At 63.4% G+C, this 57,671-nt stretch carries 47 protein-coding genes and 3 pseudogenes (2 of these 50 cut by a window edge); 28 read left to right on the top strand and 22 right to left on the bottom strand.

Going from position 1 to position 57,671, the window contains the following annotated elements; genetic code table 11:
* From AB1555_07020 to AB1555_06960, 13 genes and pseudogenes are all read right to left on the bottom strand, one after another.
* Positions 1-101, bottom strand: partial view of a tyrosine-protein phosphatase gene (locus tag AB1555_07020; protein ID MEW6246444.1) — the start only. It extends 319 nt beyond the left edge of the window; the window shows 101 of its 420 coding nt (coding positions 1-101); the start codon lies at positions 99-101; its stop codon lies off the left edge, out of view.
* A gap of 210 nt (positions 102-311) precedes the next feature.
* A pseudogene (locus tag AB1555_07015) lies at positions 312-632 on the bottom strand (zinc ribbon domain-containing protein).
* A gap of 32 nt (positions 633-664) precedes the next feature.
* Positions 665-1,441 (bottom strand): hypothetical protein, encoded by a 777-nt coding sequence (locus AB1555_07010; GenBank protein MEW6246443.1) that lies wholly within the window; start codon positions 1,439-1,441, stop codon positions 665-667.
* A 140-nt stretch (positions 1,442-1,581) separates the two neighbouring features.
* On the bottom strand, positions 1,582-1,806 hold the full coding sequence (locus AB1555_07005) for a DarT ssDNA thymidine ADP-ribosyltransferase family protein (protein MEW6246442.1): 225 nt from the start codon (positions 1,804-1,806) through the stop codon (positions 1,582-1,584).
* Between the two features lie 125 nt (positions 1,807-1,931).
* Complete coding sequence (locus AB1555_07000) at positions 1,932-2,315, bottom strand: DUF5615 family PIN-like protein (protein ID MEW6246441.1); 384 nt, start codon at positions 2,313-2,315, stop codon at positions 1,932-1,934.
* Positions 2,312-2,758, bottom strand: a complete 447-nt coding sequence (locus AB1555_06995) for a DUF433 domain-containing protein (protein MEW6246440.1) — start codon at positions 2,756-2,758, stop codon at positions 2,312-2,314. The genes AB1555_07000 and AB1555_06995 overlap by 4 nt, the downstream gene beginning before the upstream one ends.
* Positions 2,759-3,185: 427 nt before the next feature.
* Positions 3,186-4,064, bottom strand: a pseudogene (locus AB1555_06990) (transposase).
* A 15-nt stretch (positions 4,065-4,079) separates the two neighbouring features.
* Complete coding sequence (locus AB1555_06985; GenBank protein MEW6246439.1) at positions 4,080-4,253, bottom strand: hypothetical protein; 174 nt, start codon at positions 4,251-4,253, stop codon at positions 4,080-4,082.
* Between the two features lie 170 nt (positions 4,254-4,423).
* Positions 4,424-5,275: a hypothetical protein gene (locus AB1555_06980; protein ID MEW6246438.1), complete on the bottom strand. Its 852-nt coding sequence runs from the start codon at positions 5,273-5,275 to the stop codon at positions 4,424-4,426.
* 6 nt (positions 5,276-5,281) lie between these two features.
* Entirely contained in the window at positions 5,282-6,955 is a 1,674-nt protein-coding gene (locus AB1555_06975) for a restriction endonuclease subunit S (GenBank protein MEW6246437.1), read from the bottom strand.
* A gap of 318 nt (positions 6,956-7,273) precedes the next feature.
* On the bottom strand, positions 7,274-8,917 hold the full coding sequence (locus tag AB1555_06970) for a class I SAM-dependent DNA methyltransferase (protein MEW6246436.1): 1,644 nt from the start codon (positions 8,915-8,917) through the stop codon (positions 7,274-7,276).
* A complete protein-coding gene (locus AB1555_06965) occupies positions 8,901-11,237 on the bottom strand; it encodes a DEAD/DEAH box helicase family protein (GenBank protein ID MEW6246435.1) in 2,337 nt (778 codons plus the stop codon). Before AB1555_06965 ends, AB1555_06970 begins: the two co-directional genes overlap by 17 nt.
* Positions 11,238-11,247: 10 nt before the next feature.
* Positions 11,248-11,481, bottom strand: coding sequence for a helix-turn-helix transcriptional regulator (locus AB1555_06960; GenBank protein MEW6246434.1), 234 nt, complete (start codon positions 11,479-11,481; stop codon positions 11,248-11,250).
* Positions 11,482-11,904: 423 nt separating this feature from the next.
* On the opposite strand from AB1555_06960, the gene AB1555_06955 reads away from it, so the two are divergent.
* A complete protein-coding gene (locus tag AB1555_06955) occupies positions 11,905-12,744 on the top strand; it encodes an aldo/keto reductase (protein MEW6246433.1) in 840 nt (279 codons plus the stop codon).
* A gap of 445 nt (positions 12,745-13,189) precedes the next feature.
* On the opposite strand, the gene AB1555_06950 is transcribed toward AB1555_06955, so the two are convergent.
* The 4 genes from AB1555_06950 to AB1555_06935 form a co-directional block, all read right to left on the bottom strand.
* Entirely contained in the window at positions 13,190-15,244 is a 2,055-nt protein-coding gene (locus tag AB1555_06950; protein MEW6246432.1) for an amylo-alpha-1,6-glucosidase, read from the bottom strand.
* A gap of 74 nt (positions 15,245-15,318) precedes the next feature.
* Positions 15,319-17,997 carry a glucosidase gene (locus AB1555_06945; protein MEW6246431.1) on the bottom strand — a complete coding sequence of 893 codons (2,679 nt, stop codon included), beginning with the start codon at positions 17,995-17,997 and terminating at the stop codon, positions 15,319-15,321.
* A gap of 302 nt (positions 17,998-18,299) precedes the next feature.
* Entirely contained in the window at positions 18,300-18,485 is a 186-nt protein-coding gene (locus AB1555_06940; GenBank protein ID MEW6246430.1) for a hypothetical protein, read from the bottom strand.
* 160 nt (positions 18,486-18,645) lie between these two features.
* The gene (locus AB1555_06935; GenBank protein MEW6246429.1) at positions 18,646-19,668 is read right to left on the bottom strand and encodes a pectinesterase family protein; all 1,023 of its coding nucleotides are present in this window, start codon (positions 19,666-19,668) and stop codon (positions 18,646-18,648) included.
* Positions 19,669-20,055: 387 nt separating this feature from the next.
* Here AB1555_06935 and coaE point away from each other — a divergent pair, with 387 nt between their 5' ends.
* Genes coaE through thiI form a run of 3 tightly spaced genes read left to right on the top strand, consistent with a single transcriptional unit; the run spans position 20,056 to position 22,847 of the window.
* The gene (coaE, locus tag AB1555_06930; GenBank protein MEW6246428.1) at positions 20,056-20,658 is read left to right on the top strand and encodes a dephospho-CoA kinase; all 603 of its coding nucleotides are present in this window, start codon (positions 20,056-20,058) and stop codon (positions 20,656-20,658) included.
* A gap of 45 nt (positions 20,659-20,703) precedes the next feature.
* Positions 20,704-21,624: a thioredoxin-disulfide reductase gene (gene trxB / locus AB1555_06925; GenBank protein MEW6246427.1), complete on the top strand. Its 921-nt coding sequence runs from the start codon at positions 20,704-20,706 to the stop codon at positions 21,622-21,624.
* 44 nt (positions 21,625-21,668) lie between these two features.
* Entirely contained in the window at positions 21,669-22,847 is a 1,179-nt protein-coding gene (gene thiI / locus AB1555_06920; GenBank protein MEW6246426.1) for a tRNA uracil 4-sulfurtransferase ThiI, read from the top strand.
* On the opposite strand, the gene AB1555_06915 is transcribed toward thiI, so the two are convergent.
* Together AB1555_06915 and polX are read right to left on the bottom strand one after the other, a co-directional pair.
* A complete protein-coding gene (locus AB1555_06915) occupies positions 22,831-23,427 on the bottom strand; it encodes an SRPBCC family protein (protein ID MEW6246425.1) in 597 nt (198 codons plus the stop codon). The two genes, thiI and AB1555_06915, sit on opposite strands and share 17 nt — an antisense overlap.
* A gap of 163 nt (positions 23,428-23,590) precedes the next feature.
* Positions 23,591-25,312, bottom strand: a complete 1,722-nt coding sequence (polX, locus tag AB1555_06910; protein MEW6246424.1) for a DNA polymerase/3'-5' exonuclease PolX — start codon at positions 25,310-25,312, stop codon at positions 23,591-23,593.
* A 138-nt stretch (positions 25,313-25,450) separates the two neighbouring features.
* Here polX and AB1555_06905 point away from each other — a divergent pair, with 138 nt between their 5' ends.
* From AB1555_06905 to AB1555_06880, 6 genes are all read left to right on the top strand, one after another.
* A complete protein-coding gene (locus AB1555_06905) occupies positions 25,451-25,840 on the top strand; it encodes a hypothetical protein (GenBank protein ID MEW6246423.1) in 390 nt (129 codons plus the stop codon).
* A gap of 188 nt (positions 25,841-26,028) precedes the next feature.
* The gene (gene queG / locus AB1555_06900; GenBank protein ID MEW6246422.1) at positions 26,029-27,090 is read left to right on the top strand and encodes a tRNA epoxyqueuosine(34) reductase QueG; all 1,062 of its coding nucleotides are present in this window, start codon (positions 26,029-26,031) and stop codon (positions 27,088-27,090) included.
* Positions 27,091-27,274: 184 nt separating this feature from the next.
* Positions 27,275-28,645, top strand: a complete 1,371-nt coding sequence (locus AB1555_06895) for a sigma-54 dependent transcriptional regulator (GenBank protein MEW6246421.1) — start codon at positions 27,275-27,277, stop codon at positions 28,643-28,645.
* Between the two features lie 87 nt (positions 28,646-28,732).
* Positions 28,733-30,700, top strand: a complete 1,968-nt coding sequence (locus AB1555_06890) for an ATP-binding protein (protein ID MEW6246420.1) — start codon at positions 28,733-28,735, stop codon at positions 30,698-30,700.
* Positions 30,701-30,863: 163 nt separating this feature from the next.
* Positions 30,864-32,141 carry an ATP-dependent Clp protease ATP-binding subunit ClpX gene (clpX, locus tag AB1555_06885; protein MEW6246419.1) on the top strand — a complete coding sequence of 426 codons (1,278 nt, stop codon included), beginning with the start codon at positions 30,864-30,866 and terminating at the stop codon, positions 32,139-32,141.
* Between the two features lie 89 nt (positions 32,142-32,230).
* Entirely contained in the window at positions 32,231-33,601 is a 1,371-nt protein-coding gene (locus AB1555_06880; GenBank protein MEW6246418.1) for a response regulator, read from the top strand.
* 168 nt (positions 33,602-33,769) lie between these two features.
* Here the strand turns inward: AB1555_06880 and AB1555_06875 are convergent, their stop codons facing one another.
* Positions 33,770-34,024, bottom strand: a complete 255-nt coding sequence (locus AB1555_06875; protein MEW6246417.1) for a hypothetical protein — start codon at positions 34,022-34,024, stop codon at positions 33,770-33,772.
* Positions 34,025-34,263: 239 nt separating this feature from the next.
* Here AB1555_06875 and AB1555_06870 point away from each other — a divergent pair, with 239 nt between their 5' ends.
* The 3 genes from AB1555_06870 to AB1555_06860 are packed head-to-tail and all read left to right on the top strand — an operon-like array spanning position 34,264 to position 39,890.
* The gene (locus AB1555_06870) at positions 34,264-35,520 is read left to right on the top strand and encodes a TolC family protein (protein ID MEW6246416.1); all 1,257 of its coding nucleotides are present in this window, start codon (positions 34,264-34,266) and stop codon (positions 35,518-35,520) included.
* Positions 35,520-36,722, top strand: coding sequence for an efflux RND transporter periplasmic adaptor subunit (locus AB1555_06865; GenBank protein MEW6246415.1), 1,203 nt, complete (start codon positions 35,520-35,522; stop codon positions 36,720-36,722). The genes AB1555_06870 and AB1555_06865 overlap by 1 nt, the downstream gene beginning before the upstream one ends.
* Before the next feature lie 3 nt (positions 36,723-36,725).
* The gene (locus tag AB1555_06860; protein ID MEW6246414.1) at positions 36,726-39,890 is read left to right on the top strand and encodes a CusA/CzcA family heavy metal efflux RND transporter; all 3,165 of its coding nucleotides are present in this window, start codon (positions 36,726-36,728) and stop codon (positions 39,888-39,890) included.
* Positions 39,891-39,963: 73 nt separating this feature from the next.
* Here the strand turns inward: AB1555_06860 and AB1555_06855 are convergent, their stop codons facing one another.
* On the bottom strand, positions 39,964-41,391 hold the full coding sequence (locus tag AB1555_06855; protein ID MEW6246413.1) for a tetratricopeptide repeat protein: 1,428 nt from the start codon (positions 41,389-41,391) through the stop codon (positions 39,964-39,966).
* Positions 41,392-41,730: 339 nt separating this feature from the next.
* Between AB1555_06855 and AB1555_06850 the strand changes: the two genes are divergently transcribed.
* From AB1555_06850 to AB1555_06830, 5 genes are all read left to right on the top strand, one after another.
* Positions 41,731-42,381, top strand: a complete 651-nt coding sequence (locus AB1555_06850) for a hypothetical protein (GenBank protein MEW6246412.1) — start codon at positions 41,731-41,733, stop codon at positions 42,379-42,381.
* A 115-nt stretch (positions 42,382-42,496) separates the two neighbouring features.
* Positions 42,497-42,862, top strand: a complete 366-nt coding sequence (locus tag AB1555_06845) for a hypothetical protein (GenBank protein MEW6246411.1) — start codon at positions 42,497-42,499, stop codon at positions 42,860-42,862.
* Positions 42,863-42,976: 114 nt separating this feature from the next.
* Complete coding sequence (locus AB1555_06840; GenBank protein MEW6246410.1) at positions 42,977-43,996, top strand: DUF481 domain-containing protein; 1,020 nt, start codon at positions 42,977-42,979, stop codon at positions 43,994-43,996.
* 2 nt (positions 43,997-43,998) lie between these two features.
* Entirely contained in the window at positions 43,999-45,213 is a 1,215-nt protein-coding gene (locus tag AB1555_06835) for an acetate/propionate family kinase (protein ID MEW6246409.1), read from the top strand.
* Positions 45,214-45,312: 99 nt separating this feature from the next.
* Positions 45,313-47,802: a xylulose 5-phosphate 3-epimerase gene (locus AB1555_06830; protein ID MEW6246408.1), complete on the top strand. Its 2,490-nt coding sequence runs from the start codon at positions 45,313-45,315 to the stop codon at positions 47,800-47,802.
* On the opposite strand, the gene AB1555_06825 is transcribed toward AB1555_06830, so the two are convergent.
* Entirely contained in the window at positions 47,803-48,951 is a 1,149-nt protein-coding gene (locus tag AB1555_06825) for an AAA family ATPase (GenBank protein ID MEW6246407.1), read from the bottom strand.
* 193 nt (positions 48,952-49,144) lie between these two features.
* On the opposite strand from AB1555_06825, the gene AB1555_06820 reads away from it, so the two are divergent.
* From AB1555_06820 to AB1555_06775, 10 genes and pseudogenes are all read left to right on the top strand, one after another.
* Entirely contained in the window at positions 49,145-49,291 is a 147-nt protein-coding gene (locus AB1555_06820; GenBank protein ID MEW6246406.1) for a hypothetical protein, read from the top strand.
* A 139-nt stretch (positions 49,292-49,430) separates the two neighbouring features.
* A pseudogene (locus tag AB1555_06815) lies at positions 49,431-49,667 on the top strand (cation-transporting P-type ATPase).
* 288 nt (positions 49,668-49,955) lie between these two features.
* Positions 49,956-51,080, top strand: a complete 1,125-nt coding sequence (locus AB1555_06810) for a site-2 protease family protein (GenBank protein MEW6246405.1) — start codon at positions 49,956-49,958, stop codon at positions 51,078-51,080.
* Between the two features lie 228 nt (positions 51,081-51,308).
* Positions 51,309-52,517 carry a trypsin-like peptidase domain-containing protein gene (locus AB1555_06805; GenBank protein MEW6246404.1) on the top strand — a complete coding sequence of 403 codons (1,209 nt, stop codon included), beginning with the start codon at positions 51,309-51,311 and terminating at the stop codon, positions 52,515-52,517.
* 554 nt (positions 52,518-53,071) lie between these two features.
* Positions 53,072-55,735: a PAS domain S-box protein gene (locus AB1555_06800; protein ID MEW6246403.1), complete on the top strand. Its 2,664-nt coding sequence runs from the start codon at positions 53,072-53,074 to the stop codon at positions 55,733-55,735.
* Positions 55,732-56,412, top strand: coding sequence for a response regulator transcription factor (locus tag AB1555_06795; protein ID MEW6246402.1), 681 nt, complete (start codon positions 55,732-55,734; stop codon positions 56,410-56,412). Before AB1555_06800 ends, AB1555_06795 begins: the two co-directional genes overlap by 4 nt.
* 269 nt (positions 56,413-56,681) lie before the next feature.
* Positions 56,682-56,897, top strand: coding sequence for a hypothetical protein (locus tag AB1555_06790; GenBank protein ID MEW6246401.1), 216 nt, complete (start codon positions 56,682-56,684; stop codon positions 56,895-56,897).
* 77 nt (positions 56,898-56,974) lie between these two features.
* Positions 56,975-57,178: a DUF2934 domain-containing protein gene (locus AB1555_06785; GenBank protein ID MEW6246400.1), complete on the top strand. Its 204-nt coding sequence runs from the start codon at positions 56,975-56,977 to the stop codon at positions 57,176-57,178.
* A 60-nt stretch (positions 57,179-57,238) separates the two neighbouring features.
* Positions 57,239-57,538 carry a coiled coil domain-containing protein gene (locus tag AB1555_06780; protein MEW6246399.1) on the top strand — a complete coding sequence of 100 codons (300 nt, stop codon included), beginning with the start codon at positions 57,239-57,241 and terminating at the stop codon, positions 57,536-57,538.
* A 102-nt stretch (positions 57,539-57,640) separates the two neighbouring features.
* Positions 57,641-57,671: the beginning of a glucose-6-phosphate dehydrogenase gene (locus tag AB1555_06775; protein ID MEW6246398.1), read on the top strand. Its footprint extends 1,373 nt past the window's final position; 31 of the gene's 1,404 nt are visible here — the first part of the coding sequence; it begins with the start codon at positions 57,641-57,643; the stop codon falls past the right edge of the window.

Genomic DNA, 57,671 nt, shown 5'->3' with positions numbered 1-57,671 from the left:
AGCGGTGCTGGATCGAGGCTGTACGGATGCAGGGAGACTAGATCGGAGAAGCCACTCTTATGAATGGCTTGCCAGGGCCAAGTCGGACCAGGGAGTCTCATTCCGGCAAGCGGGGCTGGGTCCCGCAGCACCCAGTACAGGTCACCTGGAACGCAAAGCCCGGCAACTGGCGGCCCTTGGTCAGGCCGAATGCGGTTCAGGCGCTGCATAGCCGCACTGAGTTCAGCCGCGCCGCCGACGGCGGCGCGGCTGGAGCGAGTTGTTAGCTTTGACATCCTCCCCGCCCTGAAGGACGGGGATTCCTACGGCGCTCAGGGGCCGCATCCGGCGACGCCTGAGTCGCTTCGGCGGGTTCCTGCTTCCGACCTCCCCTGAGGTTCGATCCACAGGCCATCCGGGCTGACGGCTTGCGCCATCCCGCTGCAAGCGTGCAACGTGTCCTGCCCTTCGTCCCGCACTTTGTGCCTCCTGCGGGAGAGGATGTTGATGGCACCAACCAGGTCGGCGTGCGCTTCCACGCCGCAGGACACACAGACAAACCGGGCCTGGGTGGGCCGGTTGTCTGCCGACACCCGCCCGCAGACTGGGCAGGTGCGGCTTGTGTCCCTCGGCGGAACAGCGACGAGCCGCCCCGCTGTCAGTCTCGCAGGCCGTGTGGCTCCGTCTAGGCCGGTGCCGTGTCGCCGTCCCCTGGGCCGGCCGTGTCTGCGAGCCGTGCCCGGCCCTTGGCTGCCCGGGCCTCGAAACACGCGGGACTGAGATGGTAGCCGCCGCGCGCGCTCGTGTACCAGTGGTCCAGCTTCCCCGCGCCACAGTCGAAACAGCGCACGGATGCCGCACTCGCGTTCTGAGCTGGCCAGCGCTGCACCTGGCGAAAGATCGTGGCCGCCCGCACTGCTAACGGGTTCGCCGCATGCTCAGCGAGATACTCCTCCGCCAGGCCCTGCGCCGAGGCCTCGCTCTCGAAGAGGAGCCGGCCCAGGACTTCCACGGCGCAGCGGGTGAACGCGACGGAGCCACCAGGCACATCAGGCTCGTGCGTCTCTGGATGCAGCGGCAGCGTGAACGCGATCCTTCCTTCCGCCTCTGGCGGCGCGGGATACCCACCAGCCAGCGCGAACAGCCAGGCCCACGCCCGCTGATAGCGGGGATCCGATTCGACGGGATAGCCCGCTGCCCAGCCGGTCGCCAGCTCGTGCAGCACTTGCGCGGCAATCGCATAGAGGGCCGGCTCCGCAGCCGGATACCGGCTGGTGAAATAGTGGATGCCCAGCGCCAGCAACCGATCGCACGGTCCCTCGTCCACGGTGAGCGCCCAGGCCGGATCGCCTGGCACCGGGAGTCCCCACCAGCTCCCCGCGCGGAGCGTCTCCGCGACCGCGCTGAGCTCGCTGGGCGTGAGCAGCGTTTCTAGCGTGCGTTGGTCGAGTATGCCTCGCATGGGGGCTAGCCAGCTTTTGCCTGCGTTTGGGCACTGTAGCGATTACCGAGCTGCGCTGTCACAATAACGCCCGGCATGTCAATGACAGCAGGACCCCGCCCGCAGAACGCAGATGATGTCATTGTGGGCTCGGCATTTGCTCAACATCGGGTTGGGGCATCGAAGTACAAGTTGACATATTCGTGTAACAGACGCACATTCGGGATTTGCCTATCGCGCCGCCTTTCCTGGATTTCTTCCAAAGCAACAGACCTGTGCGGTAACCTGGCAGCGCGGCGGTTTGACAAGATGCCATGCTCCATAATCGACGGAACGTTTTCAATGGGCGCTATATAGTGCAACGCGGCAACATCCGACCGGTTCACTCCTCACCCTCGCCTGTATCCTGGCCCATTTAGCAATTGATGCCGCGGTGAATGATGAAGTCGAGTTCCTCGTCCGTGAAGCCGTAGTGCTTCGCCAGCACGCGGTCGATGTCGTTGATGATGGGCTAGCCTTTGTTCGGATCGTTCTGTTGCTTGGGCGACCGGACCCGAACCTTGTGTTCGGTCGCCACGACAAAGCATCCCTTCCATGCCTCAACGTTTTCTGTTTGAAAGAGGCTTCGAACCCGACTCACGAGCGCATTGCGGCCGGGATCCCGTAAGCGCACAAGTAGAAGGCCGTGGTGGGTGCCTGGCGCAAATCGGCGCACGTCCGAAAAGTCCAAATCCTGCGTGATGAAAAAGCGACCGACCGTTTGTGCCGCTTGCCAGACGTGAGCGTCATCCTGGCCGGCCAAGCCTTCCTGCGGAACGGTATCGGTCTCATGGCCAAGTTCGGCCAGAATGCGAACGAGCCTGAGGGGAAGATTTTCGTCTAGCTTGATCCTCACTGGATGTCCGGCACGCTCTGGACCGGCAGGTCTTCCTCGGCGGATGCGGCAGCGAAGGCGATCACAGCGCGGACATCCTCTTCCTTGAGCGTCGGAAAGTCTTCAAGGATTTCCTCGACCTTGGCGCCCTCTGCGAGGCTCGCCAAGACCGTCCGCACGGTCACCCGTGTGCCTTTGATTACCGGCTCCCCGCCACAGACTTTCGGATCGCGCACGATGAACTGTTGATAATTCACGGTCGCCTCCTCTCTTCCCAGATCGCTCCCATCATGTTCCCAGGGTTCAGCCTGGATTGCAACACCTGTTCTGGCATCCCAGCTTTCATACTTCTTCCCCCGCATCCTGGCCCATGCGGTACTTGACCTGCCTGCCGGCAGGCAGGTGTCGTAGTTGATGATGAAGTCGAGTTCCTCGTCCGTGAAGCCGTAGTGCTTCGCCAGCACGCGGTCGCTGTCGTTGATGATGGGCTAGCTCACTCTCGGATAAACCTCGTCGTATTTAACCAAACCAGTTTTCCTGTAGGGGATTTGTCGCCGAACACTGTTGTCGCGAAGGCTTTCCATCAGTCTTATGTTGATTGGGTTGTGTCCCGATTCCTGTAGAAATTGGCTTCTCCCCGCATGTGACGTGAACAATGACCTCAACATGTGGCTTCTCCGAGGCGATCGGCATCCGACCTGACCTCCAGTATCCCCCCTTAGGCAGCCGTCGGTGTTCCCACGGCGGCCGGGATCGCTGCGATCTCGCGCCACCCATCGATGCGCCGCATCCGAAGTTGTCCCGTGAGCAACAGGCCGTAGACGAGCAGCTCGGTCGTCTGGGCCGTCGGCAGCGCCCCTTGCGTCTTGACCCGGCGGCGGAATGCTTCATTCAGCCGCTACTGGCGTTGGTGCTGCGCCCACACTTCCACTGACTGGCCGGGAGGCGATCGAACGTGAGCCATTCCTCGCCCGCCTCCCGCAAGCTGGCGGTCACCTTGGGCAGGCGTTTCTCCCACTTGGCCACAACGGCGTGGGAGGCCTGCCGCGCCAGCGCACCGGACTCGGCTTCCGTGATCCGGTGAGAGTCCGCCGTGAGCTCCTCCCGGGCGTGGCGGGGCGCATGGCGTTCCAGATTCCGCAGCTTATGCACGACGCACCGCTGCACGGCGATCCCGGGCCAGCTGGTCTCCACGGCGGCGCGCAGCCCAGGGCTGCCATCGATCACACACAGGTGCGGCCGAGACAGCCCCCGGGCGATCAGGCTCTCCACGAACCCGCTCCAGGCCGTCGTGGACTCGCTGGTCAGCATCTCCAGATCCCGCACGACTTTCTGCCCGTCGGCGCGGACGCCCAGCGCGACCAGCACCGGGACCGAGCCCACCTGGCGATCCAGCCGGACTCGCACGGCAATGGCATCCAGGGACAGGATCACGACCCGCTCCGCCTTCAGGTCGCGGCGATGCCCGTGTGCATCCAGCGCGGTCACCTGGCCCACAAGCTGGGAGACCGCACTCTTCGACAGCGGTGCGCCCCGCAGCAACGGCCCCAGGGCCCCTTGGATCCGCCGGCCATTCGCCCCGCTGCAGGCGCAGCCGAGCATCGCCGCATCGACCGCGGCCGCCCGCCGCTCATACCGGGGGATCAGCCGGCTGCGCCATTCGATCGTCTTAGGCCCCTGGTGCAGGCGCGCCCGCGGCAGGGTTACGGCCGTCGGCCCCAGCCCGGTGGTCAGCGTCCGCTGAATCCACCCATAGCGAGACCCCTGGCGACTCGGCCCGCGGGCCTACCGGACCGCCGCCAGCGCCTCGGTCAGTTCGGTGGTCACCAACGTTTCGAGGCATTCCCGGATCTTCCCGCGCAGCGCGACGGTCAGCGGATCCGGCTCACTCAGCGCCTGCATCAGTCGCTCCGCTTTGGCTTTTCTCAGCTGCTCCGATCTGGTAGACTCCCTGCCCATAGGCGTATTCCTCCTTGTGCCGGCCCCTGCCAGGGCCGATGGTTTGAAGCTGCGGGGAGGATACGCCTATTTAATTTCCACATCGAAGAGAAAGGATCGAAGAGAAAGGGGTCGGGAGTCTTTATCAAGCCGCCGCTTTGCAAAGACTCCCGACCCCTTTTATCTTCTCCTCAACCGCCCGAGACGTGACCGTCTGCCCTTACCCGCTCCACGCACTGGATGATGCGTTCCAGGATGGCGACGGCGACATCGTCGGAGACATGCTCCGCGCCGTAGGAGAAGGGGAGTAGTGCGCTCCGGGGCACTCGACAGACGATGTCGTCCGTGGAGTGCCCTCCGCGCAAGTACTCCTGATACGGAATGCGGACACCCTGGCTGGCGTAGGCTTGGCTGATGCGCCGCGACCAGACCGGATATTGGTCTTGGTACTTCGGCGTCGTGCCGAAGTAGAGCTGCTGACCAACGTCGGCGATCCGCCCCACCCCGACGATGACGCGAGGCGTGTTCTCGTCGAGAGGGTTCCCATGGTTGCAGTAGTAGAAGACGAGGGATCGGCCGGCCTCCAACTTCCCCCAGAACCGCTTGAGAAGTTCCCGCTGCCGATCCGGCTCGAAGACCCACCCGTTGCTCCGAGACTGGTCGGGGCCCCGAATGCTCAGGTCTTCAGCCTCGCAGACCTCCTGAAAGAACTCCTCGCGCATCCAGCGGTACGGGGCCGGGCACGACGAATACGGAGGAATCTCCTCCGAAACAGGCGGTAGCTGCCTGAACTCAAGCGGGTCCCGGTGAACGATTACAAAGCCGCGGTCCGCGTAGGCGGCCGGATCGCGAGAGCAGGGCGGGAGCCAGCCGTCCAGCTCCGCGAGAGGCACGCCGGCGGCCTTGCGCTCCTTGTCGTCATCTCTTGAGTCGCGGATATGCTGGTGGACGATACAATGGGCGTTGAGGTGGGGCGCGTCGCAAACGCGGCCGTCCCAGCCTCTGTCGTGCCAAGCCAATCTCACGGACAGGTGAGTGGTCATCCAAAGTTAGCTCGGGGATTGTCGTCCTTGCCCTCGCCGGAGGCGGCTCTTCTTGGCGTAGGCGGGATATTTCTCGTAGACGGTCTTCAGCAGAGCGTTGTGATCGAGGTCGCCGTAGATCTCGATGATCGTCGCCGCGTCCTCCTGCAGGTCATCCGGCAGCGCGGCGAGCGCCTCGTCGGCCTTGGCCCGATCGACCAGCGTGATCTTGGTCTTGTCCTCTTCCGAGTCGTCATCCACGCGCACCAGGCCCTCTTCCTGGAGCGACTGGAGGTCGGTGTAGAGTTCCTTGGCGAAGGGACCGTAGTGGTAGGGCACGAAGTGGTAGATCCTCCTGCGCCCGCCGTTGCCCTCCATCTGCAGGAGGAAGGCGTACTTCATGAGTGCCGTCACCAGGACTTGGGCCGCTGTCCGAGTCGTACGTTTCACCTTCTCCGAGAGCAGGGCGAGAACCACTAGCCGCGGCACGCGCTCATGGAGCGCCTGCTGGGCGGCAATCCACTCCGCGTTGGCTGCTTCCCATTCGGCGGTCAGCTCTCCGGTGAAGGCGCGAGAAAGCAGGCTCGAAAACGCAGCAGTCGAGTCGCTGGAAGCCCTTGCCAAGCCTCTTTTAGCCTGAAGTAGCTGCTGCGCTTGTGTGACGAAATAATCTTGTTGAGACAGCGAAGGCAGTGGAATCTCAATGGAGGCTAGCGTCGTGTTCTTCAGTAACCACTGGCCTCCACTGGTGCGAACTGCCAACTTCGTTCGAAGATGGCCCAGAACCTCGGGAAGCGAAAGCCAGGTGGCCAGGAACGTGGGACGTATAATCTCCGGCCTAGCTCTAAATGCACATAGGTTTGAATCCAAAACCCAAATATTGCCCCCGACTGGCGCGTGGAAGACATCGGATTTGGCAAGGTGATGGATACTACCGTTCAACGGGGAGAAAACAATGTCCCCTTCAGCGAGTTGTGCTCGTGCGACTTCTTGTTCGTTTGCCTCTACCCTTTCGAAACATGAAAGGTCAAGGCCCGAGAGAGTGAGGTTCTTTATGCGAACAATCGGCACAGTTCCCTTCGGCGTGGGCCTTTTAGAAATGCCACGTCTGATATCGGCGCAATCCCCGAGCCGCGCCTTGGGAAACGTCGAATTTTGACCTATTGGATCGCCGAATGCCTCTTTATAAATGGCTGGCAGAATCTTGTCCGCGAGTTCAAGCGCCTCCCGTCGTTTGCGGCGAATCTCATCCGCCTTCTGGAGGATCTGGACGATCCGCTCCTGGACTGGGAGGGGAGGAAGCAGGAATTCGTGCTCCAAGATTGGACCCTGCGGAAGGCTAGGTTGCATTGTGCGACTAGCGAGACGCCCCAACTGCAGGTAATCGAGCAGATAGAACAGGAACTCGAAGTCGATTTCACGTCGCAAGTTGCTGACATACATCGCATTGTCGCTTACCCAGCACGGCGCCTTAGCGACTTGAACTGACCCACAGGCGCCGACGCGACCAATCACAATGGTGTCCGAGAAAATGAGCGGTTCATCCGCGTAACCTATTATGCTGCTAGATCCATACACTGGGATCAGTTTGTCGGGTCCCATCTGCTTCGCTGTAATTCCTTTGCCGTTGGAAAGCTGGATGTAGCGTCCCAACGCATCCTTTCTCCACCCCCGCACCTTAAGATTGGACGTCAGCTTCATCTGCCATCCTCCCACCCGAGGACGTTCTTGGCCTGATCGAGGAGCCGCAGTGTGTCGCCCGCCTTGAGGTATCTAGCCACGCCGTCCTCACAGAGAAGCCACGTCGTCCCTGGAAGAGCTAGCCTAGACCGGAAACGCCAGAGCGGCATCAGGTAGCTTTTCCACGCATCGCCAAGGCGCTGGTGGTTGCTCTTGGATGCGGAGGCAGGATCGGACTGCCTGGCTCGCTCCCGGGCTATGGACGTGAAGCAGAACGCCCAGACATGGGCCCTGGGATTCCCGACATGTTCTCGGATTCGCTGCGTTGCCGTGGCCATGTCACTCCCCGGGCTGCTTCTCAAAGCGGACCGATCTCTTAAGACCCTCAACCGACGTCGGCACCGTCACGAGCGTCAAGAGGTCCTGGAGGTCCGTCTTGATCTCCTCCTCGAGGTCCAGGAGGCGGTTGATGAGGACCTCCGGCTTCTCGTGTTGGACGGCCTGCGCCTGATGCGGGCAGTAACGGCCGGCCGTGAGGTTGTAGTCGGTCTTACGGATGTCCTCGATGTGCGCCCACCAGGACTTCTCACTCTCGAAGTCCTTCAGGCGGTCGGACTTCAAGATCGCCCGAACCCCACCGCCCTTTTCGTGGCGCCAGGTGTACGGCCAGAGGGAGACCATATGATCGAGGTCGCCGTCCGTCTCGAAGTCCGGCAGCGGCCTGCGAGTGGCTCCCAGATCGCGGCCGTCGCTGTCGACCCGATAGAACCAGGCCTTCGACGTGCGGACGTCGTCCTTGCCAAGGGGCTTGCGGAAGACGACGACGCTGGTCTTGGCGCCGCTGTAGGGGTTGAAGACGCCGTTCGGCAGGCTGATGACTGCGAGGACCTCGAACTGCTCCACCAGCTTGCGGCAAATCCTGCGGAGCATCTTCTTCGAATCGAAGAGGAGGCCTTCCTTCAGCACGACCGCCGCGCGCCCGCCCGGCCGCAGGGCGCTCATCATGTGCTGGATGAAGAGCGCCTCGTACAGCTTGATGTGGTATTCGAACTGGGCGAGCCGCTCCTGCTTGGTCGGGCCGAAAGGTGGATTCGCCAGAATGACGTCGTACTTGTTTTTGTGGAGGTCCTGGGCCTTGTTCGATAGGCTGTCGTCGTTTTGGAGCAGGCTGGAGCCATCCTTGTGCAGGATCATGTTCATCAAGGCCAGTTTGAACACCAGGGGGACATGCTCCACGCCGATGAGGTGCTTCTCTTTCAGATCCCGGATCAGGCGTTCCTTGTCCGTAAAGGAGATTCGTTTCCGCTCGATCTTGTCCCGAACGAGTTCGAACGCACGCACGATGAACCCGCCCGTACCACATGCCGGGTCGTAAACGGTCTCGCCGATCTCGGGGTCCACGATCTGAACCATCCGGTCGACGATGTGCCGTGGCGTGAAGTACTCCGCGAACTCCTTGTTCTGCCCGAACTGCTGGAGCAGGTACTCGTAGGCCCTTCCGAAGATGTCGTACCGCTCACCCTCTCCGAGGCCGCGGGACATGATCTCTTGGAGATTCAGGTCCCTGAGGCGCGAGGTGAGCTGCCGGATGGTCGTCGAGTACCGCAGTAAGAGACGAGAGTCCTTGAACAGCCGTCGCACGTCGCGCGCCGTGGGGTGAGAGGAGTGGCGGGTTGCCAGCTCTGCGAACATCTTGCGACAGAAATCCACGGAGTCCTCAAAACCTTTCTCCTTCGCGTAGGCATCGGGGTCGGCGGCCCAGTTGTGAAAGCGATAGACCTCGGGGATCAGCTGTTTGTTGTCAGGCTGCTTCTTGCCCGTCGCCTCCTCGTGCTCGGTCTCGAGTTCATCCCAGAGCTTCAAGAACAGGAAAAGGCTGAACGTCTCCAGGCGTTCCGTGGCATGGAGGGCATCGTCCCGGAAGACGTTGGCGATCTCCCAAAGCTCTTCGCCGAACTGATTGAAGTCAGGGGTTCGAGGCATGCTTTTCCTCCGAGTCGGCGGGTGTACCCGCAGAAAGCAGCAGGGCCTCCTCCGCCAGGGTCATCAGCTTGTCGAGGCTGCCGAAGAGTCTTTTGACGCGCATGATCCCTCCGGCCTGGTCGAGCCACTGGCTGCGGATGATCTGCTCAGGTACGATATCGGGGTTGGCACGCTTGAAGTCGCAGACCATCAGGACCATTTCCCGTTGCTCGCGGCCAAGGCTCTTCCCGAGCGCCCACTTGTCAAACTCCCTCCTTCGTTGGAGCGTATCGAAGTCGGCCTCGCCTGTGGCTACGGCGATGAAGTCCTCCAGGGTCGCTTCCGGCTCTCCATAGAGGTCTCGAAGGGCGGAGAGGTCGAACCCCATCGTCGCCAGGAATGAGTGGTCCGGCGCCGTGGCCCCCTTGAAGTACCGCCAGCAAAGGATAGTCTGCGCGAACCGCTGCTTCAATCCTTCGCGCTCCATGCCTCCCTTCAGCTGGGCCTCGACCTGGCGGCGAAGCTCCTCTAGGACGGCCGGGGAGATCGTCTCCGAGAAGACCAGGTGAACTGGGACATCGGCGATGACCATCTGCTGCTCGCTGCCGCCTTCTTCACCCCCAGCACCGCCGCCTTCGCCTGCCTCCCCGGCCTCGCCGCGCTCGCGCTCGATGATTTCCTCCTCTTCCTGCTCGACCGGCTCATCCTCGACGCCGGGCGTGTCGTTCGTGATGGCCGGCTCAAGCCTCGTGATGTCCACAAAGTCCACGAGCTTATAGATCTCCTTGCCTGTCTCCCGACACTTGCGGGTGCCTCGCCCTTTCATTTGAACGTAGAGGACTTTCGATTTTGTGGGACGCGCCATGAGCAGGACCTCCACGTCCGGCGCGTCGATCCCAGTGTCCAGCATTCCGACACCCACGAGGACAATCGGGCGCGGGTCCATGTTGGGGTCTTTGTGTGCTTGATCAATGATGCTCTTCCGCTCTTCGGGACCCGTGACCTTCTGGAATTCCTCAATCAAGGTGCTTGCGGCCGCCATTTCGTTGTGGACTGCGACGATGAACTTCTCCGCCGATGCATCGTTCGGCGGGAGGCTGTTCAGCTCGTTGTACTTCTCAATGAGGGCATAGCGCAGGTTTTTCGCGTGAGCTATGGAGGCAGCGAAGACAATGGTCTTCACAGGTTGGCGTGTGCCAAGGATCTCAAAGTACTTCTCAGCGATGAGTCGATTCCGTTGCGGCACGTCCACGGCGCGCCCAAGCTGATCGGGCTCAAAGTCGAATCCCATGTCGTGGACGCCTTCGAGGTCCACGTTCGTGTGGAACTTGTGGTGGATGCACGCCGCCAGCCGCTCCCACTCCGGCACTTCAGGATTGGTCTCGCCCTGGCGGATGGTGTATCGGTAGATCGGCCCTCGGTACTGCCCTGGGTCGGTGAAGAACCGGTCCGTGTTAACCGTCTCCTTGTCTGCTGGCGTCGCGGTCAACCCCAGAAGGATCGCGCCGCCCTTGGCGAAATGATCGAGCACGCCATACCAGTCCCCGAAGTAGGACCGATGGCATTCGTCCAGGATCACGAGGTTGAAGTGGTCCGGGGCATAAGCGAGATACTTGTTGCGGACTGCCATGTGCTGGATGGTGGTCACCAGGACGTCGCGGTGCTTGTCCTCGTTCGCTCCCGTGGCCCGCTCGATGCTGAAGTTGTCTCCCAGGTGCGTCTTGAACTTCTTCACCGTCTGGACCGCCAGGGCGTCGCGGTCCACTAGGAAGAGCGTTCTCCGGATGAGCCCCACGGCCCAGAGTTTGGCGATGACACCGGCGGCGGTGATGGTCTTGCCCGTACCAGTAGCCATCTGGAGATACATCCGCCGACGTCCCGCCTGGACGGCACCCAGCACCTGCGACACGGCGACCCGCTGATAGTCCCGAAGGGCGCCATGGAGTTCCACCGCCTGCGGCCGGAAGAACTCTCCGAATTCCGCGGGTGTCGGGAAGTTCGAGATTCGTTCCGGCAGCGTGTTGGCCTTCAGGTTCTGCCGAAGGAAGACCTTCCCGTCGCTCGCGAAGAGGAGCGGGACGTCGTGGCCGGTGTTGCGCTTGTAGGCCCGCGCATAGCCCTTGGCCTGGTCCAGGGCGGCCCAGAGGTCCTTCCCCGGTTTCTTCGCCTCAAGGATGGCAACGAGGCGACCGTTGTGCAGGAAGACGCGGTCGGCTTCCTCGCCGTCCAGGTGATCGCGCCAGCGCTTGCGGGTGACCGTGAAGTCGGTGACGTTCCAGCCACGCTCCCGGAGGTGGGCTTCGATCAAGAGCTCGGCTTCGTCTTCGTTGATCTCGCGCACGGGCGATCTCCTACGTTTCTTCCGGGAAGTAGCGCTCCAGCAGCCTAGCGCCGTCTTGCCCCAGGCCCACGGCGATCTCGCGTATCCGAGCAACCGCCAGCGGTGACGGTTTCGCCCGGGCGTTCTCCCATCGGTTGATGGTAGGAGAGGTCACGCCCAGCCTGGCCGCGAACTTCTCCTGGCTGAGCCCGAGGCGATTCCGCAACTCACGAACCAGGCGAGGTATTCCGTTCTGTTTCCTCATCGGCCTCCTCGGTCAGCGGTGTGGTATGGCCATGATCGTGCATCCATCACGGCAGTTGATTTATCATATGATCAGGCAGAAATTCTGTCAACCTTCATCCCGGCAGACCCCACCGGGTCGGTAGCCGACGAACCTTCATGGAGAAGTTCGGCGAAGAGAGAGGGGTCGGGAGTCTTTATATTAATCAAGCCGTGGCCTTGCAAAGACTCCCGACCCCTTTTATCCGACCCCTTTTATCGAAGACCCGGTTGTTCCGTTCTTTATCCTGGACTAGAATCTCGCTGGGTGACGAGCCTCGTTCCGGCTGATGCGGAAACTGACCAAGCCCACCAAAGGATCGCGGCGCCGGCGCCTGGAGGACAAAGCCAAACGGGCCCGGGTGAAAGCCCTGAGAGGAAAACCGATGAATGGAAAGGACTTCACATGACCTTGACCGCCTATAACCAGGTGTCGATTCCCTCGTTCATGTACGGCACGGCGTGGAAAAGGGAGGCGACCACGTCTTTGGTCCAACAAGCCGTACTGGCCGGGTTCCGCGCGATCGACACGGCCAATCAGCCGCAACATTACGATGAACCTCGGGTGGGAGAGGCGCTGCGGCTGCTTGCGGCCGAAGGCATCCCGCGAGAGAGCCTGTTTCTTCAGACGAAGTTCACGCCCCTGAACGGCCACGACCACCGGATCCCGTACGATCCCACGGCCGATTTGACCACCCAGGTCAAGCAGTCTTTCGAAGGCTCGCTGGCCCATCTCCACACCGACTATCTCGATTCCTATGTCCTCCATGGGCCGTATTCTCGGCGGGGCTTGAGCCAAGCGGATTGGGAAGTGTGGGCAGCCATTGAAGGACTCTATCGGGGAGGGAAAACCCGAATGATCGGCATCAGCAATGTGACGGCCGAGCAACTCTCTCTGCTGTGTGAGCGCGCGGCTGTTAAACCCATGGTGGTGCAAAACCGCTGTTACGCCGCGCTCGGATGGGATAAAGAGGTGCGGGAGATTTGCCGGCCCCACGGCCTCATCTATCAAGGCTTTTCCCTCTTGACCGCCAACCGGGGAGTGTTTGCTGATCCGGACATTCGCGCCATCGCCTCACGGCATGGGACCGGCGTCGCCCAGGTCATCTTTCGGTTTGCCATGCAGATCGGCATGCTCCCGCTGACCGGCACCACGGATCCGCAACATATGAAGGAAGATCTCCAAGCGGACCAGTTCACCCTCTCTCCGGAAGAAATCGAGCGGATTGAAACGATCGCGCTGTAGAGAGAACAGCCGCGACGAATGAGACTCCTGGCTCCCACGTCCACATCGACGCGCGGGGCGGGATTCACTTTCCGGCGTTCGCCGGCGAGGCTGTTTGAATGTGAGAGCTGATCGCTGACGGCTGACCGCGGGCTATGAGTTCCGGGTACTGACACCGAAAGATGCAGCGCTTTCGATTCTGATGATGCAGCTTGGCGCAATAGACCTGCCCCCTGTCTCGGAGCCTGATATAGCACTCCGCGGCGAGCAACATACCGAGCGTCGGCGCGGTGAAATAGACCCACAGCGAGGAACGACGGATGGCCAAGGTTGCCGATGCGGCAACGCTCGGGCGGCGAATCGCGTCTCGGATAAAAGGAAGCTGACCGAGTGCGGAGTGAACCGCGGGAGCACGTGACATCGCGAGGTCAGGTGACGGGCTATAATAGACAAGCACTTCAACGGGTTACCGACCGCCTTTCTCGTGAGATCGCTTCACGGATGCGGTTCGTCCGATCTGCCGGGACCGTCCGCTGATCGCTTCGGCGCGTTTCCGCCGGATACCGGCCGTACCGACGTCCTCGACCAGCACCCGCAACGGCTCCGCCACCGACCAAGCCTGCGCCGGGCAGCCGCGCGGCCGGTGCGGCGCCTCCGCGTCGAAGATTTCCGAGATCTGCCCCAGACAGGCCTCGCCGAGGTGTCGCTCGATCCCCCGGAGAAACGTCCGCGCTTTCTTTTTCGCGGCGGCCGTTTTGCCGTTGACCTTGATCCAGGCCGTGAGGAACGGCCCCAGCAAAAACGGCCAGACCGTTCCTTGATGGTACGCTCCGTCCCGCTCCGCTACACCCCCTTCATAGCGGGCACGATAGCGGTGATCCGTCGGCGCCAAGGTGCGGAGGCCGACCGGCGTCAATAAGTGCTCTTGCACCACCTGCACTACTCGTTTCTCCTGCTCGCGACTGAGCAGCCCGTCCACCAGCGAGACGGCGTAGATCTGATTGGGACGGAGCGATGCATCGTCGCCGTCCGGCCCATCGATCACATCGTAGAGGTACCCGCCGGCTTCATACCAGAAACGGGCGCGAAAGGACGCGCGGGCGCGCTCGCGATCTTCCCGACAGCGGGCTGCATAAGCCGGGTCCCCGAATTGCGTCGCGAACGCTTCCCCGACCGTCAAAGCCCGCACCCACAACGCCTGAATCTCGACCGGCTTTCCGTGCCGTGGGGTGACGACCCAGTCACCGACCTTCGCATCCATCCACGTCAACTGCGTGCCGGGCATGCCCCCGGCGATCAAACCGTCGCCATCCATGCGGATGCCGTACCGGGTGCCTTCGCGGTAACCGTCGAGAATCTTCCGGACAGCGGGCCAGGCCGTTTGGCGCACATGACGCTCGTCGTTCGTGACCTCCCAATACCGGCCTACGGCGTCGACGAACCACAGCGACGCATCGATCGTGTTGTACTCAGGCTGCTCGTCCGCATCGGGAAACCGGTTGGGAATCATGCCTTGCGACACGTGCGCCGCAAACGCGTCGATCACCTGCCGGGCAACGTCGAAGCGGCCGGTCGCCAGACAGAGTCCCGGCAGCGAAATGAATGTGTCTCGTCCCCAGTCCGTAAACCACGGATAGCCGGCGATTATGGTCTGCCCTGTGTTGCGCTCGCACAGATAGGCGTCCGTGGCCGCCCAGAGCGCGCGGACCAGCGGATCTCCCTTAGGCGCCTGGGCCGAGGCACGCTTCCGCCGGCGAAGTTCCTCCGCCGCCAACGCCTCCGCATCTGCAGATTCGATCAACTCGGTGGTCAGAACCACCCAAGCCGGCTTGTCCGGCACGAGGTGAAACGCCAATTCACCCGGTGACCACCAGTCCTCTTCATGATCGAGACCGCGTTCCTGCTCGACCGGATAGTGCACGCGTCGATACCAATCCGGCTGGTGGCGGTAGGACCCATTGTGCATGGCGCGCACGCTCGGCAGATCCCCATAAGGGCTCCAGCTCACATGCCCATCCGCGATCGCCGCCTGCGGAAAGAGCGCGCCGTTTTCGTGGTGCGTCGTGTGGTAATCGCGGCCGGTGAGCATGGGCCGGACCCTGAGCATGACCGACGCAGATCCGTTCATCATTCGCCACCGGACAACGACCACGTCCCGACCGCGCGGGCAGAATAGTTCCCGTTGGATACGGACGCCCTGCGCCTCGTACGTCCATGTCGGCCACGGTTCGGACGAGAAGGCCGTACACCCTTGGTAGCCGTCCGGATGGACAGCGCCGGGATAGAGATTGGTCGACAACGGTACGACCTGGCCGTCGGCTTGCACCCACTCTTCGAGATGGTTCACCAGCGCGACGCGGGCGACCGGCGGCCGGCGGGCGACCAGCAACAAGGCGTGATACCGCCGCCTGTTGGCGCCGGCGACGGTACCGGACGCGAATCCGCCACGCCCGTTCGTTTCGAGCCACTCAAGACTGAGTGCGCGGTCGAGGCTCTGGCAGGTTTCATTGTTCACGCGCATAGTTGGCTACCTGTCGCTGTTTCTGCGTATCTCGTCCCCCGTATCCCGTTGTTCGCGAGATACGCTTCACGAGGTTATTCCCCGCTCTGCTGGATCAGCTTCGCCACCAACGCCGTCCAGCCGGTCTGGTGGCCGGCGCCGATTCCCGCTCCGTTGTCTCCGTGAAAGTATTCGTAGAAGAGGATCAGATCCCGCCAATGCGGGTCCTCTTGAAACTTCCTCGCGCCTCCGAACACCGGCCGCCGGCCGTCGGCCCCGCGCAGAAAAATGTGCGTGAGCCGGCGCGACAGTTCGGCCGCCACGTGATTCAATGGCGCCAGGCGGCCGGAGCCGGTCGGATATTCCACTTTGAAGCCGTCGCCCAGGTAATAGTGGAATTTCTGGAGCGACTCGATGATGAGATAATTCACCGGGAACCAGATCGGGCCGCGCCAGTTGGAGTTTCCGCCGAACAAGCCGGTCGTGGATTCCGCCGGTTCATAATCCACCCGGTACTCCATGCCCATGACCGAAAGCGTATAGGGATGGTCGCGGTGATATCGAGACAACGCGCGGATCCCGTAGGGAGAGAGAAATTCCTGCTCGTCCAGCATGTAGCGCAGGACCTTCTGGAGCCGCCGGCGATTCACGAGCGACAAGAATCGCCGCACGCTGCCGTCCAGGCTTTGCGTTTCCACATGCGCCGCGAAATCCGGACGGTTCTCCATGAACCATTGCATCCGGTGTTTGAACCGGGGCAGGCGGTCCACCAACTCGGAGTCCAGCGTCTCGACCGCAAAGAGCGGAATCAGACCGACCAGCGACCGGACCTTCAGCGGAAAGTTGCGCCCGTCGGGCAGATGGAGGACATCGTAGAAGAAGCCGTCGTCCCGGTTCCACAGTTCGATGTGTTCCTCGCCGATGTTGTTGATCGCGCGGCAGATGTACACGAAGTGTTCGAAGAACTTGCTGGCCACGTCCTCATACGCGCGGTTCTCCTTGGCCAGCTCGAGCGCGATCGCCAGCATGTTCAGGCAGTACATGCCCATCCAGCTCGTCGCGTCGGACTGTTCGATGTGCCCGCCGGTCGGAAGCGGCGCACTGCGGTCGAACACGCCGATATTGTCCAGCCCGAGAAATCCGCCCTGGAAGATATTCTTCCCTTCCGCATCCTTGCGGTTGACCCACCAAGTGAAATTCAAGAGCAGTTTGTGGAAGACCCGTTCGAGGAAGACACGGTCGCCCACGCCTTTGCGCTTCTTCTCGATTTTATAGACGCGCCACGCGGCCCAGGCATGAACCGGCGGATTCACGTCGCCGAGCGCCCACTCGTAGGCGGGGATCTGCCCGTTCGGATGCATGTACCACTCGCGCAGCATGAGGATCAGTTGCTCTTTGGCGAACGTCGGATCGACGAGCGCCAAGGGGATGCAGTGAAACGCCAGGTCCCAGGCGGCGTACCAGGGATACTCCCACTTGTCCGGCATGGAAATAACGTCGGCGTTGTACAGGTGCGTCCACTCGCAGTTGCGTCCCTTCAATCGCTCCCTCGGCGGCTCCGGCCCGGCCGGATCGCCCTTCAGCCATCGGGCGACTTCATAATGATAGAACTGTTTGCTCCAGAGGAGCCCGGCGAACGCCTGTCGCTGGACCAGCCGGGCATCTTCCGAGAGGCCGCTGGGCGCCAGGCTGTCATAGAATTCATCGGCCTCCTGCTCGCGCTCGGCGAAGACGGACTCGAAGACCTCACCTGTCAGCGAGTCATTGTCGGTCGAATCGGTAAAGCGAAGGCGCAGGGTGACGGTCCCTCCGGGCTCGACGGTCACCACGTAGCGCGCCGCAGCCTTCGAGCCGATCTGGTCGGGATTCACCGCTTCCTTGTCGCCGTGCACGATATAGTCGTTGATGCTGTCCTTCACGTACCGCGCGCCGTCCGGATCGCCGTAGAGCCGGCGCGTGTTCGTTTCGTTTTCCGTAAAGAGCAGGTCCGGCCGGCCCTCGCAGAGCAGGCGCCGATACCCGTAATAGTCGTGCGTGAACTCGATTACGCTCGTGCCCCGGACGGGATCGCCTTCGCGGAGCCTAGGTCGCCGGACATCAAGGCCCCACGACCAGGTGTTGCGGAACCAGATGGTGGGCAAGATGGTCAATTCCGCAGCTTCAGGCCCGCGATTCACCGCCTGAATGCGGATCAACAGATCTTCCGGCGTCGCTTTGGCGTACTCCACAAAGACATCGAAATAGCGATCCTCGTCGAAGACACCGGTATCCAACAGCTCAAATTCCAGGTCCTGCCGGCTGCGTCGCCTGTTCTCTTCGACCAGACGGGCGTAGGGGAAGGCCGCCTGCGGATACTTGTAGAGCCACCGCATGTAGGAATGGGTCGGCGTCGAATCCAGATAGAAGTAATATTCTTTGACGTCCTCGCCATGGTTGCCTTCGTTTCCGGTCAGGCCGAACAGCCGTTCTTTCAAGATCGGGTCGCGACCGTTCCACAAGGCCAAGGCAAAACAAATCATCTGATGCCTGTCGCAGAAACCGCCGAGCCCGTCCTCGTTCCACCGATAGGCTTTCGACCGCGCATGGTCGTGCGGGAAAAATTCCCAGGCCGTCCCGTAGGGACTGTAGTCTTCGCGCACCGTCCCCCACGCCCGTTCGCTCAGGTAGGGCCCCCAGCGCTTCCAGTGTCGCTCGCGGCGGGCATCCTCTTCCAGACGTTGCCACTCGGCCGTACCCGGCCCAGGGCGGCTGATCCTCGGCTTAGCCAGTGCCATCGTTGTCCTCCCTCTCCGTCACGAGGCCGCTCGCCAACGGACGGGGGCGGGTCGCAGCCTGATCATTCTGCCAAGATGCTCCCGTCCGGATCATGTGCGCAAGTCCTTTCTTCCGACGTCTCGGCGCGCGCCGCGAAAGACGATCGAAAATGACGAACACAGGGTGAATCCGTCGTGAAGCGGACACACCGGTATGCGGTTCAGTCGCCTTGACCAGGGGAGACCTTACAGCTTTACGAGATCAAAAGAGGAAGAAGATTGAACGCCGACGAGGGAAAACATGGAGAAACACAGCGGGGAACCTAACTCCAGATCACGCTATCTTGATGGAGGAGGTAGTCGATGACCTCGATGCTGTCCCGGAGTTGCACCTGGGCCTGCTCGGACATCGGAATGATAGCCCCGACAAGCCTGCCGGATTCGAGCTCGTCCAGGGAAGGAATCCCATCGACACCGGCTTTTTCTAATTCCGGGCGGTAGCTAGCCACGTTTGCACCTTTCCCCGGTCCTATCAGTAAAGGTAAGCAATTTTTGGACCCTTCAGCCCCCAAAGACCGGCCTCTGTTGTTAGCATACCACAGGGTTTCCTTCCCTGAAGGGCAATCCGACGGAAGCGCTGAATTTTTTGTAGGTTTTCTTGCTGGACAATCACGGAGCCTGAGCGACCGGCGCGAGGGCGCCGAGGTAGGAAAACCCTCCGACCTTCAGAAGGGGGGTGTCCGGCCTGAGCCGAAAGTCATCCCGACCAGGATCCACAAAGCGCGGATCCACCGCCAGATCCGACTCGGCTCGAAGCTCCGGCGCCGGCTGGAGCGGCGTGCCGGCCCGAAGGTAATCGCCCCCGTTGTTATACAGGGCATTGTACGAGAGTTTCGCCTGACTCGACGGCGCGACCACAAAGCCGCCCTTATTGAACCCGACAATATTGCCCGTCGCCTCGCCCTGCGACGCCCCCAAAAAGCCGACGCCCCCGCCGTTCTTGACGATCGTGTTGCTGACCAGCACGGCGCGGGCCTTATCCATCACGACCACTCCTTCGAACAGGCTGCGGGTGATGACGTTCCGTTCCAGCCGCACGTCGGACTTGCCGGCGACCGTCACGCCATGGTCGTTATCATGGATGACATTGCCCACGAGGACCGCGTGTGAGTCGGCGAGTTGGACTCCGGTGGTTTCGCTTCCGCCGATGATGCAGTTCTCAATGCGGACATCCCGCACCTGTTGTCCGAACACCATCCCGTTGATGCGGACGTCGCGCAGCACGATCCCCCGGCCGTTGAACATACCCATCGCATGACCACCGTGCTCGTTGATCGTCAGGCCGCTGATTTCGATGTCCGACGCCCCGTAAGGCCACTTGCCGATGTGAAAGACGCCGACGCGCTCGCGGCCCAGGATCGTCACCTGATCCATGCCGTCCCCGATCAACCTGAGCTTCTCTTTACTATGGATGGTCACGTCCTCGCGGTAGGCCCCGGCCTTGATCCTGATGGTATCGCCCTTTCCCGCCGCATCGACTGCCGCCTGAATCGACGTAAACTGGCCGCTGCCGTCCTGGGCCACCACTATAGTGCGGAAAGATTCCGCCCCTCCCGCCCCTGCGGCAACGCCCAGCCGGACGAACAGGACGAACACGGCTCCGAACGCGACGCTGGGAGAAACGACACGCATGGTGAGGGTGATACAGTGAAGGACACGCGGGAGTCAATGGCTACTTATTGTAAAAATGGGCGCGTGGCTAGGGGCTAGAGGCGAGAGCCTGAAGCAATGATCGATCCTGAGAATTCAGAATTGTTACCCCGATTCACCAATTCAGAATTCACAATTCATAATTCAGAATTTTCCGCCACGAGCCCCCTTGCCCCTCGCCTCGTGCCTCCCGCCCAAAGATATTGCCCCTTCGCCTCTCGCTCAGCCGTTCCGCCATGACCATCGACGATTGACTATTGACGGTTGACGAGTGACCACTGCCGCTGACCATTGACCGTTGACCATTGACGGTTGCCGTGTCATTCCTGCCCGTTGTGAGGCTCGTTCGCCGCATGCTAGGCTCCCGTCATGGTCTTGGTGGGATTGACCGGCGGCATCGCCACAGGCAAAAGCACCGTGGCGCGGCTGTTTCAGGAATGCGGCGCGGCGCTGATCGATGCGGATGTCCTGGCCCGGCAGGTCGTCGAGCCGGGTAAGCCGGCCTGGCGCGACATCGTGCGGGCATTCGGCGGGCAGGTTCTCAACCCCGATCGCACGCTCAACCGTGGCGCGTTGGGGGCGATCGTCTTCCGCTCACCCGCCAAGCTCCGGACGCTCAACGCGATCGTCCACCCGCGCGTCGCCCGAGCGCAGGCGCAACTCGCGCGGGAAATCGCCCGCAAGGACCCGAACGCCGTCATTATTTATGACGTCCCGCTCTTGTTCGAAGCCGCCGCGCAGAGGCGCGTGGATCGCGTCGTCGTCGTCACCGCCGATCGGAAGACCCAAATCGCCCGCCTGCGGCAGCGGAATCGTCTCACCCGCGCCGAGGCTCTGCGCCGGATTCGAAGCCAAATGTCGCTGGCGAAGAAGACACGGCGGGCCGATTACGTGCTCGATGGAACCTTGCCGATTGCGCGGCTGCGCCGGGAAGTCGCACGGATTTTCGAGCAACTGCGGCGCAGCCCGTGAAGGGGCCCCTTCCCGCTTTCTGATCGGCTGTGTTACAGTGCCTCCATGTCCCGTCACGTCGCGATCATCGGTTCAGGGCCGGCCGGGCTGACCGCCGCCATTTACACGGCACGGGCCGATCTGTCTCCGGTGCTGATCGAAGGCTGGCAGGCCGGCGGGCAGTTGACGACCACGACCGAGGTGGAAAATTATCCGGGGTTTGCGCACGCCGTCATGGGTCCCGAACTCATGAAGGAGATGCGGGCCCAAGCGGAGCGGTTCGGCACGGAGTTTCTGACCGGCGACGTCACCGCCGTGGACTTCGGCCGCCGGCCGTTCACGCTGACGGTGGACGGGGAGCGGACCATCGAGGCGAAAACGGTGATCATCGCCTCCGGCGCCTCCGCGCTCCACCTCGGCCTTCCCAACGAATCCCGCCTCCTGGGCCGCGGTGTCTCCACCTGCGCCACCTGCGACGGCTACTTCTTCCGCGGCAAAGAACTGGTGGTGGTCGGAGGCGGCGACAGCGCGATGGAAGAAGCCATCTTCCTGACCAAGTTCGCCACCCGCGTCTCCGTTGTCCACCGACGCGACAAGCTCCGCGCCTCAAAAATCATGCAGGACCGCGCCTTCAAGAACGACAAGATCGCCTTTATCTGGAACAGCGTCGTCGAGGATATCCTGGGCGATCAGGTCGTCACCGGCGTCAAGCTCCGCAATGTGGTAACCGGTAAGACTGCGGAACTGGCCTGCGCCGGCGTCTTCGTCGCCATCGGTCACAGCCCGAACACCGCGATCTTCAAAGGCCAGATCGAGATGGATGAGAAAGGGTACATCCTCACCAAGCACGGCACCGCCACGAACGTGCCGGGCGTCTTCGCCGCCGGCGACGTGCAGGACTCCAAGTACCGCCAGGCCGTCACCGCCGCCGGTTTCGGCTGCATGGCCGCGATGGACGCCGAGCGATATCTTGAGTCATTGGGCTAGAGGCGTGGGGCACGTGGCGATAGGTAAGATCAAGATTTCAGTTGATGCGCTGCGCGATCGTTCACTATCATGAACTGGCCCTGAAAGGGCGGAACCGCTCCTTCTTCGAGCAGCGCCTCGTCCGGAACCTCCGCCTGGCGCTCAAAGACCTCGGCGTCAGACGGGTCGATGCGTTGCCGGGCCGCATTCGCGTGATCATCCCCGATGCGCTTTCCTGGGACGGCGCGAAAGCCCGCCTCTCGCGGGTCTTCGGCGTCGTGAACTTCTCGCTCGCCCGGTCGGTCCCGCTGGATCTGGCGAGTCCGAATCTCGCAGCCTTGAAAGCCGCCGTGGCCGACGAAGTGCGGGGATTGGCGTTCGACACGTTTCAGGTCGCCGCCAAGCGCGCCGACAAGCGCCTGGCGTTCACCTCGATGGACGTGGAACGGGAATTGGGCGCTCATCTTTGTGCGGTGACGGGCAAGAAGGTGAATCTGACGAAGCCGGACCTGACCGTCTACGTCGAACTGCTCAGCACGGACGCCTACTATTCCGTGAAAAAGGAAGTCGGTCCCGGCGGCATGCCGACGGGCGTGAGCGGCAAAGTCGCGTGCCTGATTTCGGGCGGCATCGACTCGCCGGTTGCGGCCTATCGCATGATGCAGCGGGGTTGCAAGGCGGTCTTCGTCCACTTTCACGGGCGGCCGTTCGTCGGCCGCGCGTCGGAGGAGAAGGTGCGCGAGATCGTGGGCCTGCTGACCCGCTACCAACTGTACTCGCGGCTGTACCTGATTCCTTTCGGCGAGATTCAGCGCCACATCGTGCTGGGCGCGCCGGCCGCCTATCGGGTCGTGCTCTATCGCCGCATGATGCTGCGCATCGCCGAGGAACTTGCGAGGCGGGAACGGTGCTGGGCGCTCGTCACGGGAGACAGCCTCGGCCAGGTCGCGTCGCAGACGCCGGAAAACCTGACCGTCGTCCAGGAAGCGGCCCAACTGCCGATCCTCCGCCCACTGATCGGCATGGACAAGATCGAGATCACCGAACAGGCGCAACGCATCGGGACGTTCGAGACGTCCATCGAACCGGATCAGGATTGCTGCCGGCTGTTCGTCCCGCCGCATCCCAGCACGAGGACCGATCTCGACGTCATTCGCAGGATCGAACACGGCTTCGATCTCGGCGCGCTCGTCAAACAGGGTCTCGATCAGTCGGAACTCGCGGAATTTACCTTTCCCGCGTAGCCAGTTCGACCGCTTTCTCTCTGACCAGCCGAAAGTGCACCTCCAGCTCGCGGCGGAGCGAGAGCGCCATGAGCCAGTCCGGGACGATCATATCCACATCCACGACCAGATCGAATTCTGCGCGCGTCCGGCTGCCGTCCCCTTCCGGCGTGAGCCGCCAGATCCGCTGATACCGTTTGAAGTCGCCGCCCTTGAGCGTGGTCAACAGCCCGCCGCTCGGCAAGGCGCGCGACTCGCAAAGGAGCCGGCGCTCGCCCGGCAGCAGCGCATGCTGGATGCGGAGATCGGTGACGGCCCGCCCATCCAGCCACTCCAGATTCGCGAGGCGCATGCGGACCTCGAACAACTCGGGCCACCTGGCGTAATCGGTCAGGACCGCCTGTAACACTGCCGGCGCGACCGGGACCCCTATCGTGGCCGTCGCCCGGACACCCCCGGCCGGATCGGGCCGAACATCCAACGTTCGAATGCCGTCCGCGGCGGGTCGTTCATCGGTCGCCGATGCCCGGATGACAAAGGGTTCGACCCAGGAGAGCCCGAGCAAGAGGACGGCTGTCACGACCGCAGCGAGCCTGCGCATAGGGTTACAGTGAGGACGTCATGCGTGAGTCGTGATGAGCGAGAATGCGGGGCGGGACTCGCGCGACAGCGCGAAATGCGAGTCTCGCTAACACCCATTGCACCCGAGAGCCATGGGTGCCCGCCGGTCGCGCCCGTCGCGCGTTGCGAGTAACGATTGACGGCTATTTTCTGTTGCAAGATTGTCGCCTCGCGAGCACGGGCAAGATCTCGTCCGGCCCCAGCGTATTGACGACGTCGGCGGGCGACAGCCCGCCCTTGCGCGCGACGTTGACACCGAATGGCACGTCACGCAGGCCGTCGGGCGCGTGGGCGTCGGGGTTGATGCTGACCTTCACGCCTTGCGCCTTGGCATAGGCGCAGAGCCGCCAGTCCAGATCCAGCCGATGGGGGTTGGCGTTGATTTCGATGACCTTGCCGTGTTGCTTGGCCCCATCGATCACGCGCTTCATGTCGATCCGGTAGCCCTCGCGGGACAAGAGCAGGCGTCCGGTCGGGTGCCCCAGCATCGTGACATATGGGTTGGACAGAGCCCGAATCACCCGCGCCGTCTGTTCTTCTTCGGACAGGTTGAACCGGCTGTGGACGGAAGCGATCACGAAATCGAACCGGGCCAGCACGTCGTCCGGATAGTCCATCGATCCATCGGCGAGAATGTCGGCCTCGATGCCTTTGAAAATCGCGATACCGGTCACCCGCTTCCGTAACGCGTCGATGGCCGCGTGCTGTTCCCGAATGCGGTCTTCCTTGAGGCCATTGGCATAGAAGGCCGACTGGCTGTGATCGGAGATGCCGATGTACCGGTAGCCCAGTTCTTTGGCCGCGGCCACCATGTCCTCGAGCGAAGCGGAGCCGTCGCTGTAGGTCGTGTGGTTGTGAAAGACGCCCTGGATGTGCCGCGGCTCCACGAGCGAGCCGAGTCGGCGGGCTTCCGCGGCCTCGATTTCCCCCATCCCTTCCCGGAGCTCCGGCTCGATGAACGGCAGACCGACCACTTCATAGAGCGCCGCCTCGGAAGCGGCCTCAGGGGCGAGCTCGCCGGCTTGCGGATCGAGGTTCCACCGTACCCCCATGCGTACGGCGCGAGCCGCGAGCATGTCGAGATGCGCTTGGCTGCCGGTGGCCGACAAAAGCGTGTGCGCGGCAATCTCCGGCGCCACGGACACGAGGACCGGCAGGCCGAGTCCGGACTTGCCGCTGACGACGGCCCCTTCCCGGCGCAAGCCTCCGAAACTTTCCATCCGACCGAGAGCCTCCAGCACCCTGTCCGGTCGCTCCGCCGCCACCAGCAACTCGATCGACCGGACGATCTCCATGCGCCGCCGGAGCTCGCCGACCACCTCCACCTGCCTCACCCCGGGAGTCGCCGCAAGCGCCTCGGCGATCTGCTCCGCCTCTCCAACGACATTAGCGTAGAGATGATACCCGCGCCGTTTCTTGAGCTGGAGAATCCCCTGCATGATCTTCTCTTGGGTCTTTTGCCCGAAGCCCGGCAATCCGACGAGGCGATTCTCCACGCAGGCGTATTCCAGCTCGCCGACCGTCGTGATCCCCAATTGCTGCCAGACAGCCATGATTTTTTTCGGCCCCATGCCGGGGATCGTCGTCATTTCCAGCAGCCCCTCCGGAACGCTCGCTTTCAGCTCTTCGTAATACCGAAGCCGGCCGGTCCCGACCAGCTCCGCAAGCTTCTCCGCCAGCGCCGTCCCGATGCCCTTCAGTTCCCGGATCCGGCCGGAGGCGACCAGCTCCGCGATGTCCTCGGGCTGGGCCTCGATCGTGCGCGCCGCGTTATAGTAGGCGTTGCTCTTGAACGGGCTTTCGCCCTTCAGCTCCAGCAACAAGCCGATCTCTTCGAGCATCGCGGCGATCTGGTGTTTGTCAATCATCGGAGTTGGGCGAGTGGCGCGGGGCTATAAAGATCGCAGGCAATTCGCCTCATTGTCCATCGCCTGGGTGTAAGGTTCATTCTACGCGGAGTTCCTATTGGCTGCAACGGAACGGAATGTGATAGGATTGCGCTCATGGCGCCTGCCGGTACCGCGAGCCGCATACAATCGAGCAGCACCCCGCTGGCGTTGGCCGCTTTGCTGGGGGTCGTGCTGCTCGACTTCGCCGCGGCGCAGCCCCTCGACGAGTCCACCGCCACGACGGAGTTGTCCTGCAGTTTCGGCATGGGCAAAGGTGAAACGAAGCGAAGCTGCCGGGTTCCGTTTCCGGCCGGCTGTGTCGTCGCAAATTTTCCGGGCACAACCAAACCGTGGACCACCATCTCGAAGGGCGGCCGGACGAAGTGCCGCTTCGACGAGACCCAGACTGACTGGAAGACCCGCATCACCGGCACCTGCGGCCGCTGCACCTCCCCGCAGTGCTCGGCCCAATTCAGCGTCCGCTTCGACTGCTCGAAACGGTAGCCCTGTTCTGCCTTGAAAATGCGGGTGGCGCCGACCTGGGTGCCCGGCCGCGCGCAGCGGGGTCCCTCGGGTACCCGCCCGGCGGGTGAGGGCGGGGTGCGAGCTTGCACCCGTTGCAAACGGAGAGGAGCAACGGGTACCCGGCTGGTCGGTGACAGGACCCGCATTTTCAACGCAGGGTAGTGCCCATGTCCCTCTCGGAGGCGATCAAGCGCGAGGCTCGTGCTCTGGGCTTCGACGCGGTCGGCGTTTGCCGGGTGGACGCTGACGGGTCGAGGATCGAGGGTCGAGGGTCAACGGCGGTTCCTACATCGGCGCGTCCTCTTCCCGATCCCGGAACTTCGAACGTCGAACATCGAACGTTACTGACCGACCTGCTTCATAAGCGATTGCTCGAATGGCTCGAGCGCGGCTACCACGGCCTGATGGCCTGGATGGAGAAGGCGCCGTCCCGGCGGGCCGACCCGCGTGAGGTGTTGCCTGGCTGCCGCTCCATCATTTCCGTCGGCATGAACTACTACACGGACCAACGGCCGGACGAGAGCCCCGGCCACGGCCGGATCGCGCGCTACGCCCGGGGGAGGGATTATCACAAAGTGCTCGGCAAACGGCTGACGCGGTTGGAAGCGTGCATCAAGGCCTTGGCACCGGAAGCCCGGACCCGCTCGTATGTGGACACCGGACCGGTGATGGAAAAAGCCTGGGCCCAGCAGGCGGGCTTGGGCTGGATCGGCAAGCACTCGAATCTCGTCTCGACCCAGTACGGCTCCTGGCTCCTGCTCGGCGAGATCCTCACGACACTGGAGTTGGCCCCAGATGAGCCCGCCGCCGACCTCTGCGGATCGTGCAGCCTCTGCGTAAAGGCCTGCCCGACCGGCGCTATTACGGAACCCTATGTCGTGGACGCCCGGAAATGCATCTCGTACCTGACGATCGAATTGCGCGATTCGGCGGACACGATTCCGACCGAGTTGGCGTCCAAGCTGGGCAATCGGATCTTCGGCTGCGACGACTGTCTGGACATCTGTCCGTACAACATGAACGCACAGCCGACCGGCGAGCCGGCCTTCCAGCCTTCGACCCTCTCCTTGGCGCCCGTTCTTGTGCATCTGGCGGTGCAACGTGAATCCGAATTTGCCTCGACATTCCGCCACAGTCCGATCCGGCGCGCCAGACACGCAGGGTTTCTCCGCAATGTCGGCATCGCACTCCGCAACACGCGGGCCGGTTGTCCTGTCCCCCCTTCCTGACGCGTCACGCATCGCGCATCACCCATCACGCCTCACTCTCCATCCCTTACCCCTCTATCCCTTTATCCCGTTCTCCCTTTACCCCTCACCGCTCACCGGCCCCTTCTCCCGCCGCCTCGATAAATGGTAGGCTATAGCCGGGCTTCATCCCGGAGCAGCCGGTCCACACGAATCCGGACACGCCATGCGTCCCCCCACGCTCCTCGTCATCGAAGATGAAGAACGAATGCGACGCCTCCTTGAACTCGTGCTCAAACCGGAGGGCTATGACCTCGTTCTGGCCGGCAGCGGTGAAGAGGGCATCAAGCTCATCGGCGAGACGCAGGATTTCGACCTGATCGTGACCGACTTGCAGCTCGGCAATGTGTCGGGCCTCGACGTGTTGGAAACGGCGAAAAAGACCGCACCCGATGTCCCCGTGCTGATCATCACCGGATACGGCACGGTGAAATCCGCCGTCGAAGCGATGCGCAAGGGCGCCTACGACTACATCTCCAAACCGGTCGACAACGAAGAGCTGAAAATCGTCATCGCGCGGGCGCTCGAGTTGCGGCGGCTGTCCCGGGCCAACCAGGCCCTGCGGGCCGGCCTGCAGGAACGATTCGGCTTCGACCGGATGGTCAGCGTCTCTCCGCAAATGGCCCAGTTGAAGCGCCTGGGGATGGAAGTCGCCAAGACCGACGTCACCGTGTTGATCACGGGCGAGAGCGGCACCGGCAAGGAACTGCTGGCGCGGGCCATCCACCTCGCCAGTCCGCGCGCGCAGGGTCCGCTCGTGGCGGTCAACTGCGCCGGCTTTCCCGAACAGCTTCTCGAATCCGAACTCTTCGGGTACGAAAAAGGCGCCTTCACCGACGCGAAAAAGTCCAAGCCCGGCCGGTTCCAGTTGGCGGACCGCGGCACCTTGTTTCTCGATGAAATCGGAGAAATGAGTCTCGTCGCCCAGGCGAAGCTCCTCCGGGTCCTGGAAACGCATCACGTGGAGCCGCTGGGCAGCGTGCGCAGCCTCGCCGTCGATATCCGGGTCATCGGCGCCACGAACCAGGACCTGTCCGAGCTGATGAAGAAGGGGCGATTCCGGGAAGACCTGTTCTATCGTCTGAACGTCTGCCACCTGCACATTCCTCCGTTGCGGGAACGCCGGGAAGACATCAAGCCCATCCTGGAATCGTTTCTCGACGCAGCCGGACGTGAGCGGGGGAGCCGCATCCGGAGCGTGTCGCCCGACGCGCTGAGGCTCCTCCGGGAGTATGACTGGCCCGGCAACGTGCGCGAGCTTCACAACGTGGTGGAGTGGATCACCATCACCTGCAAGGAGGACGAGATCACGCCGGACCATCTGCCGCTGCCGCTCAAAGGCGCGCAGCCGGCCGCCGAAGAGGTCAAGGAGCCGCCGTCGCTGTTGTCGCTCGGCCTGTCCGTGGAGGAGGTGGAGAAGGCCATGTTGCAGGAGGCCCTCAGAACAACCGGCGGCAATGTGTCCGAAGCCAGCCGGCTGCTGAAGGTCACGCGCAACACGCTCCGGTACCGAATGGCGAAATACAACCTGAAGTGACGCGTGACGGGTGATGAGTGACCGATCACTGCTCCCGCCATCTCGCTCCCGACGCATCACGTGTCACGCTTCACGCTTCACGTCCCTATGAAACTCCAGCCCAGGATCGGCGGCCTGCAAAAGAAGTTTTTCATCGCCCTGCTGATCGTCGGGATCGTGCCCGGCATCGCCGCTCTGATCGCGACCTATCTCTACAGCACTTACAGTCTCAAGCACTCGATCGGCAGCGGGTTCCAGGAGATCGCCCGCTCGACCGCCATTCGCATCGCCGCGGCGGTGGATCAGGAGATCGATCGTGCCGAACGCTTGGCGCTCGTGCCTGTTCTGGTCCGGGGGGTCGTTCAAACGGCGAACCGGCGGTACGCCGGCAAGAGCGACGCCGAGGTCCGCCGCATCCTGGCCGATGGTGAGACGGCCTGGATGCGAACCCGGCTGCTGGGCGGTCCGCCCGAGGTGGCCCAGACGACGACGTATCTCCGGAATTGGGCCCGGCAAGCGAATTATTATGTGCGCGTGGTGATCGCGGACAGCCGTGGCGCGGTGGTCGCATCCACCGATCCCGAGATTCCGTATCTCAACGCCGATCAGGAATGGTGGCAGGAGGCGTTCGAGGAAGGAACGGATGCGGCCTACGTCAGTTCCTTGCGGTTCGACGGCCGTCTGAACGAATTCGTCTTCGACGTGGCGGTCGCTGTCATCGACGAGGAGGAACGTGAACCGATCGGCGTGGTGGGACTGGTGATCAGACGCGACGTGCTGATGAACACGATTCTCCCCATCCGCGTCGGGCAGACCGGCCACGGCATGCTGTTGGACACGGAGGGCACGCCGCTGATCTGTCCCGTGCTCCCGCCGACTGCGCACCTGATTCATGACGCGTTGCTGAATCAACTCGTCCGCAACGAACCGTTGTGGCTCGTGGCGGAGGACGATGCGCACGGCGGCCATCACTCCATCGTCGGTTCGGCGCCGGTCCGTTTCAGCCACAAACTGACCACCTCGAGCCTCGGCGGAGAACGGTGGTTCGCCTTCGTCCGCCAACAGCCGGAAGAAACCTATGCCCCGATCAATTCGATGCTGTTTACCGTCGGGCTCATCGGGTTCGGGCTGGTGGTGGGACTGGCCTCCATGGGATTCGTGGTCGGTCGGCGTATCGTCGGCCCGATCCTCGCGCTCCGGCGGGAGGCGGAAGCCCTTCGCCGCAACGTGGCCGCCCTCTTCGAGGGGGCCCCTTCGCCGCCGATCGAGAACAAACCGGCGGCGGACATCCGCACCGGAGACGAGATCGAGGCCTTGTCGACGACGTTCCATGCCATGCGGAGCGCCCTCGAAGACAGTCTGCGCACGATCAAATCCCAGCAGAGCGAACTGATCAGACGGGAGAAACTGGCCTCCGTGGGCCAACTGTTGGCGGCGCTCGCCCATGATCTCAGGAACCCGCTCGGCGTGATCCGCAGTTCGGCCCAACTGGTGCTCGAAGAACGCCAGAACGAGGCGGTGAAGCGGGAAGTCGCGCGCTACATCGTCGACGAAGTGGATCGGCTCACCCACCGCATCAATGACTTTCTCCGATACGCCCGCCAGAAGCCGCCGGAGCTCAAAGCGGTGGCGGCCTCGGCCCTGGCCGAGGCGGCGCTGTGGCAGTGGAAGGCGCAGGGCGGGCATGAACGGATCACGCTCGATACCCGGTTTGAAGAACACCTGCCGGCCCTGTATGTGGACCCAGAACAGGTCAAGGAAGCGCTCGTCAACCTCCTGATCAACGCGCGCGAGGCCATGCCGGACGGCGGCCGTCTGACCGTGACGACGCGGCGCGGCGACGAGGATTCCGTCGAGATCGAGGTGGCCGACACGGGCTGCGGGATCCCGGAAGCCAATCTCAGCCGCATCTTCGAGCCCTTTTTCACGACGAAGGAATACGGCACCGGTCTGGGGCTGACCAACGTGAAACGATTGGTGGAGGACAACGGCGGGACGCTGACAGTGACCAGTGAAGAAGGCAAAGGGAGTTCCTTCACGGTCCGGTTCCCGGTCGTCAAAGAAAAGTCGCCGTGAGGCATGACACGTGATGCGTGACGAGAAAGAGGACCTTCTCCTCCACCCTTTGGCCTCATACGCTTCACGCCTCACGGATTTGGGGCGCTTGAGGTTCCGTACCGGCGCGGACTAAGATTGGGCTTCTGCCGGGATCGGTCGGATACCGAGAAAGGCGACTTCGGTGTTCTGGGAGACACGACACAATCGAGACAAGCGCGACCGGTCCTGTTCCTTCTGCGGCAAGCGGCAGACCGCGGTCAAAAGTCTTGTCCAAAGCCCGGCGGCCTACCAGTGCGCGTCCTGCCAGACCGGCACGAACCTGCTGATCTGCGACGAGTGCATTCGGCTCTGTTCGGCGTTCCTCGCGGAGGAAGGCGCGGGCGGCGCGACCGACGGCTCCGCCGGCGTCCGCGTCCCCAAGCCGACCGAAATCAAAGCGATCCTCGACGAGTACGTCATCGGGCAGGACCGCGCGAAGAAGGTGCTGTCGGTCGCCGTGCACAACCATTACAAGCGGATTCTGAGCCGGGAACGGCTGAAGGACGTCGATCTCCAGAAGGGCAACATCATGATGATCGGCCCGACGGGCACCGGCAAGACGCTCTTGTCCCAGACGCTCGCCAAAATTCTGCACGTGCCCTTCGCCATCGCCGACGCCACCACCCTCACCGAGGCCGGCTACGTGGGGGAGGACGTCGAGAACGTCGTGCTGAAGCTGCTCCAGGCGTGCGACTACGACGTCAAGCGCGCGGAAACGGGCATCATCTATATCGACGAGATCGACAAAATCAGCCGCAAGTCCGAAAGCGCCTCGATCACGCGCGACGTATCCGGGGAAGGCGTCCAGCAGGCCCTGCTCAAGCTGGTGGAAGGAACGATCTGCAACGTGCCGCCGAAAGGCGGGCGCAAACATCCGGAGCAGGAGTTCATCCGCGTGGATACCTCCAACATTCTGTTCATCTGCGGCGGCGCGTTCGTCGGACTGGAGCAGATCGTGGCCCAGCGCACGACGCAGAAACGCCTGGGCTTCGGCGCCGGCACGACCACGCGCGAGGCCGCGGCTCCCGGCGGCTTGCTGAGCCGCGTCCAGCACGATGATCTGCTGAAGTACGGGCTCATCCCCGAGTTCGTCGGCCGTTTCCCCGTCTTGACCACCCTCTCGGATCTCGACGAGCACGCGCTCGTCCGGGTGTTGACCGAACCGAAGAACGCGCTGGTGAAACAGTACCAGGCGCTGTTCGAACTCGAGCACGTGCGTCTCGAATTCACCGACGCCGCCGTCAAGGCGATCGCGCACCGCGCCGCCTCGATGAAAACCGGCGCCCGCGCGCTCCGCACGATTCTGGAAGACGTGATGCTGGACCTGATGTACGAGGTCCCGGCGCTGGCAAGCGTCAAGTCCGTCGTCATCACCGAAGCCGTGATCAACGGCACGGGACAACCGGAAATTATACAGTGACACGTGAAGCGTGACACGTTATCGTCGGACAACTCTCGGATTCACCGTTCACGCCTCACTTGTCACGCATGACGCGTCACGGTTCCTCAATGCCTCCCAAAATTCTCATTGCCGACGACGAGGCCAAGTGGTTGCGCATCGTCTCGCTGTACCTGAGCGGCCGTAATTGCCGGGTGACGACGGCGCTGAACGGGCACGAGGCGCTCCAGAAGATCGCCGAGGACCGGCCCGACCTTATCATCGCCGACATCGGCATGCCGGGCATGGACGGCTACGAGCTGTGCAGCCGGCTCCGTCGCGACGCCGCCACCCGCACCATTCCGTTCATCTTTCTCACCGCCCGAGACCAGGACACGGACCGGGTGAAAGCGCGGCGGGTCGGCGGGGACGACTACCTCACCAAGCCGTGCTCGCTGGAACGGCTGGCGCAGAGCGTCGAGACCGCGATGGATCGGATCGAGCAGGCCCGGAAGATTCCGCTCGACCGGATCGGCCTGAGCGGTCGGATCGAGGACGTGGATCTGTTGGATATGATCCAGACGTTGGAGCTCGAGCAGAAAACCGGCGCGCTGGTGCTCAGTCACGGAGAGCGGACCGGCACGCTGTATTTTCGAGACGGGGTGATCGTCGAAGCGGAAATCCGATCGCCGGCGAAGGAAGAACCGTTGTTTCGCCTGTTGGGGTGGAAAACCGGCCGGTTCATGTTCATCCCGGACGCGGTGCCGGAGCGGATGCCGATCACCGCCAGCATGGCCAACCTCCTCTTCCAGGACCTCCAGGCCCTGCAGGAGCACGAGCAAGAGGCCGAGCCACAGCGCGGGGAGCAGGCGACGGTCGCGCAAGAGCAGGAGATTCCGGCCGTCCGGCAGGTGCTCGAACGGCTCGGTCAGATCGCGCAACGGGTGCGCGCGCAACGCCCGCCCGGCATCGGGCCGCTGGCGTTGCGGGTGCTCGTCGTCGGCGCGGCCAAATCGGGCAAGAGCGAGCTGATCCAGGGACTCGTGCACGATCTCTCCGGCTCCCGCTGGGCGGCCCTGGGAACCGAAGAAGGCAAACCGCTTCACCGCATCGATGTCGGTCGTGTCCGCATTGCGCCGGGCGTGGCGCTCCATCTCCTCGCGGTGCGCATCGAAAAGCGGTTCTGGTCGGTCTGGGAACAGTGCCTTCCCGGCTCCGTCGGCGCGATCGTCCTGATCGGCCGCCCGCCCGAGGAAATCCTCGGTCACCTGCAGGCGTTTCTTAAAGCGCGTGAGGCCCTTGCCCCCGCGCTGCCGGTGCAGATTCTCCTGTCCGGCCCGCAACCCGCAGACCGGGAAGGCAAGACCGGCGCGGACGAGCTGCTCGCCGCCAAGCTTTCCGGCATTGAACCTTCCGATGTCACGCCGGGGCTTCTGCAGGACCAGCCGGTGCGGCTCGCGGTGCTGGACCGCCTGCTCGATCGGTGGCTGACGATGAATTGATTCCGGACCAAAGAAAGATTCCTCTCCTTACGCTGGAGGGAGAGGAGCGCAGAGCGAGCAGCCGCCAGTGAATCGCTGCAAGCTGCCGGCTGTTCGCAACCGGCTACCTTGTCAATGAGGAAATGAGCGGAAATTGAAATTGCCGAAGGGTTTCCCGCCGTGTTAGGGTTAGGCGGCAGTTGCGAGGGGAATGACGTAATGGTACGTCGGCACGGTCAGCTCCTTCTTATCATATTGGCGGTTCTTTTTACTGTCCAGTTCCTTGGTACGGCGTGCGCGGAAGACTGGACGCGGGACCGGTCCGGAGGTCCATTCCACGCCCACGATCAACTCCCGGGCGGAACCGAGGGGCTGACCGAAACGGAGGACGGCGAAGAGACGGCCGAGTCGGAGTTCGCTCCCGTTCAGGGTTCTCCTCTTCACATCGCCTTACACGCAAGACCGTGGTTAGCTGACCGTGTCTCCCGGCTGCGGGAGACCTTCGACTCGGATCTGTTTCGACCTCCCACCCTCTCCTTGGTCTAACCGCTCTCCGTCCTATAGCGACCAGATCAAGTGCGGTGTACCAAAGATTCATTTCACAAGTCCAGCGGCTGGCCCCCACCCTCCCCTCCCTCAACTCGGGGGAGGGTCAGGGAGGGGGAGAACCAGGGAGGCTGAACATGGCAGCGAGATTTTCCCGTCGCCTGATATCCGCCGCTTACACGATCATGCTGCTTCAGGGCGCGGTCCCGGCGGGCGCGGCGGACCCAAGTCCCCGTATCTACGAACTTCCCGACATCATCGACTTGGCGTTGCAACGGAACCCGACCGTCGCCGGAGCCGAAGCGGTCATCGAAGAGAGTCGCGGGCAACGGATCGCCGCCGGGGCCTATCCGAACCCCACCATTTTGGGCCAGACGGCGGACGCCGTCGTTCGAGACCCCGATGGCACGCGGCTCATGGAACGCACGATCACCCTGACGCAACCCCTGGAATGGACCGGCAAACGGTCGGCGAGGAAGCGGGAAGCGGAAGCGGGCTTGGCCGGCGCCAGCGTGGGATTGGAAGAGGTCAAGCTAAACTTGATCGCCGAAGTCAAGATCGCCTTCTACGAATTGCTGCAGGCCCAACAGGCCCTCGATCTGGCCAGACAGAATTTGGAGATCGTCGAGGGAGTGGCGCGGATCGTCAGAGCCCGTGTGAAATCCGGCGAAGCCCCGCAGTTCGAAGCCATCAAGGCCCAGGTCGAGGTGTTGAAAGCCAACCAGGTCGTCACGCGGGCGCAGAACTCCGTCCGGGTGAATCGTGTGGTGCTGGACACGCTCACGGTCGGCGCCTTGGGGCCGACCTATGAGATCACCGGGGACTTCGAGCACTTCCCCAAGAGCATGGAGCTGAGCGATCTCACCGCCCGCGCGCTCGAACAACACCCCGCCATCCGTCGCCTTCAACACCTGGTCGAGCGGGCCGGGCTCACGGTGGTGAAGGAGGAACAGAGCCGGGTGCCGAACGTCAACGTCTTCGGCGGATACAGCCGCGAAGCCGGCCGCGAAGCGTTTTACGGCGGCATCGCCGTGCCGACCCCGATTTGGTACCTGCGTCAAGGCGAGATCGCCGCAGCCCTCGGTGCCAGGCGCCGGGAAGAAGCGGAACTGCTTCGGGCCCGCAACGAATTGCTGCGGGCCGTCAACCAGCATTTTCAGGACGCGCAGACGACGGCGAACCTGATCGACGTGTTCGAGCAAGGCCTCCTCAAACAGGCGCAGGAAGCGCTCCGCATCGCGGAATTCAGCTTCAAGCAGGGAGCGGCCAGCCTGCTGGAGGTGCTGGACGCCCAGCGGGTCCGGCAACAGGTGCTCGTGGACTACGTGCTGGCCCGCTTCAACCTGTCGGTCTCCCTGGCCAGGCTCGAACGGGCCGTCGCCGGATTTTTATAATGGAACGACGCTTCACGCAGGACGAGATGCGCTTCACGGAACGAGAAGGATTGGGACCGGCGACCGCCGTGTTGATATTCAGCCTGGCGGCCGGGTGTGATTCGACGCCCAATGAAGCGACCGGCGCCAAACCGACGGCCCAGCCGGCGCAGTCCGCGACCGAAGTCCGCCTCGACCCGGAGACCGCGGCGCGATCGGGCATCACCGTCCAACCGGTCACGCGGGGCGAATTCCGGACGTTCCGGGATTTTCCCGCGACGATCCGGCCGAACGAACGCGCCGTTGCGGACATCACCACCCTGGTGCGCGGGCGGGTCGTGGACGTGTACGCGGACTTGGGCCAGGAAGTGAAAGCGGACGACCTGCTGGCGATTCTGTACAGCAGCGAGTTGGGGTTGGCGCAATCGGCGTACCTGAAAGCCCAGGCGAAACTATACCTGGCCGAACAGTCGTTCAAACGGGCCGAGTTCCTGTTGCAGGAAAAGGTCATCGGCACGGCGGAAGCTCAGCGCCGGGAAGCCGAGCTCTACAGCGCCAGGGCCGAGGCGCGGGAAGCGAAAGACCGGCTCCTGCTGCTGGGCATGGAAGAGAAAGAGATCAAACAACTCGACCGCGATCACAAGATCCGGTCCTATGTGCCGATCGAAGCGCCCTTCGCCGGTCGGATCATCGCCCGGAACGTCACCCGAGGCGAAGTGGTGGAGACCACGGAGAAGCTGTTCGTGGTGGCCGACCTGTCCGAAGTGTGGGTCGTCGCCAACATTCCGGAGAAGGACATCCCCTATATCCGTCCGAACGGGACGGCGGAAGTCCGCGTCGCCGCCTATCCCGACGACGTCTTCACGGCGAAGATCACCTACGTCGGAGACGTGCTGGACCCCACGACACGGACGATGAGCGTCCGCCTGGAACTGCCGAACCCGCAAGGCCGGCTCAAGCCGGAAATGTTCGCCACCGTGCGCATCCATTCCGAAACCGAGTCCGGGGCGTTGCTCGTGCCGGAGGCGGCGGTGCAGCGGGACCGGAACCGCACCTTCGTGTTCGTCCAGCGCGACGCCCAGTCGTTCGAGGCGCGCGAGGTCAGGCTCGGCGCCTCCGACGGTCAGATGGTCAAGATCCTCGACGGCCTCCGGGAGGGCGAACCGGTGGTGATCCAGGGCGCCTTCATCCTCAAATCCGAACTCCAGAAAAAAGACATCTGACGCATGGTCCGGCTGCTCGCATTTTCCCTTCGCCAGCGCGTCCTCGTCGTCGTCATCGCGCTCATGCTGGCCGCCGGCGGCGTGTACGCGTTCCGGACCATTCCGATCGACGCGTTCCCCGACGTCACCAGCGTCCTCGTGCAGGTCGTGACCAAGGCGCCGGGGCTGTCGCCGGCCGAGGTCGAACGGTTCGTCACCTTTCCGATCGAACTGCAATTGACGGGGGTGCCGGCGCTCACCGAGCTGCGCTCGCTGACGAAAGTCGGCCTGTCGCTCATCACGGTCGTCTTCGAGGACAGCATGGACATCAACCTCGCGCGACAACTGGTCCTCGAACGGCTGATCGAAGCCCGGGAGTCTCTGCCGCCCGGCGCCGAGCCGATGATGGTCCCCAACACCACCGGACTCGGCGAAGTGTTTCAGTATTACATCGAGACGCCGCAGCCTCCGGGCCAGTCGCAGCACCTGTACGAGCAGGACCTGATCGACGTGCGGATTATCCAGGATTGGGTCATCCGGCCGTTGCTCAAGAGCGTCCCCGAAGTGGTGGACGTCAATTCGCTGGGTGGATTCGTCAAGCAATACCAGGTCATAGTGGAACCCGGCCTGCTCCGCAAGTACGATTTGTCGCTCCATGACGTGTTCGAGGCGGTCGCCAAGAACAACGCCAACGCCGGCGGAAACATCCTCGAAAAGCACTCCGAAAAGTACATCGTGCGCGGCGTCGGCCTCATCAAGTCGCTGGAGGACGTTCAGAACATCGTGGTCAAGGAAGTCGGCGGCACGCCGGTGTACGTCCGCGACGTGGCCAAGGTGCAGATCGGCCACGCCGTCCGCCACGGGGCCGCCGTGCTGAACGGGGAGCGGGAGGTTGTGACCGGCATCGTCCTGATGTTGCGGGGCGGGAACGCCCGGGACGTGGTCCAAGGACTCAAAGCGAAGATCGCCGAAATCCGGGAGAAGAACCTACTGCCGCCGGGGTTTCGGATCGTCCCCTTCTATGACCGCATCGAGCTCATCACCGCGGCGCTCAACACCGTGTACAAGGCGCTGGTCGAAGGGATCGTCCTGGTCGTCGTCATCCTCTTTCTGTTTCTCGGCAACGTCCGAAGCGCCTTGATCGTGACCGCCACCCTCATCCTGGCGCCGCTCGTGACGTTCATCGTCATGGGCAAAGCGGGCCTTACCGCCAATCTCATGTCCCTCGGCGGTCTGGCCATCGCGATCGGCATGATCGTGGACGGATCGGTCGTCGTGGTGGAGAACGTGTACCGCCATCTGTCCGAACACCGGTCGCAGTCCGTCGACCGGATCGACCTGGTTCTCCACGCGTGCAAGGAAGTCGGCCAACCGGTGATCTTCGGGATTCTGATCATCATCATCGTGTTCCTCCCGCTCCTCTCGCTGCAGGGGATGGAAGGCAAAATGTTCCAGCCGCTGGCCTACACGATCATGATCGCGCTGCTCGTGTCCCTGGTCTTGTCGTTGACCCTCTCGCCGGTCCTCTGCTCCCTGGCGCTCAAGCGTGGGAGCGAGGACGACACGTTTCTGATCCGCTGGGCCAAACGCGTCTATCTCCCCGCCCTGAAGTGGGCGCTGGGGCGGAGGCGAGCCGTGCTGCTCGGCGCGGTTACGCTCCTCGGCGCCAGCCTTCTGCTGGTTCCATTCCTCGGCAGCGAGTTTATCCCGATCCTCAACGAGGGCTCCCTCGCACCGCAGACCATCCGGCTGCCGAGCACCTCCCTCAAGGAATCGATCGAGATCGAGAAGGAGATGCACCGGGCGGTCATGGAGTTTCCCGAGGTCACGATGGTCGTGTCCAAAATCGGGCGCTCCGAGTTGGGGAACGATCCCCAGGAGCCGAACGAAAGCGACCCAGTGGTCTCGCTCAGGCCGCTGGACGAATGGACAACGGCCGGCAACAAGGCCGAACTGGTCGAGAAGATCCGCCGGCGTCTGGAACGGATTCCCGGCGCGAGCTTCCTCCTGAGCCAGCCGATTCAGCAGCGGGTCGACGAGTTGATTTCCGGTGTCCGGACCGAAGCGACGGCGAAGCTCTTCGGCGACGATCTCGACGTGCTGCGGCAGAAGGCGGAAGAGATCGCGGCGATCTTGACGACGATCCGCGGGGTCAAGGACATCCGCGTGGAGCAACTGTTCGGCCAACCGTATCTGACGATCGACATCGACCGGGGCAAGATCGCCCGGCACGGCATCAACGTGGCCGACATCCAGGAAATCATCGCCACCGCGATCGGGGGCAAGGCGGCCACGACCGTGTACGAGGGGCAGCGGCGCTTCGACTTGATCCTCCGGTTTCCCGAACAATACCGCAACAGCGTCGAGACGATCAGCAACATCCTGGTTGCCGACGCCTCCGGCGGCCTGATTCCGCTGAGCGATCTGAGCACCATCGAGCTGCGAGAGGGACCCGGCCGGATCAGCCGCGAGGGGCTCAAGCGCCGCATTTACGTGGGATTCAACACCTCGGGGCGCGATATCGGCAGCATCGTGGCGGAGGCCCAGCAGAAAATCGACGCGCAGGTGTCCCTGCCTCAGGGCTACACCGTCACCTGGGGCGGCTCGTTCGACAACATGCAACGGGCCATGGCCCGTCTGAAGATCATCGTGCCGATCACGATCGGCCTGATCTTCTTGTTGCTGTTCTCGTCGTTCAACTCGGTCCGCTACGCCGCGCTGATCATCCTGAACCTGCCCTTCGCCCTGATCGGCGGGATCGTCGCGCTCTGGATCACCGGCGAGTATCTGAGCGTGCCCGCCTCGGTCGGTTTCATTAACCTTTTCGGCGTGGCCGTGCTCAACGGCATCGTCCTGGTGTCCTACATCAACAAGCTGCGCGACGACGGACGGCCCGTCACCGAGGCGATCATGACCGGCTGCGCCTTACGGCTCAGGCCTGTGCTGATGACCGCGCTGGTCGCCCTGTTTGGCCTGATCCCCCTGGCGTTGGCCCATGGGATCGGCTCGGAAGTACAACGGCCGCTGGCCGTGGTGGTGATCGGCGGATTGGTCAGCTCCACGCTGCTGACGCTGGTCGTCCTGCCCGCTTTGTATCCCTGGTTCGACGAGCACAAACGACGCGACGAGATCCCGGCCCGGAAAGCCCGGACAAGCCGCGCTCCGTCCGAGGAAGAGGTCCACGCTTAGCAGCCGCGACTTCGGTCTTCCGGCGCGGACCGATTCAGGGTTTTCGTTGAACGTGAAGGCAGGAGGCGCGAGGTTACCGTCCTTGCTCGCCGAGCTTGCCTTTCGCGTACTCGATTCTCGAACGATGCTCCGGGGTCTGCGGCGCCAGCCGCACATAGTCCAGGAACGCCCGAGCCGCTTCGGCGGATTGTCCCTTCGCCAGCAGGGCGAGCCCCAAATTGAAATGAATGATCGGGTCGTTCTGCTCGTGATTCAGGGCGTTGCGGTAGGCCGTGATCGCGCCGTCGATGTCGCCTTTCGCCTGAAGCGCGACCCCTAAGTTGTTGGACGCCCCTGGATGATCGGGGTTGAGAGCCAGAACCGCGCGGTACTCCGCGATGGCTCCGTCCAGGTCGTTCCGCGCCTGGAGCAGGGCTCCCAAACTGTAGCGCGCGGCCGCATTGTCCGGTTGCAGGCGAACCGCGGCTCGGTAGGCTTTGACGGCGGCATCGCCGTCCCCTTTGGCCTCCAATGCGAGGGCAAGGTGCTGGTGGGCGTTGGCATGCTCGGGCAGCAGACGAGTCACTTCCTTGAACTCGGCGACGGCGTCGTCGAGCGCCCCCGTTCTCAGCAGGGCGAGACCGAGACAGTAGTGCGCCTCCCCATTATCCGGCTGCAAGCGGAGCGCCGCACGACAGGCGTCGATGGCGCCGTTCATGTCGCCCTTCGCGCGGAGCGCTCCCCCGAGGTTCAACGCGTAGGCGGCGGCGCGCTTCCCTTGGGGAACCAGACGCAGCGCCGCACGGTACGCGTCGGCGGCCCCGTCCAAATCGCCTTTGGCCTCGAGCGCGACGCCGAGATTGTTGTGAGCCGCCGCGTGATCGGGCTCGAGCCGGATCGTCTCTCGAAATTCTTCGAGAGCTTCGTCCAGATTCCCCTTGGACTTCAACGCCAGCGCGAGGTTGTAGTGAAGCATCGCGCTGTCCGGCTTGAGACGCAAGGCGCTCCGGTAAGCTTGCACGGCCGCGTCGTAGTCGCCTTTGGCTTCGAGCGCGACGCCCAGGTTGTTGGTGATCGCGACATTCTTCGGTTGCAGCTCGAGAGCGATCCGGTATTTTTCGATGGCGGCGTCGAGACGGCCCATGGCTTTGAGCGCCAATCCGAGCGCGTGATAAGCCTCGGCGAAATCAGGATTCCGCGCGATCGCCTCGTGGAATCGCACCACCGCTTCGTTCAAATCGCCCGCGGCCTGGAGCGCAAGGCCCTCGTGGTAGTGGGCCCGCGCGCTGTCCGCCGCATCCGTCGGCGCCACATACCGGCGTTTGGGTTCCATCTGCATCTCCGGTTCAGCGGGAGACGGTTCGCCGACCGGGGCCGCCCCCATCACGAAGGGCATCGCCGCCGCGACCAACAGCAGCCATGTTCCGGCTCCAGCCTCGAAGATCGGACCTGTCCGCCCCTCGCGCCGCAAGCACCTCGTTGAGAGAGATTGCAGGCTCGTCCCCATCAGCACACGCGCCATCGGGCGATCTCCTGTGGCCGATTCTTCGCCTGTGGCCAATTCTCCGCCGTCGTTTGTGGACAGTCAAGCACTTCGCTCGCCCGGTCAGATCCAGGCTCCGCATGTTCCACTATAATAATCTCCCAGTATCAACAACTGGGCAAGATCGTGATTCGACATTTCCCGGCTTGTGACGGACTTTTTGTCTATTGGGCTACGAATCGACGCTGGTGTTAGCTGAAGTCTGAAGCGGGCCAGAGACAATCGTCTGGAGGTGTCGAATGGCCGGACAGGCGGGCCGACAGTACAGGGGCGTTGTCGTCTCATACCTGTTCCCCTCGCCCGCCGAAACACACGAGAATGAATTTCGAGAGAGTCATAGGCGGCGTCCTCCGGCTCATCGGGGCTCTGACGCTCTTCGCCGCCTGCGCGTTGCCGCGGGAGGTGTCCAAGACGCCGCGCAGCGCGACCGAACAGTTGCTGCTCACCCACGCCGTCCAGCGGGCGCTGGCCGATATGAGCGTGCCTCTGCCGGAAGGCGCGACGGTCGCCGTCGAGGTCAGCGGGCTTCAAACCGATCGCGCGCACGTCCACCTGCAGAAGGAAGGGGACTTCGGCGTGATCGATTCCCCCTCCTGGGACCTGTCCTTTGTGCGCGACGCGGTCGCTGCGCGGCTGGGCGAACAGGGCTACCACATCAAGAGACATCCCGGTGAGGCGACCTATCTGGTCCGCGCCATGGTGCTGGCCCTCGGCACCAACCAGGGGGACACGTTCTTCGGGCTGCCGCCGATCCAGAGCGTGATCATTCCGTTTTCGCTGCCGCAGATCACGCTGTATCAGGAACTGGATCAGTTGGCGCACGCGCGGCTGTATCTGGACATCTACGAGACCGCCACCGGCCGTTTCGTCCGGTCCACGCACTGGACGACGGGTAACGCCTACTACAATCAGTACACGATCCTCTTTTTCTTCACCTTCCGGACCACCGACATTTTACAAGTGCCGTGAGCGCCGCGTTGAGGATCAACGCATTTCATGTCATCCTACGGGACGCGGACGCCCTGCTGCGACGCACTCCCAAAGGCGTCTTGCCGTTGCGCACCTTTTATGGCTTGGTTGCGGCATGAACGGGACGAAGACCAGTCCGCTGACGATCGTCGCGGCGCTCGGATTCGCGGCGTGCGTGTGCGCGCTGGATTTCATGCCCTCGCCGGGCTGCTCATGGGCGGCGTTGTACGTGATCCCCGTCGTCTGGATCGCGTTGTGGTCGTCGCCGGACGACGTCGTGTTGGTGACCGCGACGGCAATCGTCGTCACCGCGCTGGCATTCGCGCCCGGCCTCTTTTCGCTGGACAGCGACGTCGCCCGTGCGTCGAACGGGGAACGGCTGATCGTCACGGGCGCGATCTGGCTCACGGTGCTCCTGTCCGTGTCCCGCAAGAAGACCCAACGGACCTTCAAATGGATCAACCTATCCAGCAAGCGATGAGTAGATTTCACGCAGACGGGCGCATCCATCCTCCATAACGTCTTGTCCGCGGTGTTTCACGTTCCCGTTTCCGCATGTCTCGCTTCGCGCTTCAGGCAGAAGGGAACCGTTTTCATGCAAGGTCCATGGATCAGAGGGATGCTCGTCTGCTGCCTCACAGGGCTGGGCGGTCTGGCGCCGGCTTGGGCCGGCGAAGTGCGGCTGCTCAACGGCGATCGCATCACAGGCGAGATCGTCAAAATGGAAGAGGGCCGGCTGACCGTGAAGACCCCGCACAGCGGGAACGTCACCATCGACTGGAAGCAGGTCGAGAGTCTCTCTTCCGAGAAGCCGTTCAAAGTCCAGGTCGATGGAAAGACGGAAGCGGAGACCCTCGCCGATCTGTTCTTCGGAAAAGCTCTCATCGTCGACGCGACGGAACTCGGCACGCCCGGAACCATAGCTCTGTCGGAGGTGAAGGCCATCAATATCGAGCCGGTGCGCTACCGCGGCACGGTCAACATCGGCGGCAACAGCACCCAAGGCAACACCGACACCAGGGCGGTCAACGCCTCGACGCGCTGGACGATCCGGTCGGAGCGACATCGGTTTCTGCTGGAAGGCAAATACAACTACGGAGAGGTTGGGAGCCGGGTCACCGTTCGAAACTCCTTGGCCACGCTGAAATACGATCTTTTTTTCTCCAAAAAGGTCTTCGCCAACGCGGAGAGCCTGTTTGAAAAGGATACGTTTCAGAATTTGACGCTGCGCACGACGCTCGGCTCAGGTCTTGGCTATCAATTTCTGGAGAGCGCCCGCGCGACCGTCGCGGGCATTGCGGGTCTCGCCTACGTCAGTGAAGAGTACACCAACGCCCCCCAGACGCAGACGCCCTCCGCGCGCTGGTCGTTGCGCACCGAATTCACCCTCGTTCCCGACCGTGTCAAAGCGTTTCACAAGCACGAGGGCTTCTACGATTTCGCCGAGCGCAACGCGCTCCGGTTTTTCGCCGACCAGGGCATCCGGATCACGGTCTACGAGAATCTGTTCGTGAATTTCGAATATGACCTCCGCTACAACGGCGCCCCGGCGCCGGGACGCAAGCGGACCGACGAGGCGTTCATCTTCGGCTTGGGGTACGAGTTCGGCGGCTAACGATGCGCGTGCTGGTCGTCAACTGCGGCAGCTCTTCCGTCAAGTTCCGGCTGTTCCAGGTCGAGGAAACGCAGGCGGGGCCCGACCCGGCGGCGCCGAAGGAGCTTGTACGAGGCGCCGTCAGCGGCATCGGCGGGCAGGCTTGCTTGGAGCTGGCGACGCAGCGCGAAGCTCCGAGTCGCTCCACGCGGACCGCGGCGGACCATCAGGATGCGATGGCCTGGATCTTGGAACATATCGAGCGTGACACGGTTCAGGCCGCCGGCCATCGGGTCGTCCACGGCGGCGAGCGGTTTCACGCCCCGACGGTCATCGACGACGAGGTGATCGCCGAGATCGAGCGACTCGGCGAACTGGCGCCGCTACACAACCCCGCCTGCCTGGCTGGCATCAAGGCGGCGCGGCGGCATTTCGGCCGGTCGATGCCGATGGTCGCCGTGTTCGACACGGCTTTTCACTGCGGGCTTCCCGCCGAAGCGGTGGCCTACGCCATTCCGCAGGACTTGGCGTCCCGCCACCGCATCCGGCGCTACGGCTTCCACGGCATCGCCCACGCCTCTCTCGCGGCCGGCTACGCCGCCTTCACCGACAAGCCGCTTGCGCAAGCCCGGCTGATCACCGTACATCTGGGAAACGGGTGCTCGGCCGCGGCGGTCCGCGGAGGCCGGTCGGTCGACACGTCAATGGGCTTCACGCCTTTGGAAGGTCTGGTCATGGGGACCAGGTCCGGCGATCTCGATCCGGCGATCGTCGCCTACCTCGCCCGCCGCGAGGGAGCCGCTCCGGATGAGGTCGAACGGTGGCTGAACGCACGGTCCGGGCTTCTGGGGCTTTCCGGGCTTTCGCACGACATGCGCGAATTGTTGCGAGCGGAACAAAACGGGAATCCTCGCGCCGCCCTCGCCATCCGCACCTTCTGCCATCGCGCGCGTAAATATATCGGCGCCTACCTGGCCGTCCTCGGCGGAGCGGACGCGCTGGTCTTCGGGGGCGGCATCGGCGAAAACGCGCCGGCGATCCGCGCCCGCATTTGCGAAGGCATGGCGTGGTGTGGCATCGAGCTGGACCAGGCCCGCAACGAGGCGGTGCAAGGTCTCGCGGCGGGAGCGACCGCGCCCATCAGCCGGGAAGACAGCAGACTCCCATGCTACGTCGTCGGAGTGGACGAAGAAACCGAGATCGCGAGGGAAACGGTCCGGTGTCTGCTTTCAAGATAGCCAGCAGCAAACAGCGAACAGCAAGTAGCTCTGAGCTATTCGCTTTGGCTATTGGCTGCTAGCTACCGGCCGTCATCACGTTTGTGACGAGGGAGGCACATGGGCAAGACAGAGGCACATACCGAAAGACAACTCGCCGAACGGGCCGCCGAGCTCCGCTCCGCCGACCCGCAGTTGGCCCGATGGGCCGAGGGCTACGGCGTCATCCGGCACAGCGACGAGACACAAGTGAGGATTCACGAACTGGCTGCATCCGTGACCGGCTCCGGTTCACGCGGGGACGGGATCGCATTGTACGACCTGCTCATGGCGCTGGATCGGCTGGCGAGCGCCGGCCTGTGGCTGGTCGTGCACCAGACCTACGTCCGCAATGTCTATCTGGACGGACGACCGCTCGCGACTGACGACTTCAAGCACCGTCCAGAAGGCCACACCGGCGGCTCACTCAATATGGTGCCCGCCTATGCGGGCTATCTGGCGGCCAACGCGTGGTCCGGCCACACCCGCGGGTGGCTCATGGGACAGGGCCACTGCGTCTCGGCCGTGGACTCACTCAATCTCCTCGTCGGCAACATGACGGAAGCCCACGCGACCCGCTATGCGGTCACCGATGAAGGGTTGACCCGTTACGTGCGTGATTTCTACGCCTACCGGTTGCGGGCGGACGGAGTCCCGGAGTCCCCGTTGGGGAGTCACGTGAACGCCCACACGGCCGGCGGCCTCGCCGAGGGCGGCTACCTCGGCTTTGCCGAATTGCAGTACGTCCACATGCCGCTGCCGGGCGAGCGGTTGACGGTGTTCCTCTCCGACGGCGCCTTCGAAGAACAGCGCGGCAGCGACTGGGCCCCGCGTTGGTGGCGGGCGGAGGATTGCGGGCTCGTCACGCCCATCATGATCAACAACGGCCGGCGCATCGACCAGCGCACCACCATGTCGCAACAGGGGGGAGTCGAGTGGTTTTGTTCGCACCTGAAGCTGAACGGGTTCGACCCGATCGTGTTCGACGGGCGCGATCCGGCCGCCTTTCTGTGGGCGATCCTGGAAATGGAACGCCGGCTGGAGGCGGCGGCGGAGGCGATCAAAGCGGGGCGCGGCCGGTATCCTATCCCGCTCCCCTACGGCATCGCGGTGGCGCCGAAGGGGGCGGGGTTTCCTGGCGAGGGCACCAACCTCGCCCACAACCTCCCGTTGATGGCTAATCCGCGGATCAATCAGCGGGCGGCGGACCTGTTTAATCAGGGAGCGAGACAACTTTGGGTGCCTCCGGCGGAACTGGGGTCCGCGGTCAAGGCGTTCCAGCGACACCGGTCGTCTGGCCGGCCGTTGGAGCGCGACCATGTGTTCGTGCACCGCGAGATCACGCTGCGAGAAGTCCCGGCGCCGCCGTTTCGGCTGGTCGATCAGGAGCGGCGCTGGGATGCCGCGTCCTGGACCTTCTCCTCGCCGATGACGGCCATCGACCGCACGTTCGTCTCGATTCTGCGGGCCAACCCCCATCTCAGGCCGCGCGTCGGGAACCCCGATGAAATGCTCTCGAACCGGCTCGTTGAGACGCTGGGACATCTGAAATTCCGGGTGACGGACCCGGAGCCGAGCGTGCCCGAAAGCGTGGACGGGGCGGTGATCACGGCGTTGAACGAAGAAGCCGTGGCCTCCGCCGCGCTGGCCAACAAAGGCGGCATCAATCTGATCCACACGTATGAAGCGTTCGGCACGAAGATGCACGGGGCGATCCGGCAGGAGATCATTTTCACCAATCACTGCGTCGAGGCGGGCCGGCCCCAGCGATGGCTCTCGATCCCGCTGATTCTTACGTCGCACACCTGGGAGAACGGCAAGAACGAACAGTCGCACCAGGACCCGAGCATGGCCGAAGCGCTGCTCGGCGAACCGTCGCATGTGTCCCGTGTCGTCTTCCCGGCGGATTTCAACACGGCGGCGGCGGTCATGGAACGCCTCTACCGAACGCAGGGCCGGATCTGGACGATCGTGGCGCCCAAGGCGGACACCGTCCCGGACCTGTTCACACCGGAAGAGGCCAGACGGCTGGTCGAGGCCGGCGGCGCGAGGCTGGACTGGGCCTGTCACGATCCCGAACGTGCGCGGATGATCTTGACCGCCGTCGGCGCCTATCAGCTCGGCGAAGCGATTCGGGCCTCCCGCCGACTGTCGGATCGCGACATCCCGCACACGGTCGTCTACCTTCTCGAACCGGGTCGCTTCCGGTCAGCGCGTAATCCGACGGAACAGGCCCATCAGGCGCCGGCGTCGCTGATCGACTGGTTGTACCCGGCGGCGGTGCAACCCCGGCTGTTTCTTAATCACACGCGCCCGGAAACCCTGCTCGGCGTGCTGGGACCGTTGCACACCGGGCCGCGCACGCGCGGCTTGGGATACATCAACGAAGGCGGCACGTTGAACACGCCGGGCATGTTGTTCGTCAACCGCTGCACGTGGGCGCACGCTCTGCTCGAAGCGGCGCGCCTGCTGGAGCTGCCGCGCGAGCGGCTGCTGTCCGCGGAGGAACTGCAAGCCCTGGACGGGCAACGCAGTCCCCACGGCGTGATCATTCCGGATGTTTCCCAGTGATTAACGGTATTTTCCCTCCCAGAGCCCGTCGAGGAATTCTCGATACGGCAGCACGGTCACGCCCAAGAGCTGCCGAGCCCGCGGTTCGAGGCTCACACACAGGTATCGCTTGAGCTTGCGCTCCTCGGCCAGCGCCGCCAATGACTTCAGGTCTTGCGGCGCAAGGTTTGCCCGGGCTTTCACCTCGACGGCCGTGTGATCGCCGATGATGAAATCCACCTCGAACCCGGATGTGGACCGCCAGTACCTCAACGGCTCGCCCGAGACGTAATCGCTGTAGCTTGTCAGCTCGTGCATTATGTACGTCTCCAGCGCCTCACCGAACTCCGGCGTTCCGGGTCGGAACCGGCGGCCCTGGAGGGTCGCGACGACGCCCACGTCGAAGAAATAGTACTTGGACGAGGCGAGGGGTTTTCGCTTCTTCGACCCGCGCCACGCCGGCAGTTCATAGAGCAGCAACGTATCCTTCAGGATCTCAAAATACTCGTACACAGTGGTCCGCGGCACTTGCGCGTCGTTCGCCACCTTGGTGAAATTCACGATCGTTCCGTTGCACAACGCGGCGACGGTAAGGAATCGGCTGAACGCCGAGATGTTCCTGGTCGCGCCTTCCGCCACGATCTCCTGCTGCAGATAGGATCCCGCGTAGGCCGCAAGATCCGCGTGCGGGTCGTCGGAAAAGTACATGGCCGGCAACAATCCGCGGTCCATCGCGCGTTGGAGGTCGAACCGACTACCAAGCTCGCGAGAGGTGAGCGGATGCAAGTATTTGGTGCGGGCGCGCCCCCCCAAGAGGTTGACCCCGCCTCGGCGGAGTTTTCGGGCGCTGGATCCGGTGAGGAGGAAACGTATCCCGCGCCGCTCAATCAGCCGGTGCACCTCGTTGAGCAGCTCCGGCAGCCGCTGGATCTCGTCAATCACGACCAGCCGGTCTTTCGAGGTCAGCTCCTGGGCAAGGCGCCCGGGCTCCCGGCTCAGTGCCAAATAGACGGCCGTATCCAGGAGATCATAGACCCGAGCGTCTTTCAACGTCTGCGCGATCAGAAAGCTTTTGCCGGTCTGACGCGGGCCGAGGAGAAAGTGGGATTTCCGTTCAAGGAGCTGTTGAAGGTCGAGCATGCGCTCGATAGACGGAGGACCGTTCGCCATGGCGGGGTATCATACCGACTGTCATCTCCGTCGTCAAATGTCATGACATATGACGACAGAGTTGACGATGAAGCTCACAGCCAGCAGCGAATAGCTGATAACTGAAAGTTGTTCGCTGCTCGCTATTCGCCGCTGTCTGTTTTCAGGGCTGCAACCGCCGCCGGCCCTCTTGCATAAACCGTACGCATCAGCTATGCGGAAAGGACGCAATTTCCTGTCACAAGGTTGCCCGACCCGTCTCTCTTTTCGTCTCGAGACCGCTTTCGTGCCGAACGAGATCAAGGAAGGGTACCGGATCTTCGGCGAGCGTCTCGACAGAGTGTTGAAGGTCGCGATCTAGCCGTAATGTCGAACGCGATCACATTCACGTTCACGGACCGGGCCTCCGTCGTGCAACTCCGCGCGATCCTCGACGCGCGCCGGCAGCCGACGGCGGCTGATTCCCCGGAAGAACGCCGAACCGGGAGATTCTCTTCCTGATGTCGGAACGTCCGACCGTCGCACCACGAACCGTACCGACCCGGGCTGTTCCGGATACCGCGCTGCATCATCTGCCCGCGCATGAAGTCCTGCTGCTGCTGGAGACCGATCGGGGGCGTGGTCTCACCGCCGACGAAGCCGCAAAACGGTTGGAACGCTTCGGCCCGAACGCGCTGCCTTCCTTCAGACGTCACGGCCCGCTGATCCGGTTTCTCCTCCAGTTCCACCATCCGCTGAATCTCGGTCCGTCACGCCGATTCGAGAAGCCGGCCTCTTCGCGATTTGTCACTTGCTGTGTAGACAATGCCCCCTCACCTTCCCCTCTCCCCCCGGGACCCGTTGCTCCAGAACCCATCGCTCTTCGCGAATGCTGGGTGCTCGGCAACGGGTGTTGGGGAGAGGATAAAGGGGCCTCGGATGAGGCATTATCATGATGCGTGGGTGAGCCAAGGGCTCATGGGGACTGCTTGCTATTCGCTATCAGCTATCCGCTACTTGCTGCTCGCTTTTGAGGAGTGCGGTCCATGATCGGACAATCCCTGCGTCTCAGCACGGTCCGCGGCATTCAGGTCGGCGTCCACTACTCCTGGTTCATCCTCTTCCTGCTCATCACCTTCTCCCTGGTGGCGCGGTTCGCGGGGCAGCACCCGCGCTGGACGCTGGCCGAACACTACGTCATGGCCTTCCTGACCAGCCTGCTGTTTTTCGTCTCGATCCTCCTGCATGAGTTGGCCCATAGTTTCGTCGCACTCGCCAAAGGGATCCCGGTCCGCGCCATCACGCTCTTCGTCTTCGGCGGCGTCGCCCAGATCGGTCGCGAGCCGGACCGGCCGGCCGTCGAATTCCAGATCGCGATCGCCGGGCCGATCGCCAGCTTCGTCCTGGCCTTCGCGTTCGGAGGGCTCGCCGCCGCGACGGAAGACCGGTTCGAGCACTTCGCGGCCCTGGCCGACTGGCTGGCGACGATCAACTTGGCCTTGGCGGTGTTCAACTTGATCCCGGGGTTTCCGCTCGACGGCGGGCGCATCTTCCGCGCCGCGGTCTGGCAGGTCACCGGCAGCTTGACGAAGGCGACGCGGATCGCGGCCCGTTCGGGCCAACTATTCGCCTACGCCTTCATGTTCGGAGGCATCGCCATCGGCTTCACGGCCAATTGGTTCAGCGGATTGTGGCTGGCCTTTATCGGCTGGTTCCTGCTCAATGCGGCGCAGGAGAGCGTCCTCCAAGCCAGTATCCGGTCCGTGCTCACCGGGCTGGTGGCCGAAGAGGTCATGGCGCGTGACTGCCGGACGATCGACAAACGGATGACTCTCGCCGAGTTGGTGGATGAGCATATCCTGCGGACCGGTCAGCGGTGCTTCGTGGTCTCCTCGGACGGACGGATCGACGGGTTGGTGACGCTCCATCAGGTGAAAGCAATCCCCCGCGACCGGTGGGGGACGACGCCGGTGGAACAGGCGATGACCCCTCTCGCCGACCTGACGGTCGTCCTGCCCGACACGCCCATCTGGGAAGTCTTGCAGACGATGGAGAGCCGGGATATCGCACAGGTCCCGGTGATCGAGTCCGGGCGCTTTCTGGGCATGATCACCCGAGACCATCTCTTGCGGGTGCTTTCGGCCAAAATGGAACTCGCCTCCCCGTCGTGATCATGGCACACCCGCAGCATCGGCGTTCGATCGTTCCCCGTTGGTTCATCATTTCCGCTCTGTTGATCGCGGCCGTTCCCGCCATCACGGTCGCGTCAACCTCCTCTCTCCTTCGCGCTGTATCCTTGCATCTGCGAGGCGCGCCGGTCGCGCGACTCTCGCGTGTCTTGCGCCCGATCACGCGCTTGTGTCGAGGGGGCGAATTAGGGCAGACTGGACCGGCACGAGATGGAAGCACGTCGGCGCGCGATGCGACACGGATTGGAACACAGACTCGACATCGGCCCCGGCCGGCCCTGCAAGGCGGCGCTCTGTGCCATCGCGTCGGTCGTCGCCTGCGCGGTCGGCGGCGCGGCCGCCTTCGAAGGGTTCGAAGAGGACATGGTCCGGATCTACGAACAGCTCGTCCCGGCGACCGTGTCTCTTTCCTCCGCCTACGCGTCGCACGGGCAGCGCGGGGCGGCGCTGCCCGACGGCGTGGGATCGGGATTCATCCTCGATGAAACCGGGCTGATCGTGACCAATGCGCACGTGGTGGAGGGCGCCCACGCCGTGATGGCCACCCTTCACGACGGGCGGCGCGTGCGGGCCGAACTCGTCGGGAGCGATCCGTTGACGGACATCGCGCTGCTGCGTCTGGTCGACGTCAAGGGTCCGTTCAGCGCGGTGCGGATGGGAGACTCCAGCGCGCTGCGGGTCGGTCAGCGGACGCTGGTCATCGGCAACCCGCTGGGCCTCGGCTCCACGCTCACCAGCGGGATCATCAGCCGGATCGGAGGCGCGCCTGCCGGCCTGGCCGCGGGCGAGCCGCAGGTGCTGCAAACCACGGCGCCGATCAACCCGGGAAACAGCGGCGGACCGCTGGTGGACTCCGAAGGCCGGGTGATCGGCGTCGCCACCGCCATGATCGAAGGCGCCCAAAACATCGGGTTTGCCATCCCCATCAACACGGTCGTTCATGTAGTGTCCGAGCTGAAGGAGAAGGGCCGCGTGGTCCGGCCGTGGCTGGGCGTCGGCGGGAAGTTTGTGACCGACGAGTTGATCGGGCTGTTCGCCCTGCCGCTGACGCCGGGACTGCTGGTGGAAGCCGTGGACCCGGGCAGTCCGGCGATGGAGATCGGCCTGCGCGCCGGGGACCTGGACGTCGTCGTCGAAGGGCAGTCGTGGACGCTGGGCGGCGACATCATCACGGCCGTCCAGGGAACCCGATTGCGATCGCCTCAGGACCTCCTGCAGGCCATTGCCCAATTTCGGGTCGGCCAGAAAATCAAGATCGAATACCAGCGCGACAAGAAGACGTATCGCCGCGAAGTGACGCTCCGCGAGCGGCCCCGCCTGCCTCCGAACGGCCGCGGCACCCAGCCGGGCCGCATGACCGGGGAGCACCCGTCGCACCCCCTGCCGTCGCCGAACGCCGGCGCTCCTCCGTCGTTTTGAGTGCTTCACAAACAGGAAGTAGCGAGCAGCCAATGGCTCTGAGCTATTCGCGATCGGCTGTTGGCTATTTTCAGAGCGGTCTTCATGAGCCCGTGGCTCACCCTGCAGGATGAACATCATGAGCGGGCAAGAGGCAAGGGGCTCGGGGCAAGGGGGGAAGAGACTCCGCTTCTAGCCCCGGGCCTCCAGCCTCGCGCCTATTTTCCACACAGTCACCATGAGCGTTCGGCTCACCCCGCATCATGAAAATGCGGGTGGCGTCAACCTGGGCGCCCGTCCGCGCGCAGCGGGGTCCCCACACCGGGCGGGGTGCGAGCCTGCACCCGTTGCAAACGGAGAGGAGCAACGGGTACCCGGCTGGTTGGCGACAGGACCCGCATTTTCTACACAGACAAGGACGACCTTGACCGAGGCGCCGCTGCGGATTTAGCATGATCGCCACCCTTCCGTCCCGTATCATTAACGGACAGCCAAGTTCGCACACCGGTCTTTCAATGAAGCCGCACGAAGTCGCCGGGGACCCGGTCAGGCGCCTGAACACGAAGGACGCGCTTGTGGGTTCGTGTGTCCTGGCGCTGGCCGCCGGCATCTTCTTCGCGGATCTGTGGACGCCGCCGAGCATCATCGCGGCCGTGCTGTACGCAGGGCTCGTGTTTCTTTCCCTGTCGGCGTCTCATCGCGCCATCCCCATAGCGACAGCGGCCGGATGCACGGCCCTCACCGTCCTGGCATTCTTCTTGTCTTCCCGGAGCGCGGAGCCCGAAATCGATCTGGTCAACCGAGGGATCGCCGTCGTCGTGCTCTGGGCGACCTTGTGGCTCGGCCTGAGGGAACAGCAATCCGCCGAGCGGCTTCGCACAAAGGAGCGCGACCTCAGCGACTTCATCGAGCACGCCGCCGTCGGCATGCATTGGGTGGGGCCGGACGGCCGCATCCTTTGGGTGAATCAGGCGGAGGCCGATCTGCTCGGCTATACGCCCGACGACATGATCGGACGCCATATCTCGGAATTCCACGCGGACCGGGCCGCCATCGACGACATTCTGGAGAGGCTCTCGCGCGGCGAGACGCTGCGCAACTACGAAGCCAGACTGCGCGGCAAGGACGGCTCGATCAAGTACGTGCTGATCGATTCCAACGTCCGTTGGGAAAACGGCGCTTTCTCCCACGCGCGCTGTTTCACGCGGGATATCACGGAGGGGAAACAAGCCGAACAGGCGCTCGTTTCGAAAGCGTTGGACGCCCTGGAAGCGGAGTCCGTCGAGCGCAAACGGGCGGAAGAGCGGCGCCGGGTGAGTGAGGCGCGATTCCGGCTGATCGCGCAGGCCACGCATGACGCCGTCTGGGACTGGGATCTCAACACGAACGAGGTGTGGTGGGGCGACGGGCTGCACAGATTGTTCGGGCACCGGGCGGACCATGTCGATCCCAAGCTCGACTGGTGGATCGATCGCGTGCATCCGGAGGACCGGGACGCCGTCCTCGCCGGCGTCTTCGCGTCGCTCGAACGAAAAGAATCCTCATGGTTCGGCGAGTACCGATTCCAACGGGCCGACGGATCCTACGCGCACGTGCTGGACCGGGCCCGCGTCATCTTCGACGAGCACGGCGCCCCGGTCCGGATGATCGGCGCTATAACCGACATCACCCTGTGGAAACAGATGGAGCGACACCTGCGGGAAAGCGAGGACCAGCACCGGCGCCTGTTCGAGCACAGCCCCTATCCGATGTGGGTCGTGGACCTGGACACCCTGGAGTTTCTCGCCGTCAACGACGCGGCGGTCCGCCACTACGGCTACTCCCGCGAAGAATTCCTGCGCATGACGGTCAAGGACATCCGGCCGCCTGAAGACATTCCGCTGTTCCTCGGAGTCCTGTCCGCCAACCGTGACATTCCCTCCGGAACCAACATCGGCGTGTGGCGCCACCGGAAAAAAGACGGCACGCTCATCGACGTGGAAATCTCCTATCACAACACCGTGTTTGCGGGCAGGCCGGCGCGCTTGACGCTGGTCAACGATGTCACCGAGCGGAGGCGGGCCGAGGACACGACGCGGGCGTTTCTCCGAATCAGCGAAAAGCTCAGCGCCACGCTGGACGTGGACCGCCTGATGGATGCGTTGGTCGTGGAAGCGATCGCCCTGGTGAACGCGGAAGGCGGGTGCGCCGGCCTCCGCACTCCCGAAGGGATGGAGTGCCGCAGGTATTTCCATCGGGGCGAAGCCTTCCCGCTCGAATACCGCTGGCCTGCAGGGCGCGGTCTGCCGGGCTGGGTGTTAAAGCACAAGGTTCCCTACGTGACGAACGATGCGGCGACGGATCCTCAGATCATCCCCGAATTGCGGAAGAGACTCGGCGTCAAGTCGGCCGTCAGCGTCCCGATCCTGGACGCCAAGGAGGAGGTCATCGGATTTTTCAACATCCATAATAGGCGTGACGGCTCGGAGTTCACACTCTCCGATCAGGCCAAGCTCGTGGCCGTCGCGCAGGCCGCCTCGGTCGCCGTACAGAACGCCTTGGCCTACCAAAAACTCCAACAGGCGGACCTCATTCAGACCCACCTGCTGAACCGGATCATCTCCGTGCAGGAAGACGAGCGGCGGCGGATCGCCCGCGAGTTGCACGACGAGACGGCCCAGTCGCTGACGTCGCTGCTGGTCGGCCTCCGCGCCCTGGAAGACGCGGAGACCCTTGAATCCGTGCAGGCCAAGGCCGGCGACCTGCGCCGGCTCACATCGCACACGTTGGCCGAAATCCAGCGGTTGGCGCGCGGCCTCCGCCCGCTCGCGCTCGACGATCTCGGCCTGGAAGAAGCGGTGCGACGCCATGCCGACGAGTACGCGGCGGCCTATGGCATTACGGTGGATGTGCACGTGAGCGGGATCAACGGCCGGCGGCTTCCGTCGCCGGTGGAGACGGCGCTCTATCGCATCACGCAGGAGGCGCTGACCAACGCCGCCAAGCATGCGGCCCCGAACACGATCAGCGTCGTCGTCCGGCGTGAACCGTCGCTGGTCAGACTGGTCGTCGAAGACGACGGACGCGGCTTCAACACCGGACGCTTGCTGAACAAGACGGAAACCTTCCGGCACCTGGGATTGCACGGCATGCGTGAACGGGCGGCGCTGCTCGGGGGGAGCGTGTCGATCGAATCCGCGCCGGGGAAAGGGACGACCGTCTCCGTCACGATCCCCCTTCCGGAGGAATCGGCCGCATGAAGATCAGAGTCTTCATCGCCGACGACCACGCGGTGCTCCGAAGCGGCTTGCGCCTGCTCCTCAACGGGCAGCCGGATATGGAAGTGGTGGGCGAAGCGGCCGACGGTCAGGAAGCGGAGCAACGGATCCCGGCGACGGCGCCGGACGTGGCGCTGATGGATCTCTCGATGCCGTCGCATGACGGCCTCCACGCCATCCGGCAAGTCAGCCGGGCGTCCCCCGCGACGCGCGTGCTGGTGCTCACCATGCACGACGATCCCGGATATCTGCGACTGGCCCTCTCGGCCGGCGCGGCGGGCTACGTGGTGAAAACGGCGGTGGACTCGGAGCTCCTGACGGCGATCCGCACCGTCGCCCAAGGACGGACCTTCGTGGACCTCTCGTGCGACCCCGATCGGATGTTCGCCGATCCGCCTGCGGCGGACCGGAACCGGATGCGCCCGCCGACCGGCCCTCCCGACCAACCGTTGAGCCGGCGTGAGCGGGAGGTGTTGACCCACGTGGCGCGCGGCTTCACCAATCAGGAAATCGCCGAGCAATTGAAGTTGAGCGCCAAGACCGTCGAAACCTATCGCGCCCGCCTCATGGTGAAATTGGGCCTGCGAAGCCGCGCCGATCTCGTCCGCTACGCGCTGGACCACGGCGTCCTGACCCCCGAACGGTCGCTCAAGCCGTAAGCGCGACCATCCCTGTCGGGTTTTTCCCCTCGCGTTGCCCGCCATTTTCAGGAAAATCCCCGCTACCGGCAGTCCGTTCACTTTTGTAGAAAAGAGCGGGGAGCCGGTAGCGAACAGCACGCGCCGTTCAGATCAGACGAGAATGCCCCCTCCCCGAGACCCTCCCCCTTGAAGGGGGAGGGGTTGGGTGAGGGTGACGCTACGGGCTGGTAGCTACCAGCTATTAGCTGCTAGCTACTTGCTGTTTTTCTAGACGAAAGGACGATGCCGTGCAGTGCGCTCGTTGTAGCGGGTTGATGGTTTGGATCGGTCCGTTGGCGAACGAGACCGCTTCGAGTCCGCAGGACGAGAATTCCTGGCGATGCGTGAACTGCGGCGAACTGCTCGATGCGCAGATTCTCGCCAATCGCTCCACGCCGCCGGAGCAACGGGAGGTGTCGCGGAGACGCTGGCGCCTGCCGTTGTCTTCCCGCGTGTCCAGATGAAACGCCCCGAGCCGGGACGTGGAACTTGTCTGCCGCGAAAATTCTGCAGCACGAACCTGATCATGAGGAGACGCATCGTGATCAAAACACGCAGGCCGTCCGGACAACCCGAGACGCAAACCGCCGCCTCTCCTCCCGACTCCGAGCCCGCTTCTCGGACCGACGATCTTTACACCAGGATCGCCCAACGGGCGTATGAACTGTACGAAAGACGCGGCCGTGAGCACGGCCATGACCTCGACGACTGGTTAGCGGCGGAGCGCGAACTGCTGAGCCGGTGACGCCGGAGGATAAGGAATCGATGGGAATTTCATCAACCGTCAGTCAGGTGAGGAAGGGCCATGGGCATGCAGAACACCTATCGCAAGGCCTATCAGGACAAACTCGAAGCGCAGATCAAAGAGTGGGCGGCCAAGATCGAGGTGTTGAAATCCAAAGCGGAGCAGGCCGAAGCCTCGGCCAAGATCGAGTACCACAAGCAGATCGAGGCGATATCCACGAAGTATGAGGCGGCGCACACCAAGCTCCGAGAATTGAAGGAAGCCGGCGAGGACGCCTGGGAGTCGCTGAAGACCGGCGCGGAGAAGGCCTGGGCCGATCTCAAGGAGGCGGTCGAACACGCGACGGCAAAGTTGAAGTAATGCGCCCACAGACAGCTCTGCGCGGGTGGATGACCTGACAGAGTGAGATCGTCCAGGTAAAGGCCAAGACCGAGAGGAGAGGAACGGGCTGAAGAGACGCACATGATCCGTCGATTGGTCATCTTCGGTGCGT

This window comes from Nitrospirota bacterium (assembly GCA_040755395.1).
GTDB lineage: Bacteria > Nitrospirota > Nitrospiria > Nitrospirales > Nitrospiraceae > DATLZU01.
This window is presented reverse-complemented; position numbering and strand designations above follow the sequence as displayed.

Coding starts and splice junctions, on each gene's coding strand:
- AB1555_07010 (MEW6246443.1), bottom strand. CDS start 1,441: ATGCGAGGCATACTCGACCAACGCACGCTAGAAACGCTGCTCACGCCC.
- AB1555_06985 (MEW6246439.1), bottom strand. CDS start 4,253: ATGGGCAGGGAGTCTACCAGATCGGAGCAGCTGAGAAAAGCCAAAGCG.
- AB1555_06980 (MEW6246438.1), bottom strand. CDS start 5,275: ATGACCACTCACCTGTCCGTGAGATTGGCTTGGCACGACAGAGGCTGG.
- AB1555_06975 (MEW6246437.1), bottom strand. CDS start 6,955: ATGAAGCTGACGTCCAATCTTAAGGTGCGGGGGTGGAGAAAGGATGCG.
- AB1555_06970 (MEW6246436.1), bottom strand. CDS start 8,917: ATGCCTCGAACCCCTGACTTCAATCAGTTCGGCGAAGAGCTTTGGGAG.
- AB1555_06960 (MEW6246434.1), bottom strand. CDS start 11,481: ATGAGGAAACAGAACGGAATACCTCGCCTGGTTCGTGAGTTGCGGAAT.
- AB1555_06955 (MEW6246433.1), top strand. CDS start 11,905: ATGACCTTGACCGCCTATAACCAGGTGTCGATTCCCTCGTTCATGTAC.
- AB1555_06950 (MEW6246432.1), bottom strand. CDS start 15,244: ATGCGCGTGAACAATGAAACCTGCCAGAGCCTCGACCGCGCACTCAGT.
- AB1555_06945 (MEW6246431.1), bottom strand. CDS start 17,997: ATGGCACTGGCTAAGCCGAGGATCAGCCGCCCTGGGCCGGGTACGGCC.
- AB1555_06935 (MEW6246429.1), bottom strand. CDS start 19,668: ATGCGTGTCGTTTCTCCCAGCGTCGCGTTCGGAGCCGTGTTCGTCCTG.
- coaE (MEW6246428.1), top strand. CDS start 20,056: ATGGTCTTGGTGGGATTGACCGGCGGCATCGCCACAGGCAAAAGCACC.
- trxB (MEW6246427.1), top strand. CDS start 20,704: ATGTCCCGTCACGTCGCGATCATCGGTTCAGGGCCGGCCGGGCTGACC.
- thiI (MEW6246426.1), top strand. CDS start 21,669: ATGCGCTGCGCGATCGTTCACTATCATGAACTGGCCCTGAAAGGGCGG.
- AB1555_06915 (MEW6246425.1), bottom strand. CDS start 23,427: ATGCGCAGGCTCGCTGCGGTCGTGACAGCCGTCCTCTTGCTCGGGCTC.
- AB1555_06905 (MEW6246423.1), top strand. CDS start 25,451: ATGGCGCCTGCCGGTACCGCGAGCCGCATACAATCGAGCAGCACCCCG.
- queG (MEW6246422.1), top strand. CDS start 26,029: ATGTCCCTCTCGGAGGCGATCAAGCGCGAGGCTCGTGCTCTGGGCTTC.
- AB1555_06895 (MEW6246421.1), top strand. CDS start 27,275: ATGCGTCCCCCCACGCTCCTCGTCATCGAAGATGAAGAACGAATGCGA.
- AB1555_06890 (MEW6246420.1), top strand. CDS start 28,733: ATGAAACTCCAGCCCAGGATCGGCGGCCTGCAAAAGAAGTTTTTCATC.
- AB1555_06880 (MEW6246418.1), top strand. CDS start 32,231: ATGCCTCCCAAAATTCTCATTGCCGACGACGAGGCCAAGTGGTTGCGC.
- AB1555_06870 (MEW6246416.1), top strand. CDS start 34,264: ATGGCAGCGAGATTTTCCCGTCGCCTGATATCCGCCGCTTACACGATC.
- AB1555_06865 (MEW6246415.1), top strand. CDS start 35,520: ATGGAACGACGCTTCACGCAGGACGAGATGCGCTTCACGGAACGAGAA.
- AB1555_06860 (MEW6246414.1), top strand. CDS start 36,726: ATGGTCCGGCTGCTCGCATTTTCCCTTCGCCAGCGCGTCCTCGTCGTC.
- AB1555_06855 (MEW6246413.1), bottom strand. CDS start 41,391: ATGGCGCGTGTGCTGATGGGGACGAGCCTGCAATCTCTCTCAACGAGG.
- AB1555_06850 (MEW6246412.1), top strand. CDS start 41,731: ATGAATTTCGAGAGAGTCATAGGCGGCGTCCTCCGGCTCATCGGGGCT.
- AB1555_06845 (MEW6246411.1), top strand. CDS start 42,497: ATGAACGGGACGAAGACCAGTCCGCTGACGATCGTCGCGGCGCTCGGA.
- AB1555_06840 (MEW6246410.1), top strand. CDS start 42,977: ATGCAAGGTCCATGGATCAGAGGGATGCTCGTCTGCTGCCTCACAGGG.
- AB1555_06835 (MEW6246409.1), top strand. CDS start 43,999: ATGCGCGTGCTGGTCGTCAACTGCGGCAGCTCTTCCGTCAAGTTCCGG.
- AB1555_06830 (MEW6246408.1), top strand. CDS start 45,313: ATGGGCAAGACAGAGGCACATACCGAAAGACAACTCGCCGAACGGGCC.
- AB1555_06825 (MEW6246407.1), bottom strand. CDS start 48,951: ATGGCGAACGGTCCTCCGTCTATCGAGCGCATGCTCGACCTTCAACAG.
- AB1555_06820 (MEW6246406.1), top strand. CDS start 49,145: ATGCGGAAAGGACGCAATTTCCTGTCACAAGGTTGCCCGACCCGTCTC.
- AB1555_06810 (MEW6246405.1), top strand. CDS start 49,956: ATGATCGGACAATCCCTGCGTCTCAGCACGGTCCGCGGCATTCAGGTC.
- AB1555_06805 (MEW6246404.1), top strand. CDS start 51,309: ATGGAAGCACGTCGGCGCGCGATGCGACACGGATTGGAACACAGACTC.
- AB1555_06795 (MEW6246402.1), top strand. CDS start 55,732: ATGAAGATCAGAGTCTTCATCGCCGACGACCACGCGGTGCTCCGAAGC.
- AB1555_06780 (MEW6246399.1), top strand. CDS start 57,239: ATGGGCATGCAGAACACCTATCGCAAGGCCTATCAGGACAAACTCGAA.